Genomic DNA, 56,612 nt, shown 5'->3' on the forward strand with positions numbered 1-56,612 from the left:
CGAGGACGGCACGCCGCTGCCGCTCGCGGAGGCCGTCACCAGCGGCCTGTCCGTGGGGACGCCCGGGACGCCGTTGACCTGGGCGCGGGCGCTGGAGGAGTTCGGCACACTGCCGATGTCCGAGGTGTTGCGGGGCGGGATCGCGCTGGCCGACGAGGGCTTCGTCGTCGACGAGACGTTCCGGCAGCAGACCGCCGCCAACGAGGAACGCTTCCGGCGGTTCCCGGCGACCGCGGAGCTCTTCCTCCCCGGCGGGCAGCTGCCCGAGGTCGGCAGCGTCCTGAGCAACCCCGACCTGGCCGGCACGTACCGGCTGCTGGCCGAGGAGGGCGTCGGGCCGTTCTACGCCGGGGAGGTCGCCGAGGACGTCGTCGCGACGGTGCAGGACCCGCCCGAGGCCGCCGGTGCCGCCGAGGTGCGCCCGGGGCTGCTGGAGGCGGTCGACCTGGCGCTCTACGACGCGCCGCTGCGCGAGCCCACCCGCATCGAGTACCGCGGGCTGGAGGTCTACGGCATGGCGCCGCCGTCGAGCGGCGGGTCCACCGTGGGCGAGGCGCTGAACGTGCTGGAGCAGTTCCCGGTCGGGGAGCTGTCCGACGTCGACGCGCTGCACACCTACCTGGAGGCGAGTGCGCTGGCCTTCGCCGACCGCAACCGCTACGTGGGCGACCCCGCCTACACCCCGGTCCCGCTGGAGGACCTGCTGTCCGACGGGTTCGCCGCCGAGCGGGCCTGCGCCGTCGACCCCGGGCGGGCCGCCCCCAAGCCGGTGGCCGCCGGCGACCCGGACGGCGAGTACGGCCCGTGTCCCGCGGAGGGGGCGGCGGCCGGTGCGGGCGGCGCCGAGGGGCCGTCGACCACGCACCTCACGGTCGCCGACGCCCAGGGCGACGTCGTCAGCTACACGCTGACGATCGAGCAGACCGGCGGCAGCGGGATCACCGTGCCGGGACGGGGCTTCCTGCTCAACAACGAGCTCACCGACTTCACCTTCGCGGCCGCCGACCCGACGGTGCCCGAGCCGAACCTGCCGGCGCCGGGCAAGCGCCCGCGCAGCAGCATGGCGCCGACCATCGTGCTGTCCGACGGCGCACCGGTGCTGGCCCTCGGCTCGCCGGGCGGCGCCACGATCATCACGACCGTGCTGCAGACGCTGGTCGACCGCGTGGACCGCGACCAGGGCCTCGGCGACGCGATCGCCGCTCCCCGTGCCAGCCAGCGCAACAGCGCGTCGGCCGACGCCGAGCCCGCCTTCCTCGAGCGCTACGGGGCGGAGCTCGGTGCGCGCGGGCACGTGTTCACGGAGACGGCGGAGATCGGCGCCGCCACCGGGATCGAGTTCCTGCCCGGCGGGCTGGTCCTCGCCGCCGCCGAGCCCGTGCGGCGCGGCGGGGGGAGCGCCGGCGTCGTCGACCCCCTGCCCGGCGGTGCCGCGGGGGTCCCGGACCTCGCTCCCGACCTCGGCGACCAGGGGTAGCCGGGCGCACCGCACGCGCCCCGTCCGCACACGGGACGGGGCGCGTGCGGCGTCGGACCTCAGAAGGGCGGTTCCTCGCTGCCGCCGCCGACCGGCGCGGCCGCCCAGGGGTCGTCGGAGCCGCCGCGCCCGCCGGCAGGGCGGCCGTCGCCGGAGCCGGACCCGCCGCCGGACCCACCGCCGGAGCCGAAGCCGCCGCCGGAGCCGGACCCGCCGCCGAAGCCGCCCGGGCCGTCCCCGGACCGGGACGCCTTGGCGACCGTGGCCGTCGCGTACCGGAGGGACGGGCCGATCTCGTCGACCTCGAGCTCGATGACGGTCCGGTTCTCGCCCTCCTTGGTCTCGTAGGAGCGCTGCTTGAGGCGGCCCTGCGCCATCACCCGCGAGCCGCGGGTCAGCGACTCGGCGACGTTCTCCGCCGCCTGCCGCCACACGCTGCAGCGCAGGAAGAGCGCCTCGCCGTCCTTCCACTCCTGGGTCTGGCGGTCCAGGGTGCGCGGCGTGGACGCGATGGTGAAGTTGGCGACCGCGGCGCCCGAGGGCGTCCAGCGGAGCTCGGGGTCACTGGTCAGGTTGCCAATGACGGTGATGACTGTGTCGCCGGCCATGATCCGGTCCTCCGTGTCGTCGGTGCATCGCTCAGGTGAGCACCCGGAGGCTAGGGAGACCGGCTGACAGTTCCGGCCGCGTCGCCTCCGGGGAGACGGAACTGTCCCCGGTCCCTGTGACCATCGGGAGTCGGAGGGCGACGAGCGGAGGACGGCGGGTGGCGGAGGCGCGGACCGGAACGGTCCTGGAGGCGACGCTGGAGCGGATCACGTACGCCAACGCGCAGTCCGGCTACACCGTGGCGCGGGTGGACACCGGCCGCGGCGGCGACCTGGTCACCGTGGTCGGCTCCCTGCTCGGCGTCCAGCCGGGGGAGACGCTGCGGCTGCGCGGCCGCTGGGCGGCGCACCCCCAGTACGGCCGGCAGTTCGTCGTCGAGGACCACACCACCGTGCTGCCGGCCACGGTCCAGGGCATCCGCCGCTACCTGGGCTCGGGCCTGGTCAAGGGGATCGGCCCGAAGCTGGCCGAGCGGATCGTCGACCACTTCGGCACCGACGCGCTCCGGGTGATCGAGGAGGAGCCGGCGCGGCTGGCCGAGGTGCCGAACCTGGGGCCGAAGCGGACGCGGCTGATCACCGAGGCGTGGGAGGAGCAGCGGGCCATCAAGGAGGTGATGGTCTTCCTGCAGGGGGTGGGCGTGTCCACCTCGCTGGCCGTGCGCATCTACAAGCAGTACGGCGGCGCCTCGATCGGCGTGGTCCGCAGCGAGCCCTACCGCCTGGCCGCCGAGGTGTGGGGGATCGGGTTCCGGACGGCGGACACCATCGCGGCGGCCGTCGGGATCCCGCACGACAGCACCCAGCGGGTCGAGGCCGGCGTGCAGTTCGTGCTCTCGGAGGCGACCGGGCAGGGGCACTGCTTCCTGCCCGAGGCCGAGCTGGTCGCCCGGTCGGTGGAGATCCTGCAGGTCCCCGCCGTCCTGGTCGGCCACTGCCTGGCCCTGCTGGTCGCCGACCAGGGGATCATCCGCGACGAGCTGCCCCGCGCCGACGGGCAGCCCCCGACGGTCGCCTACTACCTCGTCCCGTTCCACCGCGCGGAGGTCTCGCTGGCCGCGGGGCTGCGGCGGCTGGCGACTGCCGACGTCGACCGGATGCCGGCCTTCGCCGGCGTCGACTGGGACGCCGCGCTGGGCTGGCTGCACCGCCGCACCGGCGTGGACCTGGCACCCGGGCAGCAGGAGGCGGTGCGCCTGGCGCTCACCGAGCGGGTCGCCGTCCTCACCGGCGGCCCCGGGTGCGGCAAGAGCTTCACGGTCCGCTCGATCGTCACCCTCGCGGCGGCCAAGGGCGCGCGGATCGTGCTCGCGGCGCCGACCGGGCGGGCGGCGAGGCGGCTCAGCGAGCTGACCGGCGTCGAGGCGGTCACGGTGCACCGGCTGCTGGAGCTGCGCCCGGGAGGTGACGCCGGCTTCGACCGGGACCGGCCGCTGGAGGCGGACCTGGTCGTCGTCGACGAGTCCTCGATGCTGGACCTGCTGCTGGCCAACAAGCTGGTGCGCGCCGTCCCGCCGGGCGCGCACCTGCTCCTGGTCGGCGACGTCGACCAGCTGCCGTCGGTCGGCGCCGGTGAGGTGCTGCGCGACCTGCTCGCCGAGGGCACCCCGGTCCCGCACGTGCGCCTGACACAGGTCTTCCGGCAGGCCAGCCGGTCGGGCGTGGTGACCAACGCCCACCGCATCAACGCCGGCACCGTACCCGAGGTCCGCGGCCTCGACGACTTCTTCCTCTTCTCCACCGACGACGCCGAGGAAGCCGCCCGGCTCACCGCCGACGTCGTGGTGCGCCGGATCCCGGCCCGCTTCGGCCTCGACCCGCGCCGCGACGTCCAGGTGCTGACGCCCGTCCACCGCGGGCCGGCCGGTGCGGCCGCGCTCAACGAGCTGCTGCAGGAGGCGCTCACTCCGGCCCGGCCCGACCGGCCCGAGAAGCGCTTCGGCGGCCGGGTGTTCCGCGTCGGGGACAAGGTCAGCCAGATCCGCAACGACTACGACAAGGGCCGCAACGGGGTCTTCAACGGCACCCAGGGCGTCGTCACCGCGATCGACCCGGTCGAGCAGACCCTCACCGTCCGCACCGACGAGGACGAGTCGATCGACTACGACTTCGGCGAGCTCGACGAGCTGGTGCACGCCTACGCGGTCACCGTCCACCGCTCCCAGGGCAGCGAGTACCCCTGCGTCGTCATCCCGCTGACCACCAGCGCCTGGACGATGCTGCAGCGCAACCTGCTCTACACCGCGGTCACCCGCGCCAAGCAGTTGGTCGTGCTCGTCGGCTCGCCCCGGGCCCTCGGCCAGGCCGTGCGCGCCGCCGGCTCCGGACGCCGGCACACCGCCCTCGCGCACCGCCTCCGCGGCCGCGTCCCCGCCGGCAGCGCCGCGGCGGCCTGACCGGGCGCGGAGCCCGTTCCGCCGACCGCGAACGGCCGCACTCCGCGGAGCCGGGAGTCAAGCCGACACGCCGTTTCTGTCGGTACCCGTTCGTAGTGTCCGGGGTGACATCTTCCCCGTGTCACAAGGAGTTCCCCCATGACCGTCCCCGGTCTGAAGACCCGCAAGCCCACCGGCCGCGTCCCGTGGCCGTGCATCCTCCTCGAGGGCGAGGAGAAGGCAGGCAAGAGCTGGGCGCTGGCCCAGTTCAGTGCCTCCGACAAGATCGGCCAGCTCTACTGGATCGACCTCAACGAGGGCGCCGGCGACGAGTACGGCGCGATCCCCGGCGCGCGCTACCAGCTCATCGAGCACGACGGCTCCTACGCCGCGGTGCTGTCCGCAGTCCAGGCGGTCAAGGCCGAGGCGCGCCGCGCGTCCGACGCCGGTGAGCCGCCGGTGGTGCTGGCCATCGACACCGGCTCGGCGATCTGGGACGGCCTCAAGGACTGGGCCAGCGAGCGCGCCGCGAAGTCCGCCCGCAACCGCGAGCTGCTCAAGCGCGACCCCAACGCCGAGGTCACCATCAGCCAGAACCTGTGGAACGACGCCGGCTCCCGCTGGCGCAAGCTGCAGACCGAGCTGCTCACCTTCCCCGGGATCGTCGTGGTGACCGCCCGCGGCAAGGAGGTCACCGAGGTCGACGCCAACGGCCGTCCGATCGAGGGGCAGAAGACCTGGTCGGTGCAGACCCACCGGGAGTTCCCCTACGCCGCGTCGGTCTGGATGCGGCTGCGCCGCGGGCGCCGGCCGCTGATCGTCGGCGCGCGCAGCGTGCACGTCGGCATCAAGCCCAACAGCGACCCGGCCAAGGAGATCACCGACTCCGGGGCCACCGGCCGGCTGCTGGAGTGGCTGGTCTTCGACGCCCTCAAGTGCGACCCGGGCACCGCGCACGTGCGCGACCTCGTCCCCTTCCACGGCGGCGGGCTGCTCGACCACGAGCGCACCGAGGAGACCGCCGGTGACCGCCCCGCTCCGCGGGCCGGCGGCCGGCAGGAGCCCGACGTCGCCGACCTGGTCGCGCGGATCGAGGACGCCCACGGCGACGACGAGCTGCGCGAGGTGTGGACGGCGGCCAACCGCGGCGGGCTGCTGCAGGCCGAGGTGCCGACCCCCGGCGGCTCGTACACGGTCGCGGAGCTGATCCGGGCGCGGCACGAGCAGCTGCTCGAGGCGGCCGTGGAGGCCCACCCGGCCGGACGGCGCCGGGTCGCGACCGGCGACCCGTCGGCTCCGCAGACGCCGCCGGCGGTGATCCAGGCCGCCCAGGCCGCGGCCGCGGCGGCGCAGGCCGCGATGGCGGCTCCCCGCCCGGACGCCGACGCCGACGCCGCGCCGGCCAACCCGCTGCTGGAGTCCTCGCCGACCCCGGACGACCCGAAGGACCGCAGGTCCACCGCGGCCCGCCGGGGCGTGCTGGCCAGCCTCGAGGCGCTGGGCGTGACCGACGAGCAGATCGCGGCCCGCTTCGGCCGGCCCGTCGAGCACGTGGCGACCAAGCGGCTGACCGCCCTGGTGCGCGTGGTCATCGCCGCGCAGCGCAGCGGGACCGACGGCCGCGCGGACGTCGCCTGAGCCGTGCCGAGGGAGCGGGGCCGGATCCCGGCCCCGCTCCGCCGCACCCATCGAGGAGGCCGCGATGACCGCCGTCCTGCCCGACCGTCCCACCGCCGCCGAGCGGCGGGCCGCCCCCAGCCTCGCCGCGGCGGTCCGCGACCTCGACCGCCGCCGGGCCCGCTCGCGCCAGCGGATGATCGGCGCCTCCGAGCTCGGCGAGTGCCGCCGCCGCGCGGCCTACCGGATCGCCCGGCGCCGCCCGACCAACACCCGCACGGGCCTGCAGGCCTTCATCGGCACCGAGCTGCACCGCGGGGTGCTGCGTGCGCTGCGGCGCGAGTACGGCGGGCTGACCGAGGTCGCCCTGCGCGGCGAGCAGGTCAAGGGCCGCTGCGACTGGTGGCACGCCCCGGTCGTGGAGGACCTCAAGACGACGTCGCGGTTCGGCTTCGAGCGGGTCCTCACCCGCGGCGTCCCCGTCCGGCACTGGTTCCAGGTGGCCGTCTACGGGTGGCTGCTGCGCACCGGGCAGACCGCCGACCGCCGGCTGCCGGCCGGCACCGGGCAGGACGTCGACGGGCTGCGCCTGCGCTACCTGTCCCGCGACTCGGGCGAGGACGTCGTCTTCGAGGCCGACGCCGACCCGGCGCTGACCGCCGAGGCGCTCATGTGGCTCACCGAGGTCTACGGCACCGTGGAGGACGATGGCGTCGACGCCGTCCCCCGCGACGGGTTCGGCCCCGGCGTGGACACCATGTGCGACTGGTGCCCGTTCCTCGACCTGTGCTGGGGCCCGCCGGTCGACGAGGAGACCGAGGGCGAGGTCTCCCGCCAGTCCCGGCTGACCGTGACCGACGAGGACTACGTCACCGCCGTCCGCGACTACGACACCTGGCGGGCGACCGAGACCGAGGCCCGGCGCCAGAAGGAGTACGCCCGCGAGCGGCTGCGCGGCCGGTCCGGGCCGGCCGGCGACCTGCACTGCGAGTGGTCCGGCGGCGGCCTGCGCACGCAGGTCGACAAGGACGCCGCGGTCGAGCGGCTGGCGGAGCTCGGTGAGGTCGTGCCCACCCGGAGGACCCGCAGCCCGCGGACGATCCGGGTCACGCGCACCGGTGTCCGGCCGGATCCCGGGGAGGAGCCGTGACCACCGTCGCCACGTCCCGGCTGCCCGCCGGGGAGCCGGTCCTCACCACCGACGTCGTCGGCACGGACTTCGGGCTGCCCCTGGTCCGGCCGAGCAGGACGAGGCAGGGCGGCCGGGTGCGGGTCGTGCGCTCGCGCTGCCGGGCGCACGGCGGGGTCGTCGTGTGGTTCACCGACGGCACCAAGACCCCGCCGATCCACGGGCGCACGTCCTGGATCGTCGCCGGACCCGGGCCGTACGGGCACGCCGACGCGGCGGAGCGCACCCCGACGGGCTGAGCGCCGGTCACCGACCGCACCCGGCCCGGCAGCAGAAGTGCGAGGGGCGCGCCGTCCCGCGGATCCCGGCGCCGGGAGTCCTGTCGCCGGCCGGCGCCCGCTGTCACCGTTCGCCCCCTCACGTCGGAGACGCGCCCGTTGGGGGAGCCATGGGGATCACCGGAGCCGACCGCGGTCCAGCCACCCTGCGCGAGGACGCCGTCACGGCCCTGCGCGCTGGCTTCACCGGGCAGCTGGTCCGCCCCGGGGACGACGGGTACGAGCGGGCCCGCCGGGTGTGGAACGGCGACGTCGACCGCCGGCCGGCGCTGGTGGCCCGCTGCGCGGACGTGGCCGACGTGCGGCGGGCCATCGGCTTCGCCGTCGAGCAGGAGCTGGTGCTCTCCGTCCGCGGCGGCGGGCACAGCGCTCCGGGCTATGGCACCAACGACGGCGGCCTGGTCCTCGACCTCTCGTCGTTCACGGAGCTGACGGTCGACCCGGCCGCTCGGACGGTCCGGGCCGGCGGCGGCGTCCGGTGGCGGGAGCTGGACGCCGCGACGCAGGCGGCCGGCCTGGCGACCACCGGCGGCACCGTCTCCAACACCGGGGTCGCCGGCCTCACCCTCGGCGGCGGCGTCGGCTGGCTCATGGGCAGGTACGGCCTGGCCGTCGATAACCTCCTGTCCGCCGAGGTGGTCACCGCCGACGGCGAGCTCCACGTCGTCGACCGGGACCGCGAGCCCGATCTGTTCTGGGCCCTGCGCGGCGGCTGTGGCAACTTCGGCGTCGTCACCACCCTGCAGTTCCGGCTGTACCCGGTCGGTCCGGTCCTCGGCGGCATGGTCGTCCACCCGCTCGACCGGGCAGCCGAGGTGCTGCGGTTCTACCGGGACCTCTGCCCGACGCTGCCCGACGAGGCCGAGGCCTACTGCGCGCTGCTCACCGACCCCCAGGCCGGCGTGCCCGTCCTCGCCCTGCTGCTCGGGTACAACGGCCCGCTGGAGGAGGGCGAGGAGGTCCTCCGGCCCGCGCGCGAGTTCGGCAGCCCGCTGGCCGACCTGGTCGGGCCGACGCCGTACGTGGCGCGCCAGTCGATGCTCGACGAGCCCAACGCCGTCGAGGGCCTGCACCGCTACTGGCGCTCGGCCTTCACCGAGACGCTCGACGACGACTTGCTCGACGTCGTGGTCGACATGGCCGCCGGCTTCACCTCCCCGCTGAGCGCCGTCCTCTTCTTCTACGTGCACGGTGCGGCCACCCGGGTCCCGGTCGGGGACACGGCCTTCGCGGCCCGCCGCACGCAGTGGGACGTCGACGTGATCGGCCAGTGGACGGAGGTCTCCGAGTCGGCACGGCACGTCGAGTGGCTGCGCGCGTCCTGGGCCCGGGCGGAGGCCCACCTGCAGGGCAGCGCCTACGTCAACCACATCGCCGCCGACGACGCGCCGGAGAAGGTGCGGGCGTCGTTCGGACCGAACCTCGACCGGCTGCGCCGCATCAAGGGCCGGTACGACCCGGCGAACCTCTTCCGGCTCAACCCGAACATCACCCCGGTGGCGCCGCAGCCCCGGCCGCCGGCCGACTGATCCCGCGACGGCGCGCCCGGGTCCGTTGTCCGCCGGGGCGATGAGCGCGATGGTGGTCCATGGCGTCGAACCCCTCGTACGAGCAGTCGAAGCAGGTCGCCGAGGCCAGCCGTGAGACCGAGTGGACCCAGCCGTCGTTCGGCAAGGAGCTCTTCCTCGGCAACTTCCGGCTGGACCTGATCCACCCCCAGCCGGAGCTCGACCCGGTCGCGGTGGCCGAGGGCGAGGCGTTCCTCGAGCGCCTCCGCGCCTTCCTCGTCGACCGCGTCGACCCGCGCCGGATCGAGCGCGAGGCGCGGATCCCCGCGGAGGTCCTCGACGGCCTCAAGGAGATCGGCGCGCTCGGCATGAAGATCCCCCGGGAGTACGGGGGACTCGGGCTCACCCAGGTCTACTACAACCGGGCGCTGGCCCTGGCCGGCACGTGGCACGCGTCGATCTCCACGCTGCTGTCGGCGCACCAGTCGATCGGTCTGCCCGAGCCGCTGCGGCTGTTCGGCTCCGAGGAGCAGAAGCGCACCTGGCTGCCCCGGCTGGCCACGGACTGCGTCTCGGCGTTCCTGCTCACCGAGCCGGACGTGGGCTCCGACCCCGCGCGCATGAGCACGACCGCGGTGCCCACCGAGGACGGCACGGGCTACCGGATCACCGGCACGAAACTGTGGGGCACCAACGGCGTCATCGCCGACGTCGTGGTGGTCATGGCCGTCGTCCCGCGGTCGGAGGGCCACCGCGGCGGCATCACCGCGTTCCTCTGCCCGTGCGACCGCCCGGGCATCACGGTGCAGCACCGCAACGAGTTCATGGGGCTGCGCGGCATCGAGAACTCCGTGACCCGCTTCGACGGCGTCCTCGTCTCCAACGACGACGTCATCGGCGGCGAGGGCCGGGGGCTGCGGATCGCGCTCACCACGCTCAACACCGGCCGGCTGTCGCTGCCGGCCATCTGCGCGTCGACGGCGAAGTACGCGCTGAAGGTCGCGCGCGAGTGGTCGGCCGAGCGCCGGCAGTGGGGCCGGCCCATCGGCGAGCACGACCCGATCGCGCAGAAGCTCGCCTGGCTGGCCGGCACCGCCTTCGGCCTCGAGGCGGTGCTCGACGTCTCCAGCCGCCTGGCCGACGACAAGCGCAACGACATCCGCATCGAGGCGGCGCTGGCCAAGCTCTACGCCTCGGAGCTCGCCTGGACCGCCGCCGACGAGATGGTGCAGGTCCGCGGCGGCCGTGCCTTCGAGACCGCCGACTCGCTGGCCCGGCGCGGCGAGAAGCCGGTGCCGGCCGAGCAGGTGCTGCGCGACATGCGCATCAACCGGATCTTCGAGGGGTCGACGGAGATCATGCACCTGCTGATCGCCCGCGAGGCCGTCGACCAGCACCTCGCGGTGGCCGGCGACGTGCTGCGCGGCGACCTCGGCCTCGCGACCCGGGCGAGGGCCGCGGCGCGGGCCGGGCGGTTCTACGCCACCTGGTTCCCCACGCTGACGACGGGCCCCGGCCAGCGCCGCGACTCCTACGCGGAGTTCGGCGACCTGGCCGGGCACCTGCGCTACGTCGAGAGGCATGCGCGCAAGCTGGCGCGCGCCACCTTCTACGCGATGGGCCGCCACCGGGCGCGGCTGGAGCGCAAGGGCGCGCTGCTCGGCCGCATCGTCGACATCGGCGCCGAGCTCTACGCGATGGCCTGCGCCTGCGTCCACGCCGACACCCTCGCCCGCGAGCACCCCGACCGCCGGCAGGAGGCCGTCGAGCTGGCCGACCTGTTCTGCGGCCAGGCCCGCCGCCGCGCCGACCGGCTGTTCACCGAGCTGTGGGCCAACGACGACGCGGCCCAGTACCGGGTCGCCCAGCGGGTGCTCTCCGGCCGCTACGCCTGGTTCGAGGAGGACGTGCTGGACCCCGCCGGCGAGGGACCGATGATGCCGGCCGCGGCACCGCCGGCCGCGGAGCGGTCCGAGGGCCCACCCGCAGCGCCACGGGAGGCGGCCGCGGCCGCCCGGTAGCCGGCCGGCACGGTGCGGACCCGGGCGAGCGTCCACTCCGTCGAGCACGGCACCGGCCGCCCCGTGCTGGTGCTGCACGGTGCCGAGGTCGACCACCGCGAGGCCGAGGCGTGCTTCGAGCCGGCGCTCGACGGCGTCGGCGGGCTGCGGCGGTTCTACCCGGACCTGCCCGGGATGGGCCGGACGCCCGCTCCGGAGACGCTGCGCGGCGCCGACGACGTCGTCGACGTGCTGCTCGGCTTCGCCGACGAGGTCACCGGCGGTGCCCCGTACCTGCTGGCCGGCCACTCGGCGGGCGGATACCTCGCGCAGGGGATGGCCGCCCGGCGCCCGGACCGGGTCGCCGGGCTGGCGCTGGTCTGCCCGCTGCTGACGGGGACGCGTGACGTCCCGGAGCACCGCGTCGTCGCCGGGTCCGGGGACCTCGGGGACGACGTCTTCCGCGGCTACTTCGTGGTCCAGACGCCGGAGATGCTCGAGCGGTACGAGCGGTTCGTCGCCCCGGCCGCCGCGCTGGTCGACGGGGCGGCGCTCGAGCGGATCGGCGGGCGGTGGGAGCTGACCCCCGCGCCGCCCTATCCGGGTCCGACGCTGGTCGTGGCCGGGCGGCTGGACTCGACGGTGGGCTACGCCGCCGCCGTCGACCTGCTCGCCACGCACCCGCACGCCTCGCTCGCCGTGCTCGACGACGCCGGGCACGCCCTGCCGCACGAGCAGCCGGACCTGCTGCGCGGCCTGCTCACCGGGTGGCTGGCCCGGGTCGGGCGCAGCGGCTGACCCGTGACGGTGCCCGCTCCGGATCGCGCCGCGGCGGGCCGACCGGTAGGACGGGAGCGGGACGCCGGCCGGGTGTCCGGAACACCCTCCGAGACCGTGAGGACCCCTGTGAGCGCCCCGAAACTGGACGTCGCCCCCTGGACGGTCCGCGAGCCGCACGTGGACCCGGAGACGATCGACGTCGCCGAGTCCCTCTTCAGCCTCTCCAACGGCTACGTCGGGATCCGGGGGACGCTGGACGAGGTCGAGCCCTTCGGCATGCGCGGCACCTACCTCTCGGGGGTGTACGAGACGCACCCGCTGTCCTATCCCGAGGGCGGCTACGGGCAGCCCGGCGAGGGGCAGGCGCTGCTCACCGTCACCGACGGCACGCCGCTGCGCCTGCTGGTCGACGGCATCCCGCTCGACGTGCGCGAGGTCCGGCCGCAGGTGCACGAGCGCACGCTGGACCTGCGCGCCGGGACGCTGGACCGGCTCGTGCGCTGGACGACCCCGCGGGGCACGACGATGGAGGTCACCTCGCGGCGGCTCGTCTCGCTGGCGGAGCGGTCGGTCTGCGCCGTGCGCTACGAGGTCCGCGCGCTGGACGGGCCCGCGCACGTCGTCGTGCGGTCCGAGCTGGCGAGCGGCGCGGTCACGCCCACCGGTGTGGACAACGACGACCCCCGCGTCGCGGAGTGCCTCGACGACGCCTTCGAGCCGCTGACGCACGCCTGCGCGCCGGCCGGGGGCACGCTCGCGACCCGCACGCGGCGGTCCCGCATCACGCTCGCCGCCGCGGTCGACCACGTGGTCGACGGCGGACGGGTGAGCTCCGACGCCGACGAGCACCGCGTCGTCACCACGGCCGTCGCCGACCTGGCCGCCGGCGGCGCCCTCGGCCTCACGAAGGTCATCGCCCACACCTGGTCGCTCGACGCCTGGGCCGGCTCGCTCGTCGGCGAGGCGTCGGCGGCGGTGGCCTCCGCCCTCGACCTGGGGTGGGAGGGGCTGCTCGCCGCCCAGCGCGGCGTGCTCGACGAGTTCTGGGCGACGGCCGACGTCGAGGTCGACGGCGACCCCGAGCTGCAGCAGGCGCTGCGCTACAGCGTCTTCCAGCTGTTCTGCTCCGCCGCCTGCATCTCGGGCGCCCCCGTCGGGGCCAAGGGGCTGACCGGCATGGGCTACAGCGGCCACACGTTCTGGGACGTCGAGGGGTTCGTCCTGCCCGCCCTCACGCTGCTGCGCCCGGACACCGCGGCCCGCCTGCTGCGGTGGCGGGCCGACACGATCGGGTCCGCCCGCGAGCGGGCGCGGACGCTGGGGCGGGCGGGGGCGGCGTTCGCGTGGCGCACGATCAGCGGGCCGGAGGTCTCCGCGTACTGGCCGGCGAGCACGGCCGCGATGCACGTCAACGCCGACGTCGCCCGCGCGTTCTGGCTCTTCGAGAACGTCACGGGCGCGGACCTCGGCGACGTCGGCGGGCTGCCGGTGCTCGTGGAGACGGCGCGGCTGTGGATGTCGCTGGGGCACGAGGACGCGGCCGGCGCCTGGCACCTGTTCGGCATGACCGGGCCGGACGAGTACACCGGCGTCGTCGACGACAACGTCTTCACCAACCTCATGGCGCGGGCCAACCTCCGGCGGGCCGCCGACGCCTGCCGCAGGTACGAGGCGCGGGCCGCCGAGCTGGGCGTGGACCACGCCGAGACCGCCGCCTGGCGGGCGACGGCCGCGGCCGTCCACGTGCCGTGGGACGAGGGCCTGGGCGTGCACCCGATGAACGCCAACTTCACCGCGTACGCGGAGTGGCCCTTCGAGGAGCAGCGCGACGCCTACCCGGTGCAGGAGCACCAGCACTACGCCACGTTCTACCGGCGGCAGGTGCTCAAGCAGGCCGACCTGGTCCAGGCGCTGTGGTGGTGCCGGGACGAGTTCACCGACGAGGAGGTGGCGCGCGACCTGGACTACTACGAGGCGCGCACCGTGCGGGACTCCTCCCTCTCCGCCGCCGTGCAGGCGGTCGTGTGCGCCCAGGCCCAGCACCCCGACCTCGCGCTGCGGTACCTGCGGGAGTGCGCGCTCGTGGACCTGCGCGACGTGCAGGAGGGGACCGCCCAGGGGTTGCACCTGGCCTCGGTGGCCGGGGCCTGGCTCGCGCTGGCCGCGGGTCTGGGGGGCCTGCGCGAGGACCACGACGACCTCGAGATCGCGCCGCTGCTGCCGTCGTCGCTGTCGCGCACCGCCTGGTCCGTCACCTGGCGCGGCAGCGTGCTCCGCGTCGAGACCACCCGGGAGGGCACCACGGTGACGCTCGTGCGCGGCGAGGGGCCGGTGACCGTCGTCGTGGACGGCGCACCGCTGCAGGTGACGGCCGGCGCGCCCGCCTCCGCACCGCTGCGCGCCCCCGCCCCCTTGCTCGGCGAGCCGACACAACCGGCCGGGCGCGAGCCGCGCACCTGAGGGCGCCGCCCGGGAGAGCTACTCGGTGCCCTCCGCGGCGATGAGCTCGGCGACCTCCTCGGGCATCTCCGAGCAGTCGTCGTCGGAGGCCGGCTGGTCCTGGGCGAGGCCCTCGACGCCGGCGTCCTCCACGGGCCCGAAGCCCTCCTCCGCGAGGTGCCGGGGCACCCGGTTCTGCGCGTTGATCACGTGCGACCGCGAGAGCCAGCCGAGGCCGTCCTCGACGGCGAAGTCCAGGCCGCCGCCGGGTGCCCGCTGGACGTGGCCGGGGGAGGGCAGCAGCCCGACGAGCTGCACGGCCTGCTCCACCGGCAGCGTGGACGGCGGGGTGTCGAAGTAGTACCAGCTCGCCGCGCAGATCCCGTAGACCCGCGGGCCGAGCTGGGCGTAGTTGACGTAGAGCTCGAGCATGCGCCGGTCGTCGAGCACCAGCGCCAGCTCCGCCGACAGGCCCGCCTCGACCGCCTTGCGCCAGACGCTCATGCTCTGGTTGAGGAAGAGGTTCTTGGCCACCTGCTGCGGGATGGTCGAGCCGGACGGGTCGTCCTCACCGCGCAGGTGGGCCTCCGCGCGGCCGAACAGCTCGTCCCAGGTGAAGGCGCCCGAGCGGTAGGGGAGCGGCTGGTCCTCGTGCGCGATGACGGCGGCGAGGAAGTTGCGCGACACGTGCTCGACCGGCACCGACTGCTGGATGGCGCCCTGCTCGTTGGCCAGCATGAACGCCGTCGTCGGCGGGTCCACCCAGCGCAGCGACAGCAGGACCAGCGCCTGCACCACGAACGCGATCCCCAGGCCGAGTCCCACGCGGCGCAGGCGACGGCGCCATGGGCGCCGGCCGGCGTCCGGGGGCCCCGGCTCGTCCCTCCGCCGCCGCAGGCCCGGCCGGCCGCCCTCGCGGGGCGGCGGGGCACCGGGCGCGGCAGGGGGCCAGGGCGCCGACGGGGGAGGTGGTGCCGCCCACGGGTCCGCCGGCGCAGCGACCGCCGAGGGGCCCGCCCAGGGCGGCAGGCGGTCGCCGTCGGCTCCCGGGCGCGACGGGCGGGCAGACACCCGGTCGGTGCGCTGCGGCCGGGCCGCGGGGTCGCCGGACGGGCGGCGGCGCGGTCGAAGGGGCATGCGTCGCTGTCCTCCTGGAGCCCACGGGCGCGGCCCCCAGGCTACCGGGGACCGCCGCGGGGACGGCGGAGGACGCGGGCCCAGCGCGGCGGCGGGTGCTCCGGGTCCCGGTCAGAAGCGGTAGTGCAGGACGATCGTCCCCTTCCGGGACCAGGCGGTGCTGACCGACGACACCCGGGAGTAGAGGCGCAGCAGGGGCGGGAAGCGGGCGACCTCGGGCTCGCGGTTGAGCAGGATCTCCCGGACCAGGTGCAGTCGCGGGTCCCAGTTCTCGAGCTCGTGCGGGTCGTCGACGCCGGGGAACCGCAGGAGCCCGGAGACGGCCTTCGTGCCGGGGACGTGCCGGGTCGCCCAGATCGCGAACCGGGAGTAGCTGTTGAAGACGACCTCCCCCGAGGGGAAGTGGCCGACCAGCCGGCCGAGCAGGTCGGACACCTCCTCCCGGCTGAGGAACCCCACCAGGCCGTCGGCGACGACCACGGCCGGGCGGCCCGTGGGGAGCGCGTCGAGCCAGTCGCGGTCCCGCACGTCGGCGGCGACGGGGTGGGGGTCGGCGTACCGGGGGAGCACCCGCTCGCGGGCGGTGACCACCGCGGGGAGGTCGACGTCGTACCAGTCCACGGTCGGCGGCACCCCGATCCGCGCCGAGCGGGTGTCCAGACCGGCGCCCAGGTCGAGCCCGACGGCGTCCGGGTGGCGGGCCACGAAGTCCGCCGCCACCTCGTCCATGCGCTTGGCCCGCAGCGCGCAGCTGGTGACGAGGTTGGCGTCGGCGTGCAGCCGGGCGACGTCGACGTCCAGCTCCCGGACGACCTCGTCGGCCAGCGCGTCGCCCAGGAGGGGATCCGCCGAGCGGTTGTCGAGCGCCCGGCAGCAGAGCGTCAGGTGGAGGCTGTCCTCCAGCGGGGTGAACGCCGGCAGCGTGGTGCCCATCGGACCGTCCCTCTCGGGTCCTCCCCGCGCACCTGCCAGCCAAGCCCTCCGGGGGCCTGCGGTTCCAGGGCACTGCGACCCGCGCCGGCGCCGGAGCAGACCGGCTCAGCCCGGCGTCACGGAGAAGACCGGCCAGCCGATCTCCGTCCGCCACGCGGCCGGGTCGGCGGTGTCGCGCGGGCCGACCAGGTAGGTCTCGCGCACCGGCCCGGCGACGGCGAGCAGGTGCCCGGTGACCCAGGCCCCGAGCTCGCCGTAGGTGACGTCGATGTCGTCGTGGGCGCCGACGTGGGTGGTCACGGCCAGCTCGACGGCCGGCAGGGTCACCGGGTGCACGCGGCCGCTGCGCGGTGGGTCGCCCGCGGGGAGGTGCACCAGCACGTGCCCGCGGCCGGTCTGGAACAGCGCGTCGTCGTACACCCCGCCCGGGACGCCGGCCGGCCCGACCACGGCGTCCAGCTCCGCCATGGCCCCGGCGTACCAGCCGAGGACGTCCTCCAACCGCACGTCGTCCTCGACCGCGGCGACCGTGGTGGCGGGCACCCGGCGCAGCTCGACGTCTACCGCGGCCGGCTTCGGCCGCAGCAGCCGGCGCAGGGACGCCACCGCGGCGCGGGTCCGCTCCAGCTCCGACTCCAACCGCCGCAGGTGGTCGGCGACGAGGGCCGCCCGCGTGCCCGGGTCGGGGGACCGCAGGATGCGCGCGACGTCGGCCAGGGGGACGTCGAGCTCGCGCAGCCGGTGGATCACCTGCGCGGTGGGGATCTGCTCGCCGGTGTAGTACCGGTAGCCGCTGGCGGCGTCCACCTCGGCCGGCTCCAGGAGGCCGGCGTCGTGGTAGCGGCGCAGCGTGCGGACGCTGAGGTGGGTCAGCCGGGAGAACTCGCCGATCGTCAGCACCCGCGCACCCTGCACCCTCCCCCTGGGGGAGCGTCCAGCGGTTGACCCTCCCGCCGCGCGAGGCCGCACGGTCGGGACATGAGCACCCCGACCTCCATCCTGCCCAGCGAGCTCCCGGCCCCGGTCCGGACCTTCCTCACCGCGCACGCGGCCCGCGACGCCGACACCGCCGTCGGCACCTTCACCCCCGACGCCGTGGTGACCGACGAGGGCCGGACCTTCCGGGGGACCGAGGAGGTCCTCGGCTTCCTCCGGCACTCCGGGTCGGAGTTCACCTACACGAGCGAGCTGACGGGGGCGCAGCGCGTCGACGACCGGCACTGGGTGGCGCTGCACCACCTCGAGGGCGACTTCCCCGGCGGCGTCGCCGACCTGGCCTACCGCTTCACGACGGCCGGCGACCGCATCGCCGAGCTGGTCATCGCCCCCTGACCGCGGCCTGCGCCCCCGTCGGCGAGGCCGACCGCGCGATCACCCGCGCAGGGCCGGCGCGGCGTCGCCGAGGAAGGCCTCCAGCGAGCGGGCCGGCCGTCCCGTCACGGCGGCGACGGTGCCGGTCACGACGCCGAAGACGCCGGCCCGCACGCGCTCGAAGGTGAGCACGGTGAGGTCCCGCTCGAACCCCTCGGTCCCCGCGACGGCCTCCTCGACCGGCACCTCGCGGGAGACCACCGGGCGCCCGAGGCCGCGGGAGAGCAGCTCCGCGGTGCGCGGCAGCGAGAGCGCCTCCGGCCCGGAGAGCTCGTACACCCGGCCGGCGTGGCCGTCGTCGAGCAGCGCCCGCTCCGCGACGGCGGCGATGTCGCGGGCGTCGATCCAGGCCACGGCCGCGCCGCCGTCGGCGAAGGGCAGGTCCCCGGTGCCGGTGAGCACGTCGCGGTAGAAGCGGGGGTCGGTGAAGACCTGCATGAACCAGCTCGGCCGCAGGAACGTCCAGCTGCGGCCGCTGTCGCGGACCGCACGCTCGACCCACAGCGCCCACCCGCCGGGACCGACGGAGTCGGCCGCCTGCTCGGACAGCAGGACGACGTGCGCCCGGGCCGGCGTCCGGTCGAGCAGCGCCCCGACCAGCTGTGGCGCGTCCGCGCGGTCGGGCCGGACGACGTAGACCGCGTCGACGAAGTCGGTCGCCTCCGGCCAGCCGGACGGGTCGTCCCACGAGAAGGCGGTCGGCCGCACGCCGTCGACGTCGACCGTGGCCGGGTCGCTGCTGCCGCCGAGCACCTCGACGCCCGGCCGGGCGGCGAGCAGTTCCGCCAGCGGGGCGCCGGTCTTGCCGCGGACCCCGGTGACCAGGACTCGGGTCATGTCTCCTCCGATTGGTTGAGTCGATGAAGTACCTCGCCCCCACCCAAGCACGGATCCATGAGTGGCTCAAGTAACCTGGCGGGATGACCGGGCCGCTCGACCAGCAGCTGTGGGACTTCGTGTACGCCTACGACGCCGCCTACGACCGCGCGGCGCGGGCGGTCGGGCTCAGCGCGGCGCAGGCCTGCCTCCTCGACGCCCTGACCGAGGACGGCCGCTCGATGGGGGAGCTCGCCGCCGCGCTGCTGTGCGACGCCTCCAACGTCACCCAGCTCGTCACCCGGCTGGAGGCGGGCGGGCTGGTGACCCGCTCGGCCGACCCGGACGACCGGCGGGTCAAGCGGGTGTCGATCACCACGGAGGGGCGCCGCGCGCACCGCGCCGTCCGGCGGGCGTTCGACTTCCCCTCCGGCCGGCTCGCCCGGCTGACCGAGGGGGAGCGCGCGCAGCTCTCCGGCCTGCTGGCGACGCTGCTCGCGCCCGAGGCGTCCCCGCCGTCCTGACCGGCCGCCGGCCGTGACGGCGGCGGGCACGCGGCCCTAGGTTCGACGGGTGATCAGGGTCTGCTTCGCCGGTGTCACGGGCTGGACGGCCCCTCCGATCGTGGCCGCGATCGACGCCGCCGACGACCTGGAGCTGGTCTCGGGGGTGTCCCGGTCCGCCGCGGGGCGCCGGCTCTCCGAGGTGACGGCGTCGGGCGGTGCCGGCCCGGTGCACGCCACGGTCGCCGAGGCCCTGGCGTCCTCCGGGGCCGACGTCCTCGTCGACTACACCAGCGCCGCCGCCGTCCGGGAGCACGTGGAGACGGCGGTGCGCGCGGGCGTGCACGTGGTCGTCGGCTCCAGCGGCCTGACCGCCGGTGACTACGCGGAGCTCGACCGCCTCGCCCGGGAGCACGGGGTGGGCGTCATCGCCTCGGGCAACTTCTCGGTCGTGGCCGCCGTCCTGCAGCGGGCCGCCACGCTGGCCGCCCGGCACGTCGGCTCCTGGGAGGTCCTCGACTACGCCGCGGCCACCAAGCCCGACGTGCCCAGTGGCACCGCCCGCGAGCTCGCCGAGACGCTGGGGCAGGTGCGCACCCCCGGGTCCGGCGTCGCCCTGCCCGACCTGCTCGGTCCCGCCGAGGCGCGCGGCGCCGACGTGGCGGGCACCCGGGTGCACTCGGTGCGGCTGCCGGGCTTCGTGCTGGCCACGGAGGTCGTCTTCGCCGCGGGCGGGGAGCGGCTGACGATGCGGCACGACACCGGCGAGTCGCCGGCTCCCTACGTCGACGGCACGCTGCTGGCCGTCCGGAGGGTCGCGGAGGTGCCCGGCGTGCGCCGGGGCCTGGACCGGCTGCTGTTCGACGATCCCGCCCCGGACGCCTGAGCGGTCTGCCGCCCCGGTGGGCGAGGAGTCAGACCCAGGCGCTGCGCCGCAGCGGCGGGGCGGTTCCGCCGGGTCGCTGGACGAGCACCTGGTTCACGCCCATCGAGCCGGCCTCGAAGGCGAGCGCGCAGGCGGCCATGTACAGCCGCCACACCCGCGCCCGTCCCTCGCCGGCGGCCGCCACGGCCTCGTCCCAGTGGTCCTCCAGGCGCCGCACCCAGGCGCGGAGGGTCAGCGCGTAGTGCCGGCGCAGCGCCTCGACGTCGAGCACCTCCAGCCCCTGGCACTCCAGGGCGGCCACCGTCTCGGCCAGGGGGAGCAGCTCACCGTCGGGGAAGACGTACCGGCCGATGAACGTGTCGTTGTCCCAGCGGGTCTCGCCGGCGTTCCAGGAGATCGCGTGGTTGAGCAACCGGCCGCCGGGCTGCAGCAGGTCGTGCAGGCGGGACGCGTAGGCGGACAGCTGCCCCCGGCCGACGTGCTCGGCCATGCCGACCGAGCTGATGGCCTGGAAGGGGCCGTCGTCGACGTCGCGGTAGTCCTGCACGCGGATGTCCACCCGGTCGGTCAGCCCCGCCTCGGCGGCCCGCTTGCGCGCCGACGACGCCTGCTCGGTGGACACGGTGACGCCGACGACGTCGGCCCCGTACCGCTGCGCGGCGTGGAGGGCCAGGCTGCCCCACCCGCACCCCACGTCGAGCAACCGCATCCCGGGCGCGAGGCCGAGCTTGCGGCAGACGAGGTCGAGCTTCGCCTGCTGGGCCGCGTCGAGCCCGGTGTGCTCGTCCTCCCAGACGGCGCACGAGTAGACCATCGAGGGCCCGAGCACGAGGGCGTAGAAGTCGTTGCCGACGTCGTAGTGGTGCGAGACCGCGGCGGCGTCGCGACCGCGGGAGTGCCGCCGCCCGTGCCGGCCCGGGTCGATCTCCTCGGGAGGGGGCGGCGGCTCGGGCCCCAGCGCGCCCAACCGGACGGCGGTGTGCAGCAGTTCCAGCCGCTCACCGGCCGACGCACCCGGCGTGCGGCCCGGGACCGCCAGCCGGCCGACGGAGCTCAGTGCCGCGAAGGTGGCGAAGACGTCGTCGGCGATGTCGATCTCCCCGGCCACGTAGGCGCGCCCGAGGCCGAGCTGGCCCGGTGCCCACACCAGCCGGCGCAGCGCGCGCCGTGAGCGGACCACGAGGAGGGGCGCACCCCCGGGCCCGGCCTCGCTCCCGTCCCACGCAAACACCCGCAGCGGGACCTCGTCCGCTCCCAGGACGACGCCCAGCGCGTGGGCGAGCTGTGCGGCCACACCACCTGTCCTCGCCATGCCGGCTCCTCGTCGCGGTCGCGCGGCCGGGACCCGGAGGCGCGGGACCCCGGCGACTCGTTGCGCCTCCCGACGCATCGTGTCCGCTCCCGGGGCGATCGGGGAGCAGCCCGTGCGCGCCGCGGGAACAGGAGAACCCCCACGGGCCCGGGGGCCGGTGGGGGTTCGACTGTGATGACTCGCCGGAGGATCAGGCTCCGGGGCGGACCTCGGCGCTCCGGGCGGGAGCGAAGGCCGGGTGCTGAGCGGCCAGCTCGCCGGCCCGGCCGAGCCCGGTGAGCGGGCTCCAGGGGAGGAACGCGTCGAGGTTCCGGCGGGCGGCCTCGACCAGGTGGGTGGTCAGACGGGACATGCTGCGGGCACCTCTTCTCCGTGTTGTGGCAGTGACACCACGCTAACGACGGAGGGACGGGCAGGCGTCCGGCCGCCGGCGTGAGGTCGCGCACGACCTCCGGGCATCCCGGATCGGAGGCCCAGGTCGGGGGCCGGGGAACGCGGACCGGTGTGCGCGAGGACTCACACGTCCCGGGCGGGCACGTGGGTGACCGGCACGTGGAAGGCGTGCTCCAGGCGGGCGGGCAGGTCCTGGTGCAGCCACCGGGACAGCCGCGCGGGGAGCGTCGACACGACGATCTCGTCGAACCCGCCGGTGGCCATGGCCTCCTCGACGGCCCGCACGGGATCGGGGTCGCCCACCGCGCCGGTCGCGCGGATCCCCGCGGCCGTCATCGTGCGGAGGGTGGCGTCGAGCTTGACCTGGGCCATCCTCCGCGCCTCCGCCGGCGGCCCGGGCAGGGCCGGGCTCCCGCCCATGACGGGCATCGGGACCGGCATGGCGTTGGACACGAGGTCCTTCACCGGCGTCGCCGGCACCACGAGCAGGAACTCCGACGGCCCGGCGGCCGCGCGCTCCCGGACGAGCTGCAACAGCTCGTCGCTGTCGAGGGACTGGTTGGCCACGACGAGGTAGCGGTGCATGGTCGCCTCCGGACGAACCGTCGGACGTGCACGGACCGAGGCGACACGGCGCCGTCGCGGGGTCGTCCCCAGCGGGACAGCGGGGGACCGACGGCGGAACCGTACCGCTCATCCCGGGCCGTGAGAACGGCCGAGGAGCTGGGTCGGGGAGCCCGGCCGGCAGGGGGCGGGACCTCCGTCCCGGCGACGTCCCGCACGCCGCCGCGGGGCCCGGCCCGGGTGTAGGAACGCGCCCATGACCGCTCCGGACCGCGCGCTCTTCCTCGTCGTCACCATCAAGCCGCGCCGCGACCGGCTCGCCGAGGCGGAGGAACAGCTGCAGTCGATGCGCCGGCAGACGCTCACCGAGCCCGGCTGCGTCTTCATGCACCTCGTGCAGCCGCAGGACGACCCGGACAACTGGGTGATGCTGGAGATGTTCCGGTCGCGCGCCGCCTGGGACGAGCACATGCAGCAGCCCTACAACACCGAGGGCAACCGCATCCTCGAGGACCTCCTGCGGGAACCGTCGGAGCTGCGCCTGATGGACGAGAAGTAGGGACGCGCCGCACCCGGTGGGCGGCGCCCGGGCTGGAATGTCCCCGGGGTGGCCGCTACCCTCGCAGGGCGGGCTGTGACTCAGGTCACAGGGGCACTCTTCCCCGCGTCGGCGAGGGGTGGATCCCATGGCCCGACCGTCCGCACTCCCGCAGCAACCGGAGGTCAGCCCGCCGCGCAAGCCGGCGCTGGTCTACCCCGGCTTCGCGGTCCCGTTCGTCCTGCTGATCGCCTGTTTCGCCGCCTGGGGCTCGGCGGCGAACCTCACCGACGTCCTCGTCGGGGTCTTCCGGCAGATCTTCACGATGTCGAACTTCCAGTCCGCGCTGGTCCAGTTCGCCTACTACGGCGCGTACTTCGCCCTCGCCATCCCCGCGGCCCTCATCAACCGGCGCTACGGCTACAAGACCGGCGTCCTCACCGGGCTCGGCCTGGCCACCGTCGGCGGGCTGCTGTTCATCCCCGCGAGCCAGCTGCTCGCCTACGGGTTCTTCCTCGTCGCGCTCTTCGTGCTCGCGGCGGGGCTGTCCATCCTCGAGACCTCGGCCAACCCCTTCGTGATCGCGATGGGTCCCGAGATCAGCGCGACGCAGCGACTGAACCTGGCGCAGGCCTTCAACCCGGTGGGCGCGAACATCGGCGTCCTGCTCGGAGCCGTCCTCATCCTGCCGCGCATCACGCCGGAGTCGGAGAAGGAGTCGATGACGGCGGGGGAGCTGGCGCGCGCCCAGGAGCAGGACCTCTCCCTGGTGCTCGGGCCCTACCTCGGGATCGCCTGCGCGCTGGCGCTCATCTGGCTGCTCATCGCGTTCCGGAAGATCTCCACCCCCGACGAGCACGCCCACTTCGGCCTGGAGCAGGCCTCGGGCGGGGCGATGAGCCGGCTGTGGCGCAACCGGCACTACCGGTTCGGCGTGGTCGCCCAGTTCCTCAACGTCGGTGCGCAGGTCTGCGCGTGGTCGTTCACCATCCAGTACGCCCAGGACGTCGTGGGCGTCTCGCCCTCGAACTCCGGGTGGTACCTGCAGGCCAGCCTGATCGTCTTCCTCGTCGCCCGTTTCGTCATGACGTACCTGCTGGGCATCTTCCGGCCGACGAAGCTGCTCTTCGCCATGGCGGCGCTGGGGGTCGTGTTCTCCCTGCTGGCCGTGGTGTCGCCGAACATGCTCGGCCTGCTCGCCGTCGTGGGCATCTCGCTGTCGCTGTCCCTGATGTTCCCGACGATCTACGGGGTGGCGCTGCAGGGGCTGGGCCCGGACACCAAGTTCGGTGCCGCCGGCCTGGTCATGGCCATCCTCGGTGGCGCGCTCCTGCCGCCGGTGCAGGGCCTGATCATGGACAGCGCCGACACGAACGTCGGCTTCATCGTCCCGGCGGCCTGCCTCGCCGTCGTCGCCGCCTACGCGGTGTTCGACCTGCGGTCCTCGCGCCACGGTGGTCCCCTCGTCGCCGAGGGCACCGCGCACTGACCGGGGGGCCGGCCTCGCCGTCGGACCCGGGTGCCGGTACGCCGTACACGTCGATCGGAGGAAACCGATGTTCGTGGTGGTCGGGGAAGCGCTCGTCGACCTCGTGGGGCAACGGGGCAGCCGCACGCTGGTCGCGCACCCGGGCGGGAGCCCGGCCAACGTCGCGCTCGGGCTCGCCCGGCTCGGCGACCAGGTCTCCCTCCTCACGCACCTCGGCCAGGACTCCTTCGGGGAGATGGTCTCGGCGCACCTGAGGGCGAGCGGGGTCCAGGTCGACGGCGGACCGGGCGCCGGCGCGAAGACGAGCCTGGCTGTCGCGAGCCTGGCCGCGGGGGTCGCCACCTACGACTTCCGCATCGAGTGGGACGTCGGCGAGCTGGCGCCCCTGCCCGTCGAGGCCCGGTGCGTCCACACCGGGTCGCTGGCGACCGCGCTGCAGCCCGGTGCGGCCCAGGTGACCGACCTGCTGGAGCGGGAGCGGGAGCGGGGGCGGGCCACCATCTCCTACGACCCCAACGTGCGCCCGGCGCTCCTCGGGTCGCCGGAGGAGGCCCGGCCCGGGATCGAGCACCTGGTGTCCCTGTCGGACGTGGTCAAGGTCAGCGACGAGGACCTGCACTGGCTGTACCCCGACCGCCGGGACGTCGACGTCGCCCGGGACTGGCTGGCGCTGGGCGCCCCGCTCGTCGTCGTGACGCGCGGCGGTGCCGGTGTCTTCGCCGTCACCGCCGGCCTGGAGCTGGACCGCCCCGCGACCCCGATCGACCTCGTCGACACCGTGGGCGCCGGTGACTCGTTCACCGCGGGACTGCTCGACGGGCTGGGGCGTGCCGACCTGCTCGGCGGCGCGCGCCGGGAGGCCCTCGCGGGGATCGACGAGTCCAGCCTGGTCAGCGTCCTGGACGAGGCGAGCCTCATCGCCTCGATCACCTGCTCGCGCCCCGGTGCCGATCCGCCCACCTGGGCCGAGGTCGAGACCGCCCGCGCGGCCCGGCCGTCGACGCGGCGGTCCGTCCCGCGCTGACCCCCCGGCCCCCGGGGAGGGGCCGGGGCGCCGGTGTGTCCCGCCCCACACGCCGGGTGCGCGGGCGCGGCCGGTCGACGAGCCTGGTCGGCGGGGTGCGGCGGGGCTACGGTCCGCCTCGTGGCGACCGACGTGCTCGCGATGGTGCTCGCAGGTGGCGAGGGCAAGCGGCTGATGCCGCTGACCGCCGACCGGGCCAAGCCGGCCGTCCCGTTCGGCGGCATGTACCGCATGATCGACTTCGTCCTGTCCAACCTGGTCAACGGCGGCTACCTCAAGCTTGTCGTGCTGACCCAGTACAAGAGCCACTCCCTGGACCGGCACATCAGCACGACGTGGCGGCTGTCCACGCTGCTGGGCAACTACGTCGCCCCGGTGCCGGCGCAGCAGCGGCTGGGCCCCCGCTGGTTCGCCGGGTCCGCGGACGCGATCCACCAGAGCATGAACCTGATCCGCGACGAGGCGCCGCGCTACGTCGTCGTCTTCGGGGCGGACAACATCTACCGGATGGACCCGGAGCAGATGGTCGCCCGGCACGTCGAGTCCGGAGCCGGGGTGACCGTCGCGGCGATCCGCCAGCCCCTGTCGATGGCCGACCAGTTCGGGGTGATCGAGGTCGACGAGGGCGGCCGGCGGATCTCGGCGTTCCGGGAGAAGCCGACCGACGCCCGCGGCCTGCCCGACGCCCCCCACGAGGTGTTCGCCTCGATGGGCAACTACGTGTTCACCACCAGCGTCCTCGTCGACGCCCTCGACCGCGACGCGGCCGACCCCGACAGCAAGCACGACATGGGCGGCAGCATCGTGCCGATGCTGGTCGAGCGCGGGGAGGCCGGCGTCTACGACTTCCGGGACAACGACGTCCCGGGCCAGCGGGAGACCGAGCGGGGCTACTGGCGCGACGTCGGGACCCTGGACAGCTTCTACGACGCGCACATGGACCTGATCTCCGTCGACCCGGAGTTCAGCCTGCACAACCCGCAGTGGCCGATCCTGACCAGTCAGGATCCGTGGCCACCGGCGCGGACGGTGCACGGCTCGGCCGGCCGCGTCGGGACGGCGATGGAGTCGCTGCTCGCGCCGGGGTCGGTCGTGTCCGGCTCGAGCGTGACCCGGTCGGTCCTGTCACCGGGCGCGCACGTGCACTCGTGGGCGGAGGTCGACGGCTCGGTGCTCATGCAGGGCGTCCAGGTCGGGCGGCACGCGGTGGTGCGCAACGCCATCCTCGACAAGGACGTCGTCGTCCCCGAGGGTGCGACGGTCGGGGTGGACCTCGACCGCGACCGCGAGCTCTACACGGTGTCCGACAACGGGATCGTCGTCATCGGCAAGGGCCGGCAGGTCGTGCCCTGAGCCCCCCGGAGTCGGGTGCGGGCCGCCGTCACCGGCCGAGGACCCGCTCCTCGCCGCCGGCGCGCTTGGACTCGTCCTTGTAGTCGGTGTACCGGTACGGGTTCTCCAGGATCTCGGCCTCGGCCTCCGGCCGCTCCGGGAACATGCCCTGCCGCCAGGCCTCCTCGCCGATCTCCGCCCGCAGGTGGTCCAGCGTCGCCTCGATCTCGCGGCGCACCGGGGCCAGGTCGATGCCCACGAGCCGGCCGTCGTGCTTCACCACCCGGCCGTCGACGACCACGGTGTGCACGTCGCCCCGCTGCGCCTGGAAGGTCACGTGCCCGTAGGGGTTGAGCACCGGGAAGGACACCGGCGAGGCGTCGTTCCGGATCAGCACGACGTCGGCCTTCTTCCCCTCCTGCAGGCTGCCGAGGTCGTCGCGGCCGAGCGCGGCGGCGCCGCCCCGCGTCGTCCACTCGACGACGTGCTGCGCCCGCAGCCGCAGGTGCGTGATCGTCTCGCCCCGCAGGTGGGCGTCCATGTGCTCGGCCATCCGGTCGGCATTGAGCGTGGCCCGCATCGCGGAGAACATGTCACCGCTCCACCAGACGCTGGTGTCCATCGACAACGACACCGGGATGCCGTACTGCAGCACCTGCTCGGTGGGCGCGTGCCCCTGCCCGGCGCTGCACTCCGACTCCGTCGCCACCGAGATGGACCCGCCCGTGGCGGCGATCCGCTGGTAGCTGTCCCGGGTGAGGGTCGAGGCGTGCACGTAGACCGTCTCCGGGGTCATGAACCCGTTCTCGTGCATGAGCCGGATGCCGTCGTCGTTGGTGGCGCCCCAGACGCCGGCGTGCGTGGTCACCGGGATGCCGAGCTCGCGGGCCACCTCGAACGCCGCCTTCTCCGGGAAGGCCGGGTCGCCGGTGACGTCGAAGGCGACCTGCACCCCCATCCGGTCGTCGGCGTCGTCGCGCAGCCGCTCCAGCAGCGCGCGGACGGCGGGGTCGGCGGTCCACTCCCAGGGGCCGGCCTGGATGTTGCCGTAGGCGAGGACGAACCGGCCGGGCACCGAGCGCAGCGCCTCCAGGGCGGCCTCGCCGTGGTCGATGGTGTGCAGGTTGTGCGACCAGTCGACCGTGGTCGTGACGCCGGCGTCGAGCGACTCGATGGCCGCCAGCCGGTTGCCCGCGGCGATGTCCTGCGGGCGGAACTTCTTCCCGTGCTCGAGGTAGTACCAGACGAAGTACTGGGTCAGCGTCCAGTCGGCGCCGTACCCCCGCATGGCGGTCTGCCACATGTGGCGGTGCGTGTCGATCATGCCGGGCATGACGATGCCGCCGCGGGCATCGATCTCCTGGGTGCCGTCGGGCACGGGCAGCCCCGGGCCGACGCCGGCGATCCGGTCGCCGACGACGAGCACGTCGGCGTCGTGCAGGACCGTCGCGGCGTCGTCCATGGTCAGGACGGTCCCCCCGCGGAACACGAGCGGGCGGCCGGCGACGGGAGCCCCGTCCCCGCGTGCGGTACCGGGCTGGCTCATCGTCTTCTCCTCGGACGTCGGCGGACCCGGACCGATCCGCAGCGCGGCCGGGCCCGGGCCACCCTCGTGTGACCCGGGTCACGTGTCAAGGAGGCCCCGGGCTCAGGCCGGCAGGGGCGTCGGCGCGTAGGCCAGCAGCTGCCACCGGCCCGAGGCCCGGGTCCACACCGCGAGGGCCAGGTTGTCGATCGTCCGGGGCTCCCCGGCGACGTCGACATCGGCGGTCATCCGGCCGACCACCAGCGCACTGTCGCCCACGACGGCGACCCGCTCCACCGGGTGGTCGACGCGCCGGTAGACGTAGTGGCCCGAGCGCACCTTCGCCAGGTACTGCTCCTTGGTGTCCCGGGCGCCGCTGGAGTGGGCGTAGCTCAGCTCGGCCGCGCACAGCGCGTCGAGCGCCGGGAGGTCGGCGTCGAGCATGGCGGCGTAGCGGCGGTCCTCCGCGGCCAGCACCGCACGGACGTCCTCGGGGTCGCCGGCGTGGTCTGCGTCCATGTGCCGATGATCGCCCGGCCGCGTCAGAGCTCGGACCGCAGCACCGCGGCCGCCTGCGCCAGCGACCGCATCTTCCCGGCGGCCGACGCCCGCGGGAGGTACTTCAGCCCGCAGTCGCTGGAGAGCACCAGCCGGTCGACGTCGACGTGGTCCAGCGCCCGCCGCACCCGGTCGGCGACCGTCTCCGGGGTCTCGACCTCGGGGGTGGACAGGTCGAGGACGCCGAGCGCGATGCCCTTGCCCCGCAGGGGCCGCAGCGTCGTCGGGTCCAGGTGCGACTGCGCCGTCTCGACGGAGATGGTGTCGGCGGGGGTGTCGGCCAGCTCCGGCAGGAACGAGTAGCCCGCCGGCCGGTCGGAGACCATCGCCGCGTAGCCGAAGCACAGGTGCACGTGCACCGGGCCGGCGGCGCCGGCGATGGCACGGGTCACGGCCTCGGCGCCGTGGCGGCGGGCCACCTCGGGGCGCGCCTGCAGCCAGGGCTCGTCCACCTGGACGACGTCGGCGCCGGCGGCGAACAGGTCGGCGATCTCCTCGCGGACGACGTCGGCGTAGGCCAGGGCCAGCGCGCGGTCGTCGCGGTAGTGCTCGTCCTGCGTCTGCTGCGCCATCGTGAACGGCCCGGGCACGGTGATCTTGACGGCGCGGTCGGTGTGCGCGCGGAGGAACCGGACGTCGTCGACCTGCACCGGCGCCGGCCGGCGGATCTCGCCGGTCACCCGCGGCACCGGGATGTCGATCCCCGAGCGGTTGCGCACCGTGCCGGGGTGCTCGAGGTCGAGGCCGTCGAGGGCCGTGGCGAAGTGGTTGGAGTAGGACTCCCGGCGGATCTCCCCGTCGGTCACCACGTCCAGGCCGGCCTCCTCCTGGGCGCGCACGGCCGCCAGCGTGGCGTCGTCCTGGGCCTCCTGCAGGAACTCCGGCGGGACGCGCCACAGCTCCCGGGCCCGGACCCGCGGCGGGAACCGGTGGCCCAGCCGCTCGCGGTCGATGAGCCAGTCCGGCTGGGGCAGGCTCCCCACGACCATCGTGGGCAGCGGGGGCAGCTGGGCCGGCATGGGGGTCCTCCTCGGGCGGGCGCGGCGGCTCGGGTCGCCGCTCGGGTGCGCGTCGTCCCGGAGCCTTGCAGTCCCGAGCGGACCGCGGGTGGCGCGGTCGGCTCAGCCGACCACCCAGGTGTCCTTGCCGCCACCGCCCTGGGAGGCGTTGACCACCAGCTCGCCCTCGGTCAGGGACACCCGGGTGAAGCCACCCGGCAGCACGACGGTCCCCTCGTCGGTGCAGAACGCGTACGGCCGGTAGTCCACGTGCCGGGGCACGAGCGCGCCGTCGACGACGGTCGGGTGCGTCGACAGCGCGACCGGCTCCTGCGCGATCCACCCACCCGGCTCGGCCAGGACGGCGGCGCGGGCGCGCTCGAGCTGCCGCTCATCGGCCCGCGGGCCGATGAGCACCCCGTGCCCGCCGGAGCCCGACCGCGGCTTGAGCACCAGCTCGGGCAGCCGGTCGAGCGCGGCCCGGCACTGCGCGGGGTCGCCGAGGTCGTAGGCCGGCTGCGAGCGCAGCCGCGGCTCCTCGCCGAGGAAGAAGCGGACCAGGTCCTCGACGTAGGGGAAGGTGCGCTTGTCGTCGGCGACGCCGGTGCCGAAGGCGTTCACCACGGTCACCGTGCCGGCGCGCAGCGGGCCCAGCAGCAGCTCGCCCAGCTCGTTCGGCCGGCCGTCGTCGTCGGACAGCCGCTCCTCGCTGGTGCGCCGCCAGAGCAGGTCCACCCGGCGCCCGTCCGGCAGCACCAGGTCCTCGCCGCGGACGGCCAGCTCCGAGGGGAGCACGACCGGCGCGCCGACCATCTCGCCGAGCCGGTCGATCTCCCAGGCCACCGCGCTGCGCGGCCCGTCCCCGAGCACCGCCACCACCGGGTCCGCGAGGTCCGTGGCGTCGGCGAGCATCCGCCGCATCGCCGCGACGGCGGCCTCCCGCACCGGTACCGGACCGGGCCGCACGCCCAGCCGGGGTGCCACCAGCTCCCGCGCGGCCAGGGCGTAGGCCAGCAGCGTCGGTGTCCGCACGTTGTCCTCGAGGACGACGAGCCGCCCGTCGGCACCGCGGACGAGGTCGGGCCCGGCCATGCCGATCCAGCGGCGCGGCGCCGGCAGGTCGGGGGCGAGGTGGCGGTTGGTGTCGAGCACCGCGGCCGGGACCACGCCGGCGCGGACGGCCTCGCGCGGGCCGTGCGCGTCGGCGACGAACGCCTCCAGCGCGCGCAGCCGCTGGTCCAGGCCGGCGGCCACCCCCTCCCACTCGGCGCGCTCCAGGACGCGCGGCACCGGGTCGACGGTGAACAGGTGCTGCTCCTCGGCGGGCCCGTGCCGCAGGTCGAGGTCGGCGGCCCCGCGGGCGACGTCGGCGGCCAGCGCGGCGGGCCCGTACGCGCGGACGGCGGCCAGCGCCGCGGCCGCGTGCGGCCGGTCGCCGCCGTCGGGCAGCAGCGCCTCGTCGAGGCTCCGGGCCGGGGCCGTCCCGGTGCTCACGCGGCGGCCGCCGCGCGCTCCGCGGCCGCGCGCTCCGCCGCGGCCAGGGCGGCCCGGGCCACCCACCGGCCCTGCTGCGGATCGGTGACGTCGAATCCGAAGGGTGCGTTGGCCTCCAGCGCGAGCAGCCGGCCGTCCGGCTCGACGAGCACGTCGACGCCCATCAGCCCGCCCCCGAGCGAGGCGACCATCCGTTGCGCGAGCTGCGCCATCTCCGGCGGCGCCTCGTACACCCGCGGGTACACGGTGCCGTGGGTGACCAGCGCGCCCTCCTCCCGGGACTTCTCGTAGACCAGGGAGGTGGCGGTGGGCGTGGCGAAGACCCGCGCGCAGGCCGGATCGGCGATCCACTCCTGCAGCAGCGACGTGCCGCGCCGGTGGCCGCCGGCCGCCTCGTGCTCCCGCCAGCCGGCCTCGACCTCGCGGGCGGCGTCGAGGTCGCCGACCAGCTCGATGTAGCGGGCGCCGTCGCCCAGCGAGGGCTTGAGCACCATCTGCCGCCCCGGCATCGGCCACTCCCGGACCCGGGCGAGGTCCCACGCGGCCGGCTGCGGCACACCGGCCGCGGCCCACACGGCGTGGGTCACGAGCTTGTCGGCGGAGGCGACCAGCGAGGCGACGGGGTTGAGCAGGGGCACGCCGGCCGCCTCGAGCAGGACGGCCAGGGCGAAGGTCGACGCGTAGGCGACCACCTCCTCGACCAGCACGTGCGCGATCGCCAGGTCGTAACGGCCCGGGGGCGGGCCGCTGACCGGCCAGTCGGCCGGCACCCGGGCCAGCCGCTCGACCTCCGCGCCCTGCTCCTCCAGCGCCCGCACCCAGGCGGCCGCGTAGCCGGCGTCCTCGTACCAGTCCTCGTCGGTGATCACCAGCAGCACGCGCACGGCGGTCCTGTGCCCCTCTTCCGGGCCCGTCGAACCACCCGCCCGTCGTAGCACGGACGCAACACGCGGATCACCCCGGCGGACACGGACCGGCCCTACCGTGCGAGCGCATGACGCAGGTGGTGCCGGGGAGCCGGTCCCGGGACGGGCATCCCGGCCGCTCTGCCGTGGCGCGCCGGCGGCGCTACACCGCCGAGCTGGCCGGGGTGCTGCCGCCGAGCGAGCCGTTCGAGACGTGGCTGGCGGCCGGCGGCGGCCTGGCGCCGGACTTCGCCCGGCTGCCGGCGCGCACCGGCCTGTGGTCGCCGGTCGAGGGCCTGGCGGGAGCCGACGGGTGGCCGGCCCGGCGTGCGGTGCTGCGGGCGCGCTGGCGGCGGTGGCTGACCGGGGACCTGCCGCCGGCCCCGCGCCGCACGCCCGCGCGCGTCGGGCAGGTGCGGACGGCGGGCGGCGTGGAGGTCCGCGAGCTCGTCGTCGGCGGGGGCTGGTCGGTGCGGGCGCGGCTGCTGCTGCCGGTGCCCGCGGCGGGCGTGCGGCACGACGTGCCGATCTACCTGCTGCAGTCCAGCCACGGTCCCTGGGCGGAGGCGGCCCTGGCCCGCGGATGGGGCGCCTGCCTGGTCTCGGCCGCCGACGGCGACGACGACACCGAGGCCGTCGAGCGGGCCTTCCCGTCGGTGGTCGCCGGCCGCCTGGCCTGGCGGGCGTGGGCGCTGTCCCGGGTGCTCGACGCCCTGCAGGAGCAGCCCGGGGTGGACGCCCGCCGGGTGCTGGTCGGTGGGCACAGCCGCAACGGCAAGACCGCGCTGCTGGCCGCCGCCTTCGACGACCGGTTCGCCGGCGTCGTCTCCAGCTCCAGCGGCGTGCTCGGCGCCATCCCCGCCCGGCTGTGCACCGACCGGCACTTCGGCGAGGGGGTGGAGCTGCTCACCCGGCACTACCCCGGCTGGTACCACCCGGGCCTGCGCTGGTTCGCCGGGCGGGAGCACCGGCTGCCCACCGACGCCCACGAGCTGCTCGCGCTGGCCGCCCCGCGGCCGGTCCTGGTCTCGGTGGCGGTGGAGGACCCGGTCGAGCGCGTCCCGGCCGCCCGCGCCGCGGTCGACGCCGCCCGCGAGGCCTTCGCCCTGCTCGGCCGGGGAGACGCCCTGGAGCTCGCGCTGCGCCCGGGCGGGCACCGGGCCGACGAGTCCGCGGTGGCCGCCCAGCTGGACTGGGCGCAGTCGGTGCTCGGCGGCTCGCCCCGCCGTCCCGGCCGCGCGCCGGTGGCGCCGTCGCCGGTCCCGTGGCCGGCCGACCTCGTGCGGCCGGGTCCGCGACCCGTCCGCGGCGCCGAGCTGCGCGCCGCCGTCCGCGCCGCCCTGGGCCCGGCGACGAGGGCTCCCGGCGGCCCGCCGGCCGCGGGGGAGGGGCCGCCGGCCACCCCGGACGGCGTCGCGGTCACCCTGCTGCGCCCGGAGGACAGGGGTCGCGGCCGTGGGCTGGTGCTCTGGCTCGGCCCGCCGTGCGCGGCCACCGGGTGGCGGGCCGGGTACGAGCAGGCCGAGCCGCTCCCGGCGCTGCTGGCCGCCGCCGGCTGGGTGGTCGCCTGCCACGACCCGGTCGGTAGCGGCGCGCGGCACGGCGAGCACCCCGGGCCGGGCTCCTCGCCGCTGGGCCGGATGACCGCCGACGCGGCCGCCGTGACCGCCGTCGCGGCGGCGGCCACCGGGCACGACCGCGCGTGGGTCGCCGCCTACGGCACCGGGGCGCTGGTGGCGCTGCACCTGTCCGCCCTGGGCGCCGGACCGCGGGACGTGCCGCTGGCCGGTGCGGTGCTGGCCGCCCCCACCTGCGGCGAGCCGCTGCTGCGGGCCCGGCCCGGCTACACCCTCGCCGACCTGCTCGCCACGACGGCGGACCGCCCGGCGGTCGTGCTCGACCCCGCCTGGGACCCCGAGGCGCCGCCCGGTGCGGTGGCCGCCGCCTGCCGCGCCGCCGGCGTGCCGCGGGTGCCGCTCGCCGACTGGCACCGGCTCTCCGGCGCCACCCGGACGGCGATGCTCGACTGGCTCGACGAGCACGGTCCCCGGCGGGGTTCCCCCTAGGCTCGCGCCACAGGACCCGGACCGGGGAGGCCAGGTGGGCGCGTTCGACCTCGCCGTCCCGCGGCGGGTGCTGTTCGGTCCCGGGCGCGCCGGCGAGCTCGCCGACCTGCTCCCGGCCCTCGGGCGGCGGGTGCTGCTGTGCGCCGGACGCGACCCCTCGCGCGCCCTGTCGCTGCTCGGGGACGTCGAGCCGGTCGCCGTCGTGTCGGTCCCGCGCGAGCCGACGGTCGAGCTCGTGCGGGCGGCGACCCGGGAGGCGCGGGACGCCGGCGTCGACGTCGTCCTCGCGATCGGGGGCGGCAGCGTGCTGGACACGGGCAAGGCCGTCGCCGCCCTGCTGGGCAACGGCACCGACCCCCTCGACCACCTGGAGGTCGTCGGCCGCGGGCTGCCCGTCGAGCGGCCCGCCCTGCCCTGCGTCGCGGTCCCCACGACGGCGGGCACCGGCGCGGAGGTGACCGCGAACGCGGTGCTCGCCTCCCCGGAGCACGGCCTCAAGGCGAGCATCCGCGGCCCGCACCTGCTGGCGGCGGTCGCCCTGGTCGACCCGCTGCTCACGCTGAGCTGCCCGCCGGAGGTCACCGCCAGCAGCGGGCTGGACGCGCTCACGCAGTGCCTGGAGCCCTACGTCTCGCCGCAGGCCAACCCGGCCACCGACGCCGTCGCCGCCGCCGGGCTGCGGCGGGGTGCGCGGGCGCTGCGCACCGCCTACGAGGACGGCGGGGACCGCGCGGCCCGCGAGGAGATGGCGCTGTGCAGCCTGTTCGGCGGCATCGCGCTGGCCAACGCGAAGCTCGGGGCGGTGCACGGCGTCGCCGGCGTCGTCGGCGGCATGGTCGACGCGCCGCACGGTGCGGTGTGCGCCGCGCTGCTGGCGCCGGTGGTCGAGGCGAACGTCCGTGCGCTGCGGGAGCGCGAGCCGGGCTCGCCCGCGCTGGGCCGCTACGCCGAGGTCGCCCGGCTGCTGACCGGCCGGGACGACGCCGCCGTCGAGGACGCCGTCGACTGGCTGCGGAAGACGGTGGCCGCGCTCGGCGTGCCGCCCCTGGGGGCGGTCGGACTCCGGCCGGCGCAGCACGCCGAGGTCGCCGCGAAGGCCGCCCGCTCGAGCAGCATGCGGGGCAACCCGGTGTCCCTTCTCGACGACGACCTGCTGGCGGTGCTGCGCGCGGCGTCGTGACGACGCGGCACCCGGGGCTCACGACCTCCAGCCGGCGGGCGCCCGGGGGTCGGGGAGGTAGGCGCAGTACGTGCCGGTGCGGATGGTGCGGTCGAGGTGCTCGCCGAGCGGGGGATGGTGCTCGGCGATGCGGGCCATGGCCTGGCGGACGGCGCGGGTCACCGCGGCCCGCGCGCGCTCGGACGTCGACGCGGCCCGCCGGTGCCGACCGCCCAGGCCGTACGCCCCGGCGAGCTCGCGGAGGAGGAAGTCGCGCTCCGTGTCGGCCTGGGTGGCCCGCTGCGCGTCCCCGCTCGCGTGGGCCTGCTCGAGGTCGTCGTCGATCTCGGCGAGGCGTCTGCGGTAGGCGGCCTTGGCCTGCGCGTCGAGCACCTCGCCCGCGTCGCCGGGAGCCAGGGGCGCTGCACTCCCGGTGCCCGGCGCCCCGGGAGAGCGCTCGGCGGCGACCAGGTCCAGGACGTGGTGCTCCCGGCCCGGATCGGCGAGGAGCCGCGCGAGGTACCGCATGCCCTTGAGGTCGCGCACGAGGACGCTGCGTCCGCCGAAGACCACGGACCAGTAGTCGCCCTCGCGGTGGAAGACGCTCACGCGCTCGACCGGCTGCTCGTCCCGGGGACCGGGACCCGCGGCGTCGACCGGTGGGTCCGGGGCAGGCGACCCGCGGATCCCCTCGAGGATCCTGCGGGCCGCGTCGCGCTCCAGGCCGGCCCGGTGCCCGGCGCCGCCGGCCGCACAGGCCTCGGCGAGGTCCATGCGGGCGCGGGCCGCCTCGTACGGGGCACCGACCTCGTTCCACAGGCTCACGGCCCGGGACAGGGACTCCTCCGCGCCGCCGGGATCGCCGTCCGCGAGCCGCACCCTGCCCCGGGCGAGTGCGGCGTCCGCGGCCAGGGCGTTGGTGCCGAACCGGGCGGCGGTGGCCTCCAGCTCCGCGGCGGCCGACCGGGCCCGGCCGAGGTCGCCGGCGACGATCTCGATCTCCACCTGCGCACCGAGCAGCGGCGCGCGCTGGAGGGCGGTGTCCGGCGGCCGCTCCTTCGAGGGCACCCGGCTGGGGCGCTCCAGGGCGTCCCGCACGGAGGCGGCCGCGGTGGCCACGTCTCCCTGGGCCAGCCGCACGAGCGCGAGACCGGGTTCGGGGTCCCACCCGGCACGGTGCGCGGCCAGGAGGGCCTCCTCGGCGCCGGCGACGTCGCCCTTGTGCAGGCGGATCCGGCCGAGTTCGTCGAGGGGCCACCCGAGTTCGCGCCGCAGGTAGGGGCGCAGCTCCTCGCACGCGGTGAGGACCTCGGCCTCGGCGTCGTCGCACGACCCGCGGAGCCGGAGGATCTCGGCGCGGTGCACGCGGCACCGACCGTGCAGGCTCCCGATCGCGTTGGTCCGGCACCACCGTTCCATGGCCTCCGTCCACTGCTCGGCGACGTCGTACTGGGCGAGGCCCTGCAGCGCACAGACGAGCTCGCAGTAGACGACCCCGGTCGAGAGCGGATCGAGGTCCCCGGAGACGGTCGCCAGCCCGGCCCGGTCGAGCAGGGCCAGGCCCTGCTGCACGTCGCCGTCCAGGATCAGCAGCCGGGCCTCCGCGACCCGGCCGATGGCGCAGGCGGCGGGGTCGCAGGCCGAGCCCACCTCGATGGCCTGGCGGGCCCACGGCCGGGCGCCGGGTGCGTCGCCGGTCAGCATGCGCTCGTAGGCGCGGACGACCCCCAGCCACGCGTGTGCCGGCGTCTGGCCTCCCTCGGGGAGGAGGGCCTCCGCTCGCGCCAGCCAGCCCCGCACCGGGGCCATGAGCGCGGTGTCGAAGAGCAGGTGCATCGCGACGCGGACCGCCGCCCCCGCGGCCGCGACCGGGTTCCCGGACCGCATGCCGGCGGCGTGGGCGCGTTCCCACGCCTCGATGGTGACGTCGAGGTGGCCGGCCGCGTAGGCGACCTCACCGAGCAGCGGCAGGTCGCCGGGGTCGAGGGAACCGTCCGCGTCCGCTCCCACGAGCAGGTCGAAGGCCTGCTGCCAGTCGCCCCGGGCGGCCGCGGCCCGTGCGCGCTCGACGGCACCGGGCCCGGCGTCGTCGTCCATCGCTCGCCTCCCCAGCCGTTGCCGGCGGGAGCCCGGGTCCCGCCCGTAACCGCGGGGCTCACCGCCGTAACTGTCCTTCTTCCGCCTCCCGGGTGGGGGCTCCCCGTCCCCGCGAGAACTCCCGAGGAGGAGCCATGTCGCGAGCACACGTCAACGGGATCGAGCTGGAGTACACGGTGGTCGGTCGGGGCGAGCCCGTGCTGTTCATCAGCTCCGTCCTCGCGGACGGGTTCCTGCCGCTGATGGCCGAGCCGGCGCTGGCCGACCGCTACCAGCTGATCCGGTACCACCGGCGCGGTTGGGGCAGGAGCACGCACACCCCGGCGCCGGTGACCGTCGCCGAGCACGCCGCGGACGCCGCGGCACTGCTCGAGCACCTGGGGGTGCGGCGTGCCCACGTCGCCGGCCACTCGACCGGCGGGGTCGTCGCCCTCCAGCTCGCGGTCGACGACCCGGCGGTCGTCCGCACGTTGGTCCTCCTCGAGCCGTTCGTGCTCTCGGTGCCCAGCGGCGGGGCGGTGCTCCAGGGGGCGGCGCCGGCGTTCGAGGCGTACGGCAGCGGGAACCACGAGCGGGCCTGGGCCCTGTTCCTCAGCGCCGCGAGCGGCCTGGACTGGGCGACGTGCGAGGCCGTGCTCGAGGCGCGGATCCCGGGCGTGGTGGGGCAGGCGGTCCGGGACGCCGACACCCTCTTCGGTGCCGAGCTGCCCGCCATGGCCGGGTGGGCTCTCGACCCCGGAGAGGCATCGGCCATCGGTTGCCCGACGCTGTCTGTGCTCGGCAGCGACACCCTGCCGCTGTTCGGAGAGGTCGCCGCGCTCCTCCGGACGTCACTGCCGGACGCCGAGGAGCGCACGATCGACGGGGTCGGTCACCTCCTGCACCTCCAGAGCCCCGAGCCCGTGGCCCGGGCGATGGGCGAGTTCATCCGGATCCGGTCCACCGCCGGGGTCTGAGACCCGGTCCGCACAGCCGGTCAGGCGTTCCGCTCACCGGCTGTGCGTCTGCTCCGGGGTGGGCAGCTCGACGGTGACCCGGAGGCCGCCCGGGGCGCGCGAGACGATCGTGAGGGTCCCGCCGTGCACCGCGGTGATGTTCTGCACGATCGCCAGGCCGAGACCGACCCCCGCGGCCTCGGTGCGGATGCGCCCGGTGCCGCGCCGGAAGGGCTCGGTCAGCGTCGGGACGAGCTCGGCGGCGAGCCGCTCGCCGGTGTTCTCGACGGTGAGCACGGCGGTCCCGGGGCGGGCGGCCGTGGTGACCCAGACGGCGCCGCCGTCGGGCAGGTTGTGCACGATCGCGTTCTGGACGAGGTTCGCCGTCAGCTGCAGCAGGAGCGCGGGGGAGCCGACGGCGGGGGCGACGTCGCCGGAGGTCTCGACGGTGACCCCGCGCCGCTCGGCGAGCGGGAGCAGCGTCTCGGTCGCCTCCTCCGCCAGGAGGGACAGGTCGACGTCCTCCCGGACGACGGTCGCCGCGTCGCTGCGGCTGAGCAGGAGCAGCGCCTCGGTCAGCTCGATCGCCCGCGCGTTGACGGCGTGGAGGCGGTCGAGGAGCTCGCCGGTGTCGCCGTCGGGGTCCCCGCGGGCGACGTCGAGGAGGGTCTGGGTGATCGCCAGCGGCGTGCGCAGCTCGTGCGAGGCGTTGGCCGCGAACCGCTCCTGCGCGGCGACGTGCCCCTCCAGCCGCGCGAGCATGGCGTCGAAGCTGTCGGCGAGCTCGCGGAACTCGTCCCGGCGGCCCGGCAGCCGGATCCGGTGGGAGAGCGATCCGCCCGCGGCCAGGCGGGTGGCGTGGGTGATCCGGGTCAGAGGAGCGAGCACGCGGCCGGCGAGGACCCACCCGCCCAGGAGGCCGAGGACCAGCAGGAAGACCAGCGCCCCGGCCGCCTTCGGGACGAACGCGCGCTGCAGGTCCGAGCGGCTCGGGATGAACGGCGGCGGTGGAGCGCCGCCGCCGGGGACGCCCTGGCCGGACCGGACGTCCTCGGGCACGTAGCGCAGCAGGAACACCCACACGACGGCGAGCAGCAGGGCCCCGGCCACCACCAGGAACCCGGCGTAGCTGAGGGTGAGCCGGAGGCGGACGCTCGGTCCCGGCGCCCGCTCCTCACCCACGTCGGGTGCCGGGTGCGGTGTCGGGTGCGGTGTCGATGCGGTAGCCGACGCCGGGCACGGTCGCGATGACCCAGGGCTCGCCGAGCCGCTTGCGCAGCGCCGAGACCGTGATGCGCACGGCGTTGGTGAAGGGGTCGGCGTTCTCGTCCCACGCGCGTGCCAGCAGCTCCTCGGCGCTGACGACCCCGCCCTCGGCCGCCACGAGGACCTCGAGCACCGCGAACTGCTTCCGGGTCAGCGCGACGTACCGCCCGTCGCGGTGGACCTCGCGGCGGAACGGGTCCACGCGCAGGCCGGTGATCTCCCGCACGGGCGGGCGGCTGTGCGCCCGCCGGCGGTCGAGCGCCCGGAGCCGGAGGACCAGCTCGCGCAGCTCGAAGGGCTTGGTGAGGTAGTCGTCGGCACCGAGCCCGAACCCCGACGCCTTGTCGTCGAGCCGGTCGGCCGCGGTGAGCATGAGGATCGGCAGGCCGCTGCCGGAGGCGACGATGCTCGCGGCGACCTGGTCACCGGAGGGCCCGGGGACGTCGCGGTCGAGGACGGCGACGTCGTAGCTGTTCAGGCTGAGCAGTTCCAGGGCGGTGTCGCCGTCCCCGGCGACGTCGGCGGCGATCGCGTCGAGGCGCAGCCCGTCACGGATGGCCTCCGCCATGTAGAGCTCGTCCTCGACCACCAGCACGCGCACGCGCCGATGCTAGGAGCGGGCGCGTATCGCCCGGGTATCGGAAAACGCGAACGCCCCGGCAACACCGCGCTGCCTTGACTCCGGGCATGACGACTCGGACGAGAACCAGGAGTGAGTCGGCCCGGCCGACGACCCGCCGGATCGTCGGGGTCCTCGTCGCCGTCCTGCTGGTGGTGGTGGCGGTGATCGCCGTCGCGCCCGGCCGGCAGCCGTCGGCGACCGGATCCCCGGTGGCGCGGTCGCCGGTGACCGCGTCGTCCCCGGCCGACGCGCCCCCCGGCGTCCTGCCCCGCGAGGATCGTGCCGCGGTCGACGAGGCCGACGGCGTCCTCCCCGACGGCGTGGGCGTGTTCGACGACGGGTTCCCGGGGGTGGCCAACCTCGACCCGGCTCTCCTCGGCGCGCTGCGCCGGGCAGCTGCGGACGCCGGCGTCCCGTTCACCGTCACCAGCGGCTGGCGCTCCCCGGAGTACCAGGACCAGCTGCTGCGCGAGGCGGTCGCCGAGCACGGGTCCGAGGAGGAGGCCGCCCGCTGGGTGGCCACCGCGGACACCTCCGCGCACGTGTCGGGGGACGCGGTCGACGTCGGGCCCGCCCAGGCCATGGCGTGGCTGGCCGAGCACGGCGCGGAGCACGGCCTGTGCCGGGTCTACTCCAACGAGCCCTGGCACTACGAGCTGCGCCCCGGCGCGGTCGGCCACGGCTGCCCGCGCCCGTACGCCGACCCCACCCAGGACCCGAGGACGCACCGGTGACGCGGCGGGGGCCGGGACGGTCGGGAGGAGCGGTCAGCGCGCCGTCGTGTCCTCGCCCCGGGCCGCCGCGACGTGCTTGGCCGTGTCCAGGTAGTGCCGGAGGCGGACGACCCGGCCGGACCCGTCGAAGGTCCACAGGTGGAGCTCCTCGTCCGCGAAGCGGCCGCCGCCCGGCAGGGTGAACTCCGCCCGCACCTCGGCGACGACCTGGCGTCCGTCGCCGATGACGTCGAGCACGGTGAACTCGTGCGGCGTCCAGGTGCCGACGACGGCGAAGAAGTCCGCCACCTCGGCCGGTCCGGTGCGCCGCGCCATGGTGGGGATGCCCGCCCGCTGGGCCCAGTTGTCCCGCCAGTCCTCCCAGGCGACGTCGTCGGCGAGCCGGGCGAGGAACGCCGGGACGTCGCCCCGGGCGAAGGCGGCGTACAGCTCGGCGACGGTGGCGGCGTTGCCGGTCGTCGTGCCCGTGTCTGTCGTGCCCGTGTGTCCGGTGCTGGCGGTCATGGCCGACCTCTCCTCGCCCCGTGTCCTGGGGACCATGGTCGTGCCGTCGTCCCGTGACCGCGCCGGTCCTAGGGCCCTCCTCCGCGTCGCCGGGGGGAGCCGCCGACGCCGCGGCTCGCCGGGTCCGCGCACTAGCCTGGGCCGATCGGCGGGTCCAGGTCGGGACCCGTGAGCGGCGGATTCGACGGTGATCGCGTGGCGCACGACTCGTCGGTGGAGCTCCCCGGCCGCAGACCCCCGCGGGTGCTCGGGGTCTTCGCCCACCCGGACGACGAGACGATCTGTGCCGGCGGCACCTTCGCCAAGTACGCGAGCGCCGGCGCCGAGGTCAGCGTGGTCGCGTTCACCCGGGGCGGAGCCGGCCAGATCCGGGACGCCGCGGTGGCGACCCGGACCACCCTGGGAGCGGTCCGGGAGCGGGAGCTCGAGGCGGCCGGCAAGGAACTGGGGCTGGCGCTGACCAGGTGCCTCGACCACCCCGACGGCGGCCTCGCCGGTGTCGACGGCCGGGTGCTGGAAGCGCAGGCGGCGGAGCTGCTCGCCGAGTTCGACCCCGACGTGGTGGTCACGTTCGGGCCCGACGGGTTCTCCGGTCACCCGGACCACACGGCGGTGGGCGCGGCGGTCACCGCGGCGTGCGCCGAGCTGCGCTCCGGCAAGCCGGTCCGGCTGTTCCACTGCCACCTGCCGCGCAGCAGGATGCTGCTGCGCGACCGCCTGGCCGCGTGGGTCGTCGAGCTGACCAGCCGCTTCACCGGCACCCGGGACTTCGTGCGCGCCCTGTCGGTCTTCTCCCGGGAGACGACGGCGCTCGGCTACGCGGCCGACTTCGTCAGCGTCGAGTGGTACCCCTCCGGCACCTACCTCATGGAGCAGGGCGAGGAGGCGACGACGATGCACTTCCTGCTGTCGGGCTCCGTGGAGATCCGGCGGGAGGGCGCCGACGGCCGGGTGCGGGTGGTCGACCGGTCGGGCCCGGGGGAGTTCGTCGGGGAGCAGGGCATCGCCACCGGCCGGCCCCGCAACGCGCACGTCGTCGCCCTGGACGACGTCACGAGCCTCGTGTTCCTGGCCGCCGGACCGCCCTCCGTCGACCGCCGGCGGGAGGACGCCGTCCCGCTGCTCACCCGGACGCTGCCCTCCGGGGACCGCATCGACGCGCGGGTGAGCGCGTGCATCGACGTCACGGACTTCGTCGGCCACAAGATCCGGGCGACGGCGGCCCACCGTTCGCAGTACCCGATCGACCCGGCGATGTTCCCCGACTCGATCCTCCGCGAGATGTTCGGCGTCGAGTACTTCGTCCAGGTCCTGCCGGAGCGGGAGCTGGACGCGTCCCTCCTGGGCGACTAGAGCTCGGCGCTCACGTCGTCGAACAGCGCCGTGGAGAAGTACCGCTCCATGCGGTCGGGCAGGACCGTGCCCACGGAGTGCCCGGGGCCGAGGCGGGCGGCGAGCCGGCGGGCCGCGGCGATGTTGAGCCCGCTCGACGGGCCGATGCCCAGCCCGCGGCGGCCGAACTCGCGCGCGGTGGCCACGGCCTCCCGCTCCGGCACGAGCACGGTCTCGGCGAGTCCGACGGCGGCGGGGTCGAGGAGCCGGCTCATGCCGTCGACGACGCCCGGGATCCCGCCGACGACCTCCGGGGAGCCCTCCGCCGTCAGGGTGGCGGTGGGCATCGCCCGGGCGACGACGGTGTGGTGACCGCGGTCGCGCAGCGCGTGGGCCACGCCCATCAGCGTGCCCCCGGTGCCGACCCCGGCGACGAAGCCGTCGAGCTCGGCCCCGACCTGCGCGATGAGCTCGGGACCGGTCGAGTGCCGGTGGGCGAAGACGTTGCGCGGGTTCTCGAACTGCCGGGCGGCGTAGACGTCGGGCTCGGTGCCGGCGTCGCGGACCATCGCGGCGACCGCGCCGGTCATGCCCTGCTCGGCGTCGGTGAGGACGACGTCGCCCCCGAGCCGGCGGATCATCAGGACGCGCTCACCGCTGACCGTCTTGGGCATGTACGCCCGGAACGGCACACCGACGGTGGCGCAGACCATGCTCAGCGCGATCGAGGTGGACCCGCTCGACGCCTCGACGACGACGGTCGAGGGCGACACCTCACCCGAGGCGATCGCGTGCGCGACGATGCTCGTCGCCATCCGGTCCTTGGTGCAGCCGCTGGGCAGCAGGTGGTCGAGCTTGAGCCAGAGGGTGCACCCGGTCGCCTCGTCCTCGAACGGGACGGTCGGGGTCTCGAGCGGGAGCCGCAGGAGCCAGGACGCACGCTCGGCGAACCCCGTTCTCCCCTGCGCCACCACCGCCTCCTCCGGGACACGGTCCGACCTGGTGCCCGGCGGGACCGAGACGGCTGCGGCTGAGCATCCGCGCGTGCTCCCCGCCCTGGCAAGGGACTCCGGCCTCGCAGCGGAACGGCCGACTCCCGGGGCGATCGGGGCTACCGTGCCGCGCGTGGACGCCGAGCAGCTCGTGGGGATCCGGGCCTTCTGCCCGTTCCGGCTCGTCGCCGACGAGGACCTCGAGCAGCTCGGCCGGGAGACGGCGACGAGCGTCGTGGCGGCCGGCGCGACCCTGTTCGAGCAGGGCGACCCGGCCGACGGCGTCTCGGCCGTCCTGGAGGGCGGCGTCGAGATCGTCACCGGCGGCCGGGTCATCGCGACGCTCGGCCCGGGGTCGCTGCTCGGTGAGCTGTCGGTGTTCGTGCCCTCCGCCTCGCGCACCGCGACGGCGCGGGCGAGCTCCCCGGTGCGGATGGTGACGTGGCGTGCGGCCGACGTCCGGGCCCGTCTGGCCCGGCACGAGCGACTGGCCACGTCGATCGTGGCCGACATGGCCTTCGTCCTCGCCGAGCGGCTCGACCGGCGCACGCAGGACGTCGTCTCGCTGCTGCGGGCCGCCGGGACGCGCCTGCCGGTGTCGGAGCTCGAGCGCTTCCGCAGCCGGGCCGTGGAGTAGCCCCGGACCTCAGCCCGTGGCGGCCAGCGCGCGGGAGCGCCGGCGGGGGAGGACGTGCGGGAGGCCGCGGCCGACCATGTCGAAGGTGGCGCCGATGCGCACCCGCCAGGAGGGGTCGGCCGGCGGATCGGCCGGTGCGGCCATGTCCTCGACGTCGACGTAGTAGGTCTGCACGTGTCCGATGCCCTCGAGGTCCTGGGCGATCTCGTGGATCGCCAGGTCGGCGGAGGTGGTGCCACCGTCGCGGAAGAGGTCGTCGGTGACGAGGAGGTACTCCGGCACCGTGATGGGGTTCTTGAGCAGCCGGTGGACGTAGATGACGTCGACGCCGACCAGCTTCGTGCGGCGCCGGATCGTCTGGGTGGCGACGTCGCCGACGTGCGCGACGAACTTGAGCTTGAGCGCGCTGGTCTGCGTACAGCTGCGGCAGGGGCACATGTTGAGCTCGATGAGCCGGCGCTGCGCGTGGAAGGCGCGGTGCATGGCGACGGCCGCGGAGGTGACGGCCGACAGCGTCGCCGCCCCGTCCAGGCCCTCGGCGTCGCGGGACAGGAAGGCCGCGTCGCCCTCGATCTCGATGAGGTCGAAGCCGCGTGCGGCGCCGACGATCGTGTCCAGCAGGCGTCTCGTGGCCGCCTCCGCGTGCCCGAGCATGCTGCGGTGGTACTGCATGTACTCCGTGTAGCCGCCGATGTCGGCGATCAGGAGCAGGGCCCGCCGGGTCGTCATGGCGGACCCTAGCGTGACGGGACGGTCCGTGGCGGTCCTCCGCCGGCCGGCTCAGGTCGTCCCGACGTCCGCCGGCGGGCCGGGCCCGTCCGCCTCGGCCAGCCAGCCGGGCACGCTCACCTGCCACTCGGCGCGCTCGTCGGCGTGCACGCCGAGCAGGATGCGGTGCCAGCTCAGCGCCCGGGCCAGCGGCGCGATCCGCAGCGCGAGGTCGGCCAGGTCGCGGAGCACGGCGGCCTCGCCGAAGGCCTGCCACGGCCGCAGGTAGGCCTCGCGCAGCCGCAGCAGGACCGGCGAGCCGGCCGGCAGGTCGAGGACGGCGGCGGCCACCCGCAGCGGCACGAGCAGGCTGAGGAACGGGTGCGACACCGAGGCGTCGCCCCAGTCGAAGAACCGGTGGCCGTCCCCGGCCACGAAGACGTTGCCGTCGTGCAGGTCGTCGTGCTGCAGCGACGCCGGCACCGGACCGGCGGCGAGCGCCCGGCAGAGCTCGGCGTGCTCGTCGGCGGACCCGCGCAGCCGCTCGCGCACGGCGGGGTCGAGGCCGTCGGATGAACCGGTGAGCAGCGCGTCGTCGTCGGCGAGGAGGTCGGCGACCAGCCCGGGCAGCCGCTCGGGGCGCACGTCGGGCACCCCGAGGCCGACCATCCCGGCGGCGTGCGCCGCGACCTCGACCTGCAGGCGGGCGTGGTCGGCCAGCAGCGCCTCCCACGCCTCGACGGCGGAGCCGCGGCCGCTCGCGCGCAGCGTCGTCCCGCCGTCGGGCAGGAGCAGCAGCCGACGGCCGGCGTCCGCGCCCAGGGGCACCAGCACCCGGCCGGGCACCCAGCCGCCGAGGGCCGCGGCCAGCGGCGGCTCCTGCGCCGAGCCGGCACCCACGGACTTCAGCCACACCGCGCTGCCGTCGTCCGTGGGGATGCGGATCGCCGTCGACCAGGCGCGCACGTGCACCTGCTCCGGCGGGCCGGCGGGCCGGCGGCCGACGGCGGCGAGCCGCTCGTGTGCCCACTCGAGCGCGGGCCCCCGCCACGCCGGGTCGAGCCAGGTGGCGGCCCCCGTCAGGTCCGGTGCGTCGGTGCCCACGCGGTGCGACGGTAGGGGACGCGGGTGCCGGTCGTCCGACGGCCGCGTGGGTGCCCGTTGCGGTCCGGGCGTCGGGCCGGGACCGTGACCGGGTCCCGTGCCGGTTCGGCCCCAGGAGGTCCCATGTCGCAGGAGCGCGCCGGTCGCCGAGCACCCGGGGGCCCGGGCGAGGCAGGTACGCGCGGGGACGTCGCGACCGTGGGCAGCAGCGCAGTCGTCGGCAGCGCCGCCACCGCGCACAGCGGAGCCGTGGTCGGCAGCGCCAGCACCGCCGCCTCGGCCGGCGTCGTCGGCAGCGCGGCCACCGTCGCCGGTGCCGGCGTCGGGATGAGCGCGGGCGTCGCCGGCAGCGCGGGGGTGATCGGCAGCGCCGCTGTCGTCCTCAGCGCGGGTGTCGTGGGCAGCGCCGGCATCCTCGCCGGCGTCGCCAACGTCGGCTGTACGGCGTGCGTCGCCTGCGTCGCGTGCATCGACTGCGTGGGGTGCGTCGGCTGCGTGGGGTGCGTCGGCCTGCGCGGGGCGGTGGGCGCGGTGGGCGTGCGCCGGCGGTAGGGCTCCGCCTGCGACCACGGCACCGATGAGTCGGTCCCCCTCGCGCGGTCTTCCCTGGAGACCGCACCGGCGCCGGGCACCCGCCCGCGGGACCCGGTGCCGACGACAGGAGGAGACCGTGGCCGACCGGGCACCCGCACTGGACCTGCGCTCGGGACCCGAGCGGGTCTTCGCGCACCTGCTGGTCAACAACCTGCTGGTCTCGGTCGTCAACTACACCGTCTGGTTCGCGGTCACCTTCTGGGTGTTCCTGGAGACGGGGTCGGTGTTCGCCACCGGGATGATCGCCGGGATCTTCCTGGTCGCCACGGCCGCGACCGGCATCTGGTTCGGCAGCCTCGTCGACCACCACCGCAAGCACGTCGTCCTGCAGGCCTCGGCGGCCGCGTCCACCGCGCTCTACGGGCTCGCGCTCGCGGTGTACCTGCTGACCCCGGAGGAGTCCTTCACGACGGCGGGCAGCCTGCCGCTGTGGTGCTTCGTCGTGCTGCTCATGCTGGGCGTGATCGCCGGCAACCCGCGCATGATCGCGCTGCCGACCCTGGTGACGCTGCTGGTCCCGGCGGACCGGCGGGACCGGGCCAACGGCCTGGCCGGGTCGGCCAGCGGCCTGTCCATGCTGGTCACGTCGGTGATCAGCGGGCTGCTGGTCGCCTTCGGCGGCATGACCGCCGTCCTCGCGGTGACCCTGACCGTCCTGGTGCTGTCGATCGCGCACCTGACCCGGGTGCGGGTGCCGGGGGACCGGGCGGCCGCCTCCGCCGAGGGCGGGGAGGACGCGACGGCCGGGTCCGGCGTGGACCTGCGGGGGACGCTCCGCCTGGTCCGCGGGGTGCCCGGGCTGCTGCCGCTGGTCCTGTTCAGCTGCTTCAACAACTTCCTCGGCGGGGCGTTCATGGCGCTGATGGACCCCTACGGCCTGTCGCTGGTGTCGGTGCAGGCGTGGGGGCTGCTGTGGGGCGGGCTGTCGGCGCTGATGATCGTCGGCGGGCTGCTCGTGGCACGGATCGGTCTGGGCAGCCGCCCGATCCGGGTCCTGCTGCTGGTCAACGCGGTGATGTGGGCCGGGACGATGCTGTTCCCGCTGGCCGCCTCGGTGGTCACCCTGACCCTGGCGATGGCGGTGTTCATGCTCGTGATGCCCTTCGCCGAGGCCGCCGAGCAGACCGTGCTGCAGCGGGTGGTGCCCTACGAGCGGCAGGGCCGGGTGTTCGGCTTCGCCCAGAGCGTCGAGCAGGCGGCCTCGCCGCTGACCGCCTTCCTCATGGCACCGCTCACCGAGTTCGTCGTCATCCCCTTCATGACCGACGGCGCCGGCGCGCGGGCGATCGGCAGCTGGTTCGGGACCGGCCCTGCCCGCGGCATCGCCCTGGTCTTCGTCGTCACCGGGGCGATCGGGCTGCTCGTCGTCCTGGCGGCGTTGGCCAGCCCCGCCTACCGGCGGTTGAGCGCGGCCTACGCCGCGGCCCGCGACGACGCCCCCGCCGCCGCGGACGAGCCGGTGACCGTCCTCGACCCGGGCCTGCCCGCGGTCTCCGGCCCGGTCGCCGCGGCCCGTGCCGGAGGCGAACTGGTGGCCTGACCCCGGGCGGGCGACGTCCGGCGCTCCTGTCCTCCCGCGTCCGACCCCGCCGCCCATATCGTGCGACCAGCTCCCCGGGCGTCGCCGATCGCCCACCCAGCAGCCGGACGGTGGTGGGCGCTGATGCGCGCGGACGGAACGACGGCCGGTCTGGTCGGCCGGGACGCGCAGATGGACGCGCTCGAGCGGCTCCTGCACGGCGTCCGGCACCGCGGTGTCGCCGTCCTGGTCCGTGGCGAGGCAGGGATCGGCAAGTCCGCCCTCCTCCACCACGTGTCCGGGACCGCGGCCGCGCTCGGGCTGCGGGTGGTGAGCACGACCGGCGTCGAGTCCGAGGCGACCCTCCCGTTCGCCGGCCTCCACCAGCTCGTCCGGCCCCTGCTCGGCCGCCTCCCCGCGCTGCCCGCCCCGCAGCGGCGGGCGCTCAGGGCGGCGTTCGGCCTGACCGACGACGCCGCACCGGAGCTGTTCCTGACCGGTCTGGCGGCCCTGACCCTGATCAGCGACAGCGCCGCCGACCAGCCCCTCGTGCTGGTGGTCGACGACGCGCACTGGCTCGACCGGCCCAGCGCCGACGTCCTCGGGTTCGTCGCCCGGCGACTGGAGTCCGAGGCGGTGGTGCTGGTGGCCGCCCAGCGGGACGGGTTCCCGCCCGTCCTCTCCGGCCCGGCGCTGGTGGAGCACCACCTGGCGCGCCTGGACCGGCGCGCCGCCGAGGACGTGCTCGCGCGCCGGGCACCGCAGCTCGACCCGGCCGTCCGCCGGCGCCTGCTGGCCGAGGCCACGGGCAACCCCCTCGCGCTGGTGGAGCTGCCCCTGGAGGGCTCGCGGGACGAGTGGGCGCCCCTGACGCTGACCGCGCGACTGGAGCAGGCGTTCGCGGACCGGCTCCCCGGGCTGCCCGACGAGACCCGGGACCTGCTGCTCGTCGCCGCCCTGGAGGACGGGGGCGACCTGGGGGCGGCCCGGGCCGCGGCGTCCGCACTCCGCGGCCACGAGGTGACCGCGGAGGCACTGACCCCGGCGGTCGAGGTCGGGCTCGTCGTGGCCGACGGGGCGGGGCTGGCCTTCCGTCACCCGCTGGTCCGCCACGCGATCCGCCAGCGGGCCACCCTGGCCGAGCGGCAGCGCGCCCACGTCGCGCTCGCCGGGACGCTGCGCGACCCGGACCGGCAGACCTGGCACCGGGCGGTCGCCTGCGACGCGCCGGACGACGCGGTGGCCGCCGACCTGGAGGACGCCGCGGCCCGCGCACAGCGCCGCGGTGGCGTGGCGGCGGCGCAGGCGGCGCTCGAGCGCGCCGCACGGTTGACCGCGGATCCGGCGGAGCGGGCGCGGCGCTACCTGCAGGCGGCCGAGCTCGCCTTCGAGTGGGGGCGGCCCGACGTCGTCGACCGCCTCCTGCAGGAGACCGCGGCCCTCGACGTCCCGGCTCGGGAGCGGACCCGCATGACGGTGATCCGGGAGGGGTTCGAGGAGGGCATCCGCGACGTGCGCGCGGGCACCCGGGTGCTGACCGAGGTCGCCGCCGCGGCCGCCGCCGACGGCCGGGCCGACCAGGCACTGAGGTTCCTCCAGGCCGCGTCCCTGCGGTGCTGGTGGGCCGATCCCGGCGCCGAGGCGCGCGCCCGCCTCCTGGAGGTCGTCGACCGGGCCCTCGACCCGGACGACGTGCTCGTGCTCGAGGTCCTCTCCTACGTGGCGCCGTTCGAGCGCGGGGCGCTGGTCCTCGACCGGCTGCGCGCCCTGTCCGGCGGTCCGGTGGACGCGCTGCGGGCCCAGGCCGCCGGCGACGCGGCGAGCGTCGTGGGGGACTTCCCGCTCGCCGTGGAGTTCCTGACGTCGGCGCAGACCGGCCTCCGGGCCGAGGGCCGACTCGGGCTCCTGGGACGGGCCCTGGCCGTGCAGGCGTGGAGTGCGCTCAACGTCGGGAGGTTCGACCTGGCCGCCACGGCTGCCGACGAGGCGGCCCGGCTCGCCGCCGACTCCGCGCAGCCGCTCATGGGGGCCGTCGCCCTGGTGGTCCAGTCGGTGGTCTCCGCGGTCCGCGGCGCCGAGGACGTCGAGGACCGCCTCGCCGAGGCGGCCCGGCTGGGCCTGGAGGTCGACTCGAACGCCGTCCTGGCGGGGGTGCAGTTCGCCCGGGGCACGGTCGCGCTGGACCGTGGGCTGCACCAGGCGGCCTGGGACCACCTCGTCCGCCTCTCCGACCCGGCCGACCCCGCCCACCACCCCGTGGTGCGCAGCTTCGCCGTCGGCGACCTGGTGGAGGCGGCCGTCCACAGCGGGCACCGGTCCGAGGTCGGGCCGATCGTGGCGGACCTCGAGGAGATCGCGGCGCGGACGTCGTCACCGGTGCTGCTCGTCGGACTGCGGTACGGCCGGGCGCTCCTGGCCCCCGAGGACGAGGCCGAGGACCTCTTCTCCGCAGCCCTGGCGGCAGACCTGTCCGCCTGGCCCTTCGCCCGTGCCCGCCTGCAGCTGGCCCACGGTGCCTGGCGGCGCCGGCGCCGGCGGGCGGCGGAGTCCCGGGCTCCGCTGCGGGCCGCGCGGGACACCTTCGACGCCCTGGGCGCCGCCGGCTGGGGGGACCGGGCACGCTCCGAGCTGCGGGCCTCCGGGGAGCAGAGCCGGCCGCGCACCCCGGAGGCGCGCGAGCAGCTGAGCCCGCAGGAACTCCTGATCGCGCAACTGGCGGCGCAGGGCCTGACCAACCGGGAGATCGGCGCGCGGCTGTACCTGTCGCACCGGACGGTCGGCACGCACCTGCACCGGATCTTCCCGAAGCTGGGCATCACGTCCCGCGTGGCCCTGCGTGCCGCGATCGGTCCGGAACCGGCCACCTCCACCGTCGCCGCGACCGTCACCTGACGTACGCGAGGCGGGGGGTCGGCTTCCTACGGTCGGCGAACCAGCGCTGACGCGGCCGATCCGGTCGTCGGGGTCGCTGCCGATCGAGAGGGACGACGATGACCATCGACACCGACGAGCGCCCGCCCGCAGGGGAGAAGCCCACCGTGGTGCTCGTGCACGGCGCCTTCGCCGAGTCCGCGAGCTGGAACGGGGTGATCGAGCAGCTCCGGAGCGAGGGCTATCCGGTCCTCGCCGCGGCGAACCCGCTGCGGGGCCTGCGCAGCGACGCCGACCAGCTGCGCGGCGTCCTGGACCAGGTGGGTGGCCCGATCGTCCTGGCCGGCCACTCCTACGGGGGCTCGGTGATGAGCGTGGCCGCGGACGGACACCCCGGCGTCCGGGCGCTCGTCTACGTGGGCAGCTTCCTGCTGGAGGAGGGGGAGAGCACCGGCGAGCTGGCCGGGAGGTTCCCCGGCAACGAGCTGGGGTCCGCACTGGACCCCGTCCCCGTCCCCGACGGGCACGGCGGCACGGTGACCGACCTCTACATCCGGCCCGACAGGTTCCGGCGGGTGTTCGCCGCCGACGTCCCCCCGGAGGTGGCCGACCTCATGGTCGCGACGCAGCGGCCGATCACCAGCGAGGCGCTGGAGGAGAAGGCGACGGCGGCGGCCTGGCGGACGATCCCGTCCTGGACCCTGGTCACGCGCCAGGACCTGGCGGTCCCGGCCGAGGCGCAGGTCTTCATGGCCGAGCGCGCGCGGTCCACGGCCGTCGAGGTCGACGCCTCCCACGCCGTCGCGGTGTCCCGGCCCGGCGCGGTCGCCGACCTGATCGCGGAGGCCGCTCGCGCGACGGCCGGCTGAGACGCCGAGCCACGACCGTCCCGCCGGCTCGGGTCACGCGTGGCCGCAGGCGCGGCAGGAGATCCCCCGGTGCGGGAACCTGGTGAGGCCTCCGCCGCCGCAGGACCGCCCCTGTGCCCGTGGGTCGGCGTTCCCCGGAGCGGCCTGCCGACGTCCGGCGGTGGCGGGCGTCACCATGGTCCCCAGCGTGAGGGCGTGCGCGCAGTCGCCAGCTGTGCGCCACCCTCGCGGCGAGGTCCGGGACCGGCCGTGAGGACGACCGACCCCCACACCGTGCGCGACGCAGCGGACGCGAGCAGCCAGGGAGAGGGAGATCATGCAGTTCACCGAACAGGGCCAGGCGGCCCTGGCCGAGGTCCGACGCTTCATGGCGGACCACGTCTATCCGAACGAGCGGGAGTACCACGAGCAGCTCGAGCACGTGGGGCCGGCCGGCTACCCGCCGATCATGGACAAGCTCAAGGCGGCCGCGCGGGAGCGTGGACTGTGGAACCTGTTCCTGCCGCACCTCGAGCCGGACCACCCCGGCACGAAGCTGTCGAACCTGGACTACGCGCCGATCTCCGAGGAGCTCGGCAAGGTCGGGTTCGCCTCCGAGGCGCTCAACTGCAACGCGCCGGACACCGGCAACATGGAGGTCCTGAACCTCTACGGGTCGGAGGAGGTCAAGCAGCGGTGGCTGCTGCCGCTGCTGGAGGGCGAGATCCGCTCCGCGTTCTGCATGACCGAGCCCGACTCGGCATCGTCCGACGCCACCAACATCAGCCTGCGCATCGAGCGGGACGGCGACGAGTACGTCCTCAACGGCCGCAAGTGGTTCAGCTCCGGCGCGCTGGGCGAGCGGTGCCGGGTCTTCATCGTCATGGGCAAGACGGATCCGCAGGCACCGCGGCACACCCAGCAGTCGATGATCGTCGTGCCCAAGGACACGCCCGGTGTGTCGTTCGGCCGCAGCCCGACCGTGTTCGGCTACGCCGACCGCGGCGGGCACCCCGAGGTCGTCTTCGAGGACGTCCGCGTCCCGGCGGGCAACCTGCTCGGCCAGGAGGGCAGCGGCTTCGCCATCTCCCAGGCGCGGCTCGGACCCGGCCGCATCCACCACTGCATGCGCTCCCTCGGCGCCGCCGAGCGCGCCCTCGACCTGATGGTCGAGCGGGCGCTGCAGCGCGAGACGTTCGGCACGCTCGTCGCGCAGAAGGGCGTGGTGCAGGACTGGATCGCCGAGTCCCGCATCGAGATCGACATGGCGCGCCGGTACGTCCTGCACACCGCGCACCTCATGGACACCGTCGGCAACAAGGCCGCAGCGACCGAGATCTCCGGCATCAAGGTCGCCGTCCCGAACATCGTGCTCAAGGTCATCGACCGCGCGATCCAGGTGCACGGCGCGGCCGGCGTCACGCAGTTCACCCCGCTCGCCGAGATGTACGCGCACCAGCGCACGCTCCGCATCGCCGACGGGCCGGACGAGGTGCACAAGATGACCATCGCGCGCCGCGAGATCCTCAAGCACGACCCCGCCTTCCGGATGTCGGGCAGCGGCAGCTCCAAGCCGTGGACCGCCACGGACCAGAAGGACGACGTGCAGGTGTTCTCCCGGCCGTAGCCCGGCGGGGCAGGACCGGACCCGGGGGGCGTCCGCGTGCCCCTCGGACACGGCAGGGGCCCCGCGGTCACCGACCGCGGGGCCTCTCGCGTCTCCGGCAGGCGTGCCGTCTGCCGGAGGCGGCACCCGAGGCGGCTCAGCGCGGCCAGCGCACCTCGATCCGGGTGACCGAGACCTCGATCCACGGTCCGGGAGGACGCGTGACCAGCGCCTCCCGGGCCGCCTGCTCCACCACCTGGCGTGCCATCTCCGCGGCGCGGGCGGTGACCGCCGCCGCGACCGCGAACGCCGAGGCGGTGACCAACGACCCGGCGGTCGTGCCGCGGAGCAGGGCCGGGAGGAGGGACCGCACCGCGGCCGGCACCGTGCCCAGCGCCGTGCGCCGCTGGGGCACTCGGCTCCCGTCCGCCCGGTAGACCTCGCTCGGCTCGATCGGCTGCTGGCGGGTCATGGCGCCACCCCTCTCGTCGCGTCCGATCCTCGCCCCGCACGCCGTGCCGGTCCAGCGAGCGCGGAGGATCCCGGCGGATCGTCGCGGGGAGCGAAGAGGCCCCGAGCGGGCTCCGGGTCCCTACGCTCGAGGGATGGGCAACATCGGCAAGGAAGTCCGCCGCATCGAGGTCCTGCCCCTGCCCGATCCGGCTCCCGGGCCGGCCTCGCCGGAGCGGCCCGCGCCGCCCCGGGAACCATCGCCTGCCAAGTAGTCGCGGTGGATCCCTACGGTGGCTTCGAGCCGCAGGTGGGCCAGATCAGGGCGCTGCGCACCTTCCGGATCGGTCCGGACGGTGGCCTGTACCCCCTGTTCTCCAACGACCCCTGGCACGACGGTGCCAACACCGCGCGCTGCCTGGCCGCGGACCGGCCGCCGCATCCCAGCCCCGACCCGGACTGCACCTGCGGTTTCTACGCCTTCGGCGGGGAGCAGTGGGTCGCCGACCACCCCCGCAGCCGCCACGTCCTCGCGGTGGTCGCCTGCTGGGGTCGCATCATCGCGGGGACCCGGGGACTGCGCGCCGAGCACTGCCGGATCGAGGCCCTCTGGCTGTCGGCCGCTGTGCCGGTCGACCTCGCCGAGCGCGTCCGGCAGGAGCATCCCTCCGTGGCCGTCCACCGTGACCGGGCCCGGATGGTGGCCGAGCACCCGCCCACCGAACTGGACTGCTACGAGCAGTCGGACCGGGGGAGGGACCGCCCCGTCGGACGCCTGTGGTGGTCGGCCGCGCTCACGTCAGCCGTGCTGGGCGTCCTCCCCGCCCACTGGCTGGGGGGAACCCAGAGCGCCGCGCTGCTGTCGGTCGTCCTGGGAACGGCCTTCGCGGTGGGGGCGCTGCCGTCCGCCCGCCGGGGCATCGACGTCGGTGGGTCCCGCCGACGCGTGCTCTGCCTGGCGACCTCGCTGTGGCTGTTCGCCTCCTTCCTGGGGCCCTTCGGCGCGGTGTTCGTGCGGTTGCCGCTGGTGCAGGCCGCCTCGATCGCCGGGCTCCAGCACCTGTGCGTGCTCGTCGAGGGCCGGCAGATACCGGCTCAGATCTCCTGAGCACGAGCGCCATCACCCTGCTGCCGGAGGGGACCGACGCGGCCGACGACGGACGCGGGACGTGGTCGACCCGACGGGAGCAGCCGACACGAGCGATGGACTCCGGGTGCGTGTCCTGCCGCCGCCGTCGGCGTCCGCTACGGGGACGTTCCCGGTCCACGCGGCACTGCGGGACCCGTCGATGGAGAACGGGGAGCAGGCTGAGCTGCGTGGTGGCCGACCCCGGCTCGTCGGGTTCACCATGCCCGCCCTCGGCCACCGCTACGGTATGACGGGGCTCGCCTCGTCGCCACGCGCTGGTCCGAGGACGGCGGCGCGACGTACCGTGGGTCGTGATCTCGATGTGCGTCACCATTGGCATGGGCGCCGCCGGACTGTTCGAGGTGGCGGCATGAGCGCCGAGGGCACCGGCTCGGACTCGAACGTCTCGTTCGACTTCACCGGCCGGACCGCCATCGTGACCGGAGCCGGCCGCGGCGTCGGTCTGGGCATCGCCCGGCTCTTCGCCGCATCGGGCGCGGCGGTGATCGCCGTCGACATGGACGAGGAGGTGCTCGCCTCCGCGGCGGCCGAGATCGGCGCCATCCCGGTCACGGCGGACGTCTCCGACCGTCAGCAGGTCGACCACGTCGTCGACGTCGCGCTGGAGCACACGGGCCGTGTCGACATCCTGGTGAACAACGCCGGGATCCTGCGCGACCGGCGCGTCTGGAAGCTCACGGCCGAGGACTGGCACGCCGTCCTGGGGGTGCACCTCACCGGCGCCTTCAACTTCACGCAGGCGTGCATCCCGACGTTCCGCGCCCAGAACCACGGCCGGATCATCAACGTGACCTCCTACACCGGACTGCACGGGAACGTCGGCCAGGCCAACTACGCCGCTGCGAAGGCGGGGGTCATCGGCTTCACCAAGACCGTCGCCAAGGAGTTGGGTGGCTTCGGGGTCACCGTCAACGCCATCTCGCCCAATGCCGACACGCGGATGATCGCCTCGATCCCCGACGAGGTGCGGGCACAGACGGAGGCGGCGATCCCCCTGGGCCGGTTCGGCGACCCCGACGAGATGGCTGCAGCGGTCGCCTTCCTCGCCTCGGCCGAGGCCGCCTACATCACCGGGGTCGTGCTGCCCGTCGACGGCGGCCTGGCGATGTGAACGACGGGTCCTCGAGTGGGACCCGGACACGGGCGACCGGTCCGCACCGGCGCTGCACATCCGCGGCCGATGACGAGGGGCCGCTCGATGCCAGTGCACGTCCAGTGCACAGAAGGGGAGCCTCCGTCCCTCACCCGGGACCGGCCTCGCGGGCGCCGAAGACCGGGTCCCGCTTCTCGACGAAGGCGCGTGCGGCTTCGGCGTGGTCGTCCGTGGCGAACGTCGCGAGGTGGTGTGTCACCTCGACGTCCATGTACT

General features: G+C 75.6%; 51 protein-coding genes (2 of these 51 only partly in view). 29 read left to right on the forward strand and 22 right to left on the reverse strand.

What is annotated here, in order from left to right:
• On the forward strand, window positions 1–1,477 hold the 3' portion of the coding sequence (ggt, locus tag FN207_RS20740) for a gamma-glutamyltransferase (RefSeq protein ID WP_142460344.1). 377 nt of this gene lie to the left of the window's left edge; 1,477 of the gene's 1,854 nt are visible here — the last part of the coding sequence; its start codon lies beyond the left edge, outside the window; the stop codon is at window positions 1,475–1,477.
• 59 nt (window positions 1,478–1,536) lie between these two features.
• Here the strand turns inward: ggt and FN207_RS20745 are convergent, their stop codons facing one another.
• Complete coding sequence (locus tag FN207_RS20745) at window positions 1,537–2,085, reverse strand: single-stranded DNA-binding protein (RefSeq protein WP_142460345.1); 549 nt, start codon at window positions 2,083–2,085, stop codon at window positions 1,537–1,539.
• 158 nt (window positions 2,086–2,243) lie between these two features.
• Between FN207_RS20745 and recD2 the strand changes: the two genes are divergently transcribed.
• From recD2 to FN207_RS20785, 8 genes are all read left to right on the forward strand, one after another.
• A complete protein-coding gene (gene recD2 / locus FN207_RS20750) occupies window positions 2,244–4,481 on the forward strand; it encodes an SF1B family DNA helicase RecD2 (protein ID WP_142460346.1) in 2,238 nt (745 codons plus the stop codon).
• A 138-nt stretch (window positions 4,482–4,619) separates the two neighbouring features.
• The gene (locus FN207_RS20755) at window positions 4,620–6,098 is read left to right on the forward strand and encodes a DEAD/DEAH box helicase family protein (RefSeq protein ID WP_142460347.1); all 1,479 of its coding nucleotides are present in this window, start codon (window positions 4,620–4,622) and stop codon (window positions 6,096–6,098) included.
• 64 nt (window positions 6,099–6,162) lie between these two features.
• A complete protein-coding gene (locus FN207_RS20760; RefSeq protein ID WP_142460348.1) occupies window positions 6,163–7,227 on the forward strand; it encodes a PD-(D/E)XK nuclease family protein in 1,065 nt (354 codons plus the stop codon).
• Window positions 7,224–7,505 (forward strand): hypothetical protein, encoded by a 282-nt coding sequence (locus FN207_RS20765; protein ID WP_142460349.1) that lies wholly within the window; start codon window positions 7,224–7,226, stop codon window positions 7,503–7,505. Before FN207_RS20760 ends, FN207_RS20765 begins: the two co-directional genes overlap by 4 nt.
• 149 nt (window positions 7,506–7,654) lie before the next feature.
• On the forward strand, window positions 7,655–9,073 hold the full coding sequence (locus FN207_RS20770; RefSeq protein ID WP_142460350.1) for an FAD-binding oxidoreductase: 1,419 nt from the start codon (window positions 7,655–7,657) through the stop codon (window positions 9,071–9,073).
• Between the two features lie 59 nt (window positions 9,074–9,132).
• Window positions 9,133–11,073 carry an acyl-CoA dehydrogenase family protein gene (locus FN207_RS20775; RefSeq protein ID WP_142460351.1) on the forward strand — a complete coding sequence of 647 codons (1,941 nt, stop codon included), beginning with the start codon at window positions 9,133–9,135 and terminating at the stop codon, window positions 11,071–11,073.
• Between the two features lie 12 nt (window positions 11,074–11,085).
• Window positions 11,086–11,850, forward strand: a complete 765-nt coding sequence (locus FN207_RS20780) for an alpha/beta fold hydrolase (protein ID WP_142460352.1) — start codon at window positions 11,086–11,088, stop codon at window positions 11,848–11,850.
• Window positions 11,851–11,958: 108 nt separating this feature from the next.
• The gene (locus tag FN207_RS20785; RefSeq protein WP_142460353.1) at window positions 11,959–14,292 is read left to right on the forward strand and encodes a glycoside hydrolase family 65 protein; all 2,334 of its coding nucleotides are present in this window, start codon (window positions 11,959–11,961) and stop codon (window positions 14,290–14,292) included.
• 18 nt (window positions 14,293–14,310) lie between these two features.
• Here FN207_RS20785 and FN207_RS20790 read toward each other — a convergent pair whose 3' ends face one another.
• The 3 genes from FN207_RS20790 to FN207_RS20800 form a co-directional block, all read right to left on the reverse strand.
• Window positions 14,311–15,096 (reverse strand): transglycosylase domain-containing protein, encoded by a 786-nt coding sequence (locus FN207_RS20790; protein WP_246066227.1) that lies wholly within the window; start codon window positions 15,094–15,096, stop codon window positions 14,311–14,313.
• Between the two features lie 423 nt (window positions 15,097–15,519).
• Window positions 15,520–16,341 (reverse strand): class I SAM-dependent methyltransferase, encoded by an 822-nt coding sequence (locus FN207_RS20795; RefSeq protein ID WP_142460354.1) that lies wholly within the window; start codon window positions 16,339–16,341, stop codon window positions 15,520–15,522.
• Between the two features lie 105 nt (window positions 16,342–16,446).
• Window positions 16,447–17,241, reverse strand: coding sequence for a MerR family transcriptional regulator (locus FN207_RS20800; RefSeq protein WP_142460355.1), 795 nt, complete (start codon window positions 17,239–17,241; stop codon window positions 16,447–16,449).
• 78 nt (window positions 17,242–17,319) lie between these two features.
• Between FN207_RS20800 and FN207_RS20805 the strand changes: the two genes are divergently transcribed.
• The gene (locus tag FN207_RS20805) at window positions 17,320–17,673 is read left to right on the forward strand and encodes a nuclear transport factor 2 family protein (RefSeq protein ID WP_142460356.1); all 354 of its coding nucleotides are present in this window, start codon (window positions 17,320–17,322) and stop codon (window positions 17,671–17,673) included.
• 39 nt (window positions 17,674–17,712) lie between these two features.
• Here the strand turns inward: FN207_RS20805 and FN207_RS20810 are convergent, their stop codons facing one another.
• A complete protein-coding gene (locus FN207_RS20810) occupies window positions 17,713–18,549 on the reverse strand; it encodes an NmrA family NAD(P)-binding protein (RefSeq protein WP_142460357.1) in 837 nt (278 codons plus the stop codon).
• A gap of 83 nt (window positions 18,550–18,632) precedes the next feature.
• Here FN207_RS20810 and FN207_RS20815 point away from each other — a divergent pair, with 83 nt between their 5' ends.
• Window positions 18,633–19,052 carry a MarR family winged helix-turn-helix transcriptional regulator gene (locus FN207_RS20815; protein WP_142460358.1) on the forward strand — a complete coding sequence of 140 codons (420 nt, stop codon included), beginning with the start codon at window positions 18,633–18,635 and terminating at the stop codon, window positions 19,050–19,052.
• Between the two features lie 49 nt (window positions 19,053–19,101).
• Window positions 19,102–19,917, forward strand: a complete 816-nt coding sequence (gene dapB, locus FN207_RS20820) for a 4-hydroxy-tetrahydrodipicolinate reductase (RefSeq protein WP_142460359.1) — start codon at window positions 19,102–19,104, stop codon at window positions 19,915–19,917.
• Between the two features lie 28 nt (window positions 19,918–19,945).
• On the opposite strand, the gene FN207_RS20825 is transcribed toward dapB, so the two are convergent.
• The 3 genes from FN207_RS20825 to FN207_RS20835 all read right to left on the reverse strand — a co-directional run bounded on the left by FN207_RS20825 (window position 19,946) and on the right by FN207_RS20835 (window position 22,207).
• On the reverse strand, window positions 19,946–21,229 hold the full coding sequence (locus FN207_RS20825) for an SAM-dependent methyltransferase (RefSeq protein ID WP_142460360.1): 1,284 nt from the start codon (window positions 21,227–21,229) through the stop codon (window positions 19,946–19,948).
• 190 nt (window positions 21,230–21,419) lie between these two features.
• On the reverse strand, window positions 21,420–21,581 hold the full coding sequence (locus FN207_RS26455; RefSeq protein WP_185938457.1) for a hypothetical protein: 162 nt from the start codon (window positions 21,579–21,581) through the stop codon (window positions 21,420–21,422).
• A gap of 164 nt (window positions 21,582–21,745) precedes the next feature.
• Window positions 21,746–22,207 carry a hypothetical protein gene (locus FN207_RS20835; RefSeq protein ID WP_142460361.1) on the reverse strand — a complete coding sequence of 154 codons (462 nt, stop codon included), beginning with the start codon at window positions 22,205–22,207 and terminating at the stop codon, window positions 21,746–21,748.
• A gap of 235 nt (window positions 22,208–22,442) precedes the next feature.
• Between FN207_RS20835 and FN207_RS20840 the strand changes: the two genes are divergently transcribed.
• The 4 genes from FN207_RS20840 to glgC all read left to right on the forward strand — a co-directional run bounded on the left by FN207_RS20840 (window position 22,443) and on the right by glgC (window position 26,590).
• Window positions 22,443–22,745, forward strand: coding sequence for a putative quinol monooxygenase (locus FN207_RS20840; protein ID WP_142460362.1), 303 nt, complete (start codon window positions 22,443–22,445; stop codon window positions 22,743–22,745).
• A 127-nt stretch (window positions 22,746–22,872) separates the two neighbouring features.
• Window positions 22,873–24,213 (forward strand): L-fucose:H+ symporter permease, encoded by a 1,341-nt coding sequence (gene fucP, locus FN207_RS20845; protein ID WP_142460363.1) that lies wholly within the window; start codon window positions 22,873–22,875, stop codon window positions 24,211–24,213.
• A 67-nt stretch (window positions 24,214–24,280) separates the two neighbouring features.
• Window positions 24,281–25,237, forward strand: a complete 957-nt coding sequence (locus tag FN207_RS20850; RefSeq protein ID WP_142460364.1) for a carbohydrate kinase family protein — start codon at window positions 24,281–24,283, stop codon at window positions 25,235–25,237.
• 120 nt (window positions 25,238–25,357) lie between these two features.
• Window positions 25,358–26,590, forward strand: a complete 1,233-nt coding sequence (gene glgC, locus FN207_RS20855; RefSeq protein WP_142460365.1) for a glucose-1-phosphate adenylyltransferase — start codon at window positions 25,358–25,360, stop codon at window positions 26,588–26,590.
• Window positions 26,591–26,618: 28 nt separating this feature from the next.
• Here glgC and FN207_RS20860 read toward each other — a convergent pair whose 3' ends face one another.
• From FN207_RS20860 to FN207_RS26460, 5 genes are all read right to left on the reverse strand, one after another.
• A complete protein-coding gene (locus FN207_RS20860; protein ID WP_142460366.1) occupies window positions 26,619–28,115 on the reverse strand; it encodes an amidohydrolase family protein in 1,497 nt (498 codons plus the stop codon).
• A gap of 102 nt (window positions 28,116–28,217) precedes the next feature.
• Window positions 28,218–28,613, reverse strand: a complete 396-nt coding sequence (locus FN207_RS20865; RefSeq protein WP_142460367.1) for a nuclear transport factor 2 family protein — start codon at window positions 28,611–28,613, stop codon at window positions 28,218–28,220.
• A gap of 23 nt (window positions 28,614–28,636) precedes the next feature.
• Entirely contained in the window at window positions 28,637–29,671 is a 1,035-nt protein-coding gene (locus tag FN207_RS20870) for a uroporphyrinogen decarboxylase family protein (RefSeq protein ID WP_142460368.1), read from the reverse strand.
• Window positions 29,672–29,773: 102 nt separating this feature from the next.
• Window positions 29,774–31,144, reverse strand: a complete 1,371-nt coding sequence (locus FN207_RS20875; protein WP_185938458.1) for a circularly permuted type 2 ATP-grasp protein — start codon at window positions 31,142–31,144, stop codon at window positions 29,774–29,776.
• Entirely contained in the window at window positions 31,141–32,028 is an 888-nt protein-coding gene (locus FN207_RS26460; protein ID WP_185938459.1) for an ATP-grasp domain-containing protein, read from the reverse strand. Before FN207_RS26460 ends, FN207_RS20875 begins: the two co-directional genes overlap by 4 nt.
• 110 nt (window positions 32,029–32,138) lie before the next feature.
• Here FN207_RS26460 and FN207_RS26465 point away from each other — a divergent pair, with 110 nt between their 5' ends.
• Both FN207_RS26465 and FN207_RS20885 read left to right on the forward strand, forming a co-directional pair.
• Window positions 32,139–34,115, forward strand: coding sequence for a glucuronyl esterase domain-containing protein (locus FN207_RS26465; protein ID WP_185938460.1), 1,977 nt, complete (start codon window positions 32,139–32,141; stop codon window positions 34,113–34,115).
• 34 nt (window positions 34,116–34,149) lie between these two features.
• Window positions 34,150–35,295 (forward strand): iron-containing alcohol dehydrogenase, encoded by a 1,146-nt coding sequence (locus tag FN207_RS20885; protein WP_142460371.1) that lies wholly within the window; start codon window positions 34,150–34,152, stop codon window positions 35,293–35,295.
• Between the two features lie 18 nt (window positions 35,296–35,313).
• On the opposite strand, the gene FN207_RS27090 is transcribed toward FN207_RS20885, so the two are convergent.
• On the reverse strand, window positions 35,314–37,371 hold the full coding sequence (locus FN207_RS27090; protein ID WP_142460372.1) for a transcriptional regulator: 2,058 nt from the start codon (window positions 37,369–37,371) through the stop codon (window positions 35,314–35,316).
• A gap of 134 nt (window positions 37,372–37,505) precedes the next feature.
• Between FN207_RS27090 and FN207_RS20895 the strand changes: the two genes are divergently transcribed.
• Window positions 37,506–38,327 carry an alpha/beta fold hydrolase gene (locus FN207_RS20895; protein WP_142460373.1) on the forward strand — a complete coding sequence of 274 codons (822 nt, stop codon included), beginning with the start codon at window positions 37,506–37,508 and terminating at the stop codon, window positions 38,325–38,327.
• A 33-nt stretch (window positions 38,328–38,360) separates the two neighbouring features.
• Here the strand turns inward: FN207_RS20895 and FN207_RS20900 are convergent, their stop codons facing one another.
• Window positions 38,361–39,488 carry a sensor histidine kinase gene (locus FN207_RS20900; RefSeq protein ID WP_142460374.1) on the reverse strand — a complete coding sequence of 376 codons (1,128 nt, stop codon included), beginning with the start codon at window positions 39,486–39,488 and terminating at the stop codon, window positions 38,361–38,363.
• On the reverse strand, window positions 39,481–40,173 hold the full coding sequence (locus tag FN207_RS20905; protein ID WP_142460375.1) for a response regulator transcription factor: 693 nt from the start codon (window positions 40,171–40,173) through the stop codon (window positions 39,481–39,483). The genes FN207_RS20900 and FN207_RS20905 overlap by 8 nt, the downstream gene beginning before the upstream one ends.
• A gap of 86 nt (window positions 40,174–40,259) precedes the next feature.
• Between FN207_RS20905 and FN207_RS20910 the strand changes: the two genes are divergently transcribed.
• Window positions 40,260–40,928, forward strand: a complete 669-nt coding sequence (locus FN207_RS20910) for a M15 family metallopeptidase (protein WP_142460376.1) — start codon at window positions 40,260–40,262, stop codon at window positions 40,926–40,928.
• A gap of 33 nt (window positions 40,929–40,961) precedes the next feature.
• On the opposite strand, the gene FN207_RS20915 is transcribed toward FN207_RS20910, so the two are convergent.
• Window positions 40,962–41,432, reverse strand: a complete 471-nt coding sequence (locus FN207_RS20915) for a nuclear transport factor 2 family protein (RefSeq protein WP_185938461.1) — start codon at window positions 41,430–41,432, stop codon at window positions 40,962–40,964.
• 195 nt (window positions 41,433–41,627) lie between these two features.
• Between FN207_RS20915 and FN207_RS20920 the strand changes: the two genes are divergently transcribed.
• Window positions 41,628–42,785, forward strand: a complete 1,158-nt coding sequence (locus FN207_RS20920; RefSeq protein WP_142460378.1) for a PIG-L family deacetylase — start codon at window positions 41,628–41,630, stop codon at window positions 42,783–42,785.
• Here FN207_RS20920 and FN207_RS20925 read toward each other — a convergent pair.
• Window positions 42,782–43,735, reverse strand: a complete 954-nt coding sequence (locus FN207_RS20925) for a PLP-dependent cysteine synthase family protein (RefSeq protein WP_221888326.1) — start codon at window positions 43,733–43,735, stop codon at window positions 42,782–42,784. The two genes, FN207_RS20920 and FN207_RS20925, sit on opposite strands and share 4 nt — an antisense overlap.
• 154 nt (window positions 43,736–43,889) lie before the next feature.
• Here FN207_RS20925 and FN207_RS26470 point away from each other — a divergent pair, with 154 nt between their 5' ends.
• On the forward strand, window positions 43,890–44,393 hold the full coding sequence (locus FN207_RS26470; protein ID WP_221888327.1) for a cyclic nucleotide-binding domain-containing protein: 504 nt from the start codon (window positions 43,890–43,892) through the stop codon (window positions 44,391–44,393).
• A 9-nt stretch (window positions 44,394–44,402) separates the two neighbouring features.
• Here FN207_RS26470 and FN207_RS20935 read toward each other — a convergent pair whose 3' ends face one another.
• Together FN207_RS20935 and FN207_RS20940 are read right to left on the reverse strand one after the other, a co-directional pair.
• A complete protein-coding gene (locus FN207_RS20935; protein WP_142460380.1) occupies window positions 44,403–45,122 on the reverse strand; it encodes a DUF2652 domain-containing protein in 720 nt (239 codons plus the stop codon).
• Window positions 45,123–45,173: 51 nt separating this feature from the next.
• Window positions 45,174–46,205 (reverse strand): phosphotransferase, encoded by a 1,032-nt coding sequence (locus FN207_RS20940; protein ID WP_185938464.1) that lies wholly within the window; start codon window positions 46,203–46,205, stop codon window positions 45,174–45,176.
• A gap of 198 nt (window positions 46,206–46,403) precedes the next feature.
• Between FN207_RS20940 and FN207_RS20945 the strand changes: the two genes are divergently transcribed.
• The 5 genes from FN207_RS20945 to FN207_RS20965 all read left to right on the forward strand — a co-directional run bounded on the left by FN207_RS20945 (window position 46,404) and on the right by FN207_RS20965 (window position 53,664).
• Window positions 46,404–46,757: a hypothetical protein gene (locus tag FN207_RS20945; RefSeq protein ID WP_221888328.1), complete on the forward strand. Its 354-nt coding sequence runs from the start codon at window positions 46,404–46,406 to the stop codon at window positions 46,755–46,757.
• A 118-nt stretch (window positions 46,758–46,875) separates the two neighbouring features.
• Complete coding sequence (locus FN207_RS20950; RefSeq protein WP_221888329.1) at window positions 46,876–48,339, forward strand: MFS transporter; 1,464 nt, start codon at window positions 46,876–46,878, stop codon at window positions 48,337–48,339.
• 123 nt (window positions 48,340–48,462) lie between these two features.
• Window positions 48,463–51,210, forward strand: coding sequence for an ATP-binding protein (locus tag FN207_RS20955; RefSeq protein WP_142460384.1), 2,748 nt, complete (start codon window positions 48,463–48,465; stop codon window positions 51,208–51,210).
• Between the two features lie 98 nt (window positions 51,211–51,308).
• Window positions 51,309–52,058 (forward strand): alpha/beta fold hydrolase, encoded by a 750-nt coding sequence (locus tag FN207_RS20960; protein ID WP_142460385.1) that lies wholly within the window; start codon window positions 51,309–51,311, stop codon window positions 52,056–52,058.
• 316 nt (window positions 52,059–52,374) lie between these two features.
• Window positions 52,375–53,664 (forward strand): acyl-CoA dehydrogenase family protein, encoded by a 1,290-nt coding sequence (locus FN207_RS20965; protein ID WP_142460386.1) that lies wholly within the window; start codon window positions 52,375–52,377, stop codon window positions 53,662–53,664.
• 136 nt (window positions 53,665–53,800) lie between these two features.
• On the opposite strand, the gene FN207_RS20970 is transcribed toward FN207_RS20965, so the two are convergent.
• Window positions 53,801–54,115 carry a hypothetical protein gene (locus FN207_RS20970; RefSeq protein ID WP_142460387.1) on the reverse strand — a complete coding sequence of 105 codons (315 nt, stop codon included), beginning with the start codon at window positions 54,113–54,115 and terminating at the stop codon, window positions 53,801–53,803.
• Window positions 54,116–54,373: 258 nt separating this feature from the next.
• Between FN207_RS20970 and FN207_RS20975 the strand changes: the two genes are divergently transcribed.
• Window positions 54,374–55,201 (forward strand): hypothetical protein, encoded by an 828-nt coding sequence (locus FN207_RS20975; protein WP_142460388.1) that lies wholly within the window; start codon window positions 54,374–54,376, stop codon window positions 55,199–55,201.
• A 391-nt stretch (window positions 55,202–55,592) separates the two neighbouring features.
• Window positions 55,593–56,354: a 3-oxoacyl-ACP reductase family protein gene (locus tag FN207_RS20985; protein WP_142460389.1), complete on the forward strand. Its 762-nt coding sequence runs from the start codon at window positions 55,593–55,595 to the stop codon at window positions 56,352–56,354.
• A 130-nt stretch (window positions 56,355–56,484) separates the two neighbouring features.
• Here the strand turns inward: FN207_RS20985 and FN207_RS20990 are convergent, their stop codons facing one another.
• Window positions 56,485–56,612, reverse strand: the 3' portion of a protein-coding gene (locus FN207_RS20990) for an enoyl-CoA hydratase-related protein (RefSeq protein ID WP_221888330.1). It continues 697 nt past the right edge of the window; 128 of the gene's 825 nt are visible here — the last part of the coding sequence; its start codon lies beyond the right edge, outside the window; the stop codon is at window positions 56,485–56,487.

Source organism: Geodermatophilus aquaeductus, from assembly GCF_900182545.1.
GTDB lineage: Bacteria > Actinomycetota > Actinomycetes > Mycobacteriales > Geodermatophilaceae > Geodermatophilus > Geodermatophilus aquaeductus.

Excerpts from the sequence above, each read along its gene's own strand:
- FN207_RS20960 (WP_142460385.1), top strand. The coding sequence starts at position 51,309 with ATGACCATCGACACCGACGAGCGCCCGCCCGCAGGGGAGAAGCCCACC.
- FN207_RS20835 (WP_142460361.1), bottom strand. The coding sequence starts at position 22,207 with ATGCACCGCTACCTCGTCGTGGCCAACCAGTCCCTCGACAGCGACGAG.
- FN207_RS20795 (WP_142460354.1), bottom strand. The coding sequence starts at position 16,341 with ATGGGCACCACGCTGCCGGCGTTCACCCCGCTGGAGGACAGCCTCCAC.
- FN207_RS20910 (WP_142460376.1), top strand. The coding sequence starts at position 40,260 with ATGACGACTCGGACGAGAACCAGGAGTGAGTCGGCCCGGCCGACGACC.
- FN207_RS26465 (WP_185938460.1), top strand. The coding sequence starts at position 32,139 with ATGACGCAGGTGGTGCCGGGGAGCCGGTCCCGGGACGGGCATCCCGGC.
- FN207_RS20850 (WP_142460364.1), top strand. The coding sequence starts at position 24,281 with ATGTTCGTGGTGGTCGGGGAAGCGCTCGTCGACCTCGTGGGGCAACGG.
- FN207_RS26455 (WP_185938457.1), bottom strand. The coding sequence starts at position 21,581 with ATGTCCCGTCTGACCACCCACCTGGTCGAGGCCGCCCGCCGGAACCTC.
- FN207_RS20955 (WP_142460384.1), top strand. The coding sequence starts at position 48,463 with ATGCGCGCGGACGGAACGACGGCCGGTCTGGTCGGCCGGGACGCGCAG.
- FN207_RS20755 (WP_142460347.1), top strand. The coding sequence starts at position 4,620 with ATGACCGTCCCCGGTCTGAAGACCCGCAAGCCCACCGGCCGCGTCCCG.
- FN207_RS20970 (WP_142460387.1), bottom strand. The coding sequence starts at position 54,115 with ATGACCCGCCAGCAGCCGATCGAGCCGAGCGAGGTCTACCGGGCGGAC.
- FN207_RS20870 (WP_142460368.1), bottom strand. The coding sequence starts at position 29,671 with ATGCCGGCCCAGCTGCCCCCGCTGCCCACGATGGTCGTGGGGAGCCTG.
- FN207_RS20860 (WP_142460366.1), bottom strand. The coding sequence starts at position 28,115 with ATGAGCCAGCCCGGTACCGCACGCGGGGACGGGGCTCCCGTCGCCGGC.
- FN207_RS20915 (WP_185938461.1), bottom strand. The coding sequence starts at position 41,432 with ATGACCGCCAGCACCGGACACACGGGCACGACAGACACGGGCACGACG.
- FN207_RS20840 (WP_142460362.1), top strand. The coding sequence starts at position 22,443 with ATGACCGCTCCGGACCGCGCGCTCTTCCTCGTCGTCACCATCAAGCCG.
- FN207_RS20775 (WP_142460351.1), top strand. The coding sequence starts at position 9,133 with ATGGCGTCGAACCCCTCGTACGAGCAGTCGAAGCAGGTCGCCGAGGCC.
- FN207_RS20760 (WP_142460348.1), top strand. The coding sequence starts at position 6,163 with ATGACCGCCGTCCTGCCCGACCGTCCCACCGCCGCCGAGCGGCGGGCC.
- FN207_RS20895 (WP_142460373.1), top strand. The coding sequence starts at position 37,506 with ATGTCGCGAGCACACGTCAACGGGATCGAGCTGGAGTACACGGTGGTC.
- FN207_RS20815 (WP_142460358.1), top strand. The coding sequence starts at position 18,633 with ATGACCGGGCCGCTCGACCAGCAGCTGTGGGACTTCGTGTACGCCTAC.
- FN207_RS20825 (WP_142460360.1), bottom strand. The coding sequence starts at position 21,229 with ATGGCGAGGACAGGTGGTGTGGCCGCACAGCTCGCCCACGCGCTGGGC.
- FN207_RS20965 (WP_142460386.1), top strand. The coding sequence starts at position 52,375 with ATGCAGTTCACCGAACAGGGCCAGGCGGCCCTGGCCGAGGTCCGACGC.
- FN207_RS20805 (WP_142460356.1), top strand. The coding sequence starts at position 17,320 with ATGAGCACCCCGACCTCCATCCTGCCCAGCGAGCTCCCGGCCCCGGTC.
- FN207_RS20745 (WP_142460345.1), bottom strand. The coding sequence starts at position 2,085 with ATGGCCGGCGACACAGTCATCACCGTCATTGGCAACCTGACCAGTGAC.
- FN207_RS20865 (WP_142460367.1), bottom strand. The coding sequence starts at position 28,613 with ATGGACGCAGACCACGCCGGCGACCCCGAGGACGTCCGTGCGGTGCTG.
- fucP (WP_142460363.1), top strand. The coding sequence starts at position 22,873 with ATGGCCCGACCGTCCGCACTCCCGCAGCAACCGGAGGTCAGCCCGCCG.
- FN207_RS20810 (WP_142460357.1), bottom strand. The coding sequence starts at position 18,549 with ATGACCCGAGTCCTGGTCACCGGGGTCCGCGGCAAGACCGGCGCCCCG.
- FN207_RS20985 (WP_142460389.1), top strand. The coding sequence starts at position 55,593 with ATGAGCGCCGAGGGCACCGGCTCGGACTCGAACGTCTCGTTCGACTTC.
- FN207_RS20935 (WP_142460380.1), bottom strand. The coding sequence starts at position 45,122 with ATGACGACCCGGCGGGCCCTGCTCCTGATCGCCGACATCGGCGGCTAC.
- FN207_RS27090 (WP_142460372.1), bottom strand. The coding sequence starts at position 37,371 with ATGGACGACGACGCCGGGCCCGGTGCCGTCGAGCGCGCACGGGCCGCG.
- FN207_RS20770 (WP_142460350.1), top strand. The coding sequence starts at position 7,655 with ATGGGGATCACCGGAGCCGACCGCGGTCCAGCCACCCTGCGCGAGGAC.